This window comes from Escherichia sp. E4385 (genome assembly GCF_963883145.1).
Classification (GTDB): Bacteria; Pseudomonadota; Gammaproteobacteria; order Enterobacterales; family Enterobacteriaceae; genus Escherichia.
In genome coordinates this window covers 286691-329509 of record NZ_CAWOOJ010000014.1, presented here as the reverse complement: position 1 = coordinate 329509, position 42819 = coordinate 286691, and the positions used below count along the sequence as shown (strand labels likewise).

39 protein-coding genes and 1 pseudogene (1 of these 40 running past the window's edge) are annotated in these 42819 nt (G+C 50.0%); 27 read left to right on the top strand and 13 right to left on the bottom strand.

The window, feature by feature from the left end; translation table 11 throughout:
• Positions 1-131 precede the first annotated feature (131 nt).
• From AACS80_RS15985 to AACS80_RS15975, 3 genes are read right to left on the bottom strand one after another with little or no spacing between them, the layout of a single operon-like run.
• On the bottom strand, positions 132-905 hold the full coding sequence (locus tag AACS80_RS15985; RefSeq protein WP_135409578.1) for a YaiO family outer membrane beta-barrel protein: 774 nt from the start codon (positions 903-905) through the stop codon (positions 132-134).
• Position 906: 1 nt separating this feature from the next.
• A complete protein-coding gene (locus tag AACS80_RS15980; protein WP_240730954.1) occupies positions 907-1500 on the bottom strand; it encodes an acetyltransferase in 594 nt (197 codons plus the stop codon).
• Positions 1466-2662 carry a glycosyltransferase gene (locus AACS80_RS15975; RefSeq protein ID WP_131160956.1) on the bottom strand — a complete coding sequence of 399 codons (1197 nt, stop codon included), beginning with the start codon at positions 2660-2662 and terminating at the stop codon, positions 1466-1468. Before AACS80_RS15975 ends, AACS80_RS15980 begins: the two co-directional genes overlap by 35 nt.
• A gap of 24 nt (positions 2663-2686) precedes the next feature.
• Between AACS80_RS15975 and AACS80_RS23995 the strand changes: the two genes are divergently transcribed.
• Complete coding sequence (locus AACS80_RS23995) at positions 2687-2806, top strand: hypothetical protein (RefSeq protein ID WP_445236447.1); 120 nt, start codon at positions 2687-2689, stop codon at positions 2804-2806.
• Positions 2807-2932: 126 nt separating this feature from the next.
• Here the strand turns inward: AACS80_RS23995 and AACS80_RS23990 are convergent.
• Positions 2933-3343, bottom strand: a pseudogene (locus AACS80_RS23990) (PIG-L deacetylase family protein); the annotation flags it as partial.
• A 623-nt stretch (positions 3344-3966) separates the two neighbouring features.
• On the opposite strand from AACS80_RS23990, the gene tauA reads away from it, so the two are divergent.
• Genes tauA through tauD form a run of 4 tightly spaced genes read left to right on the top strand, consistent with a single transcriptional unit; the run spans position 3967 to position 7381 of the window.
• The gene (gene tauA / locus AACS80_RS15965) at positions 3967-4929 is read left to right on the top strand and encodes a taurine ABC transporter substrate-binding protein (protein WP_135409579.1); all 963 of its coding nucleotides are present in this window, start codon (positions 3967-3969) and stop codon (positions 4927-4929) included.
• 12 nt (positions 4930-4941) lie between these two features.
• Positions 4942-5709 carry a taurine ABC transporter ATP-binding subunit gene (gene tauB, locus AACS80_RS15960; protein WP_130215378.1) on the top strand — a complete coding sequence of 256 codons (768 nt, stop codon included), beginning with the start codon at positions 4942-4944 and terminating at the stop codon, positions 5707-5709.
• Positions 5706-6533, top strand: a complete 828-nt coding sequence (gene tauC, locus AACS80_RS15955; RefSeq protein WP_130206163.1) for a taurine ABC transporter permease TauC — start codon at positions 5706-5708, stop codon at positions 6531-6533. The genes tauB and tauC overlap by 4 nt, the downstream gene beginning before the upstream one ends.
• A complete protein-coding gene (gene tauD, locus AACS80_RS15950; RefSeq protein ID WP_130258525.1) occupies positions 6530-7381 on the top strand; it encodes a taurine dioxygenase in 852 nt (283 codons plus the stop codon). The genes tauC and tauD overlap by 4 nt, the downstream gene beginning before the upstream one ends.
• Before the next feature lie 40 nt (positions 7382-7421).
• On the opposite strand, the gene hemB is transcribed toward tauD, so the two are convergent.
• Positions 7422-8396, bottom strand: coding sequence for a porphobilinogen synthase (hemB, locus tag AACS80_RS15945; RefSeq protein WP_130206167.1), 975 nt, complete (start codon positions 8394-8396; stop codon positions 7422-7424).
• A 525-nt stretch (positions 8397-8921) separates the two neighbouring features.
• Between hemB and ehaB the strand changes: the two genes are divergently transcribed.
• Positions 8922-11873, top strand: a complete 2952-nt coding sequence (ehaB, locus tag AACS80_RS15940; protein WP_135409580.1) for an autotransporter adhesin EhaB — start codon at positions 8922-8924, stop codon at positions 11871-11873.
• 87 nt (positions 11874-11960) lie between these two features.
• Entirely contained in the window at positions 11961-12584 is a 624-nt protein-coding gene (iprA, locus tag AACS80_RS15935; RefSeq protein WP_130206171.1) for a hydrogen peroxide resistance inhibitor IprA, read from the top strand.
• Here the strand turns inward: iprA and ampH are convergent, their stop codons facing one another.
• On the bottom strand, positions 12585-13742 hold the full coding sequence (gene ampH, locus AACS80_RS15930) for a D-alanyl-D-alanine-carboxypeptidase/endopeptidase AmpH (protein ID WP_130258527.1): 1158 nt from the start codon (positions 13740-13742) through the stop codon (positions 12585-12587).
• Positions 13743-14093: 351 nt separating this feature from the next.
• On the opposite strand from ampH, the gene sbmA reads away from it, so the two are divergent.
• Both sbmA and yaiW read left to right on the top strand, forming a co-directional pair.
• Positions 14094-15314 (top strand): peptide antibiotic transporter SbmA, encoded by a 1221-nt coding sequence (gene sbmA, locus AACS80_RS15925; protein ID WP_130215390.1) that lies wholly within the window; start codon positions 14094-14096, stop codon positions 15312-15314.
• A gap of 12 nt (positions 15315-15326) precedes the next feature.
• Positions 15327-16421, top strand: coding sequence for a surface-exposed outer membrane lipoprotein YaiW (gene yaiW / locus AACS80_RS15920; RefSeq protein WP_135409581.1), 1095 nt, complete (start codon positions 15327-15329; stop codon positions 16419-16421).
• 52 nt (positions 16422-16473) lie between these two features.
• Here the strand turns inward: yaiW and AACS80_RS15915 are convergent, their stop codons facing one another.
• Positions 16474-16782 (bottom strand): YaiY family protein, encoded by a 309-nt coding sequence (locus tag AACS80_RS15915; RefSeq protein WP_064527077.1) that lies wholly within the window; start codon positions 16780-16782, stop codon positions 16474-16476.
• A 259-nt stretch (positions 16783-17041) separates the two neighbouring features.
• Between AACS80_RS15915 and AACS80_RS15910 the strand changes: the two genes are divergently transcribed.
• On the top strand, positions 17042-17254 hold the full coding sequence (locus AACS80_RS15910; RefSeq protein ID WP_130237775.1) for a DUF2754 domain-containing protein: 213 nt from the start codon (positions 17042-17044) through the stop codon (positions 17252-17254).
• A 153-nt stretch (positions 17255-17407) separates the two neighbouring features.
• On the opposite strand, the gene ddlA is transcribed toward AACS80_RS15910, so the two are convergent.
• Entirely contained in the window at positions 17408-18502 is a 1095-nt protein-coding gene (ddlA, locus tag AACS80_RS15905) for a D-alanine--D-alanine ligase (RefSeq protein ID WP_130206181.1), read from the bottom strand.
• Between the two features lie 462 nt (positions 18503-18964).
• Here ddlA and iraP point away from each other — a divergent pair, with 462 nt between their 5' ends.
• From iraP to adrA, 4 genes are all read left to right on the top strand, one after another.
• Positions 18965-19225: an anti-adapter protein IraP gene (iraP, locus tag AACS80_RS15900; protein WP_064527081.1), complete on the top strand. Its 261-nt coding sequence runs from the start codon at positions 18965-18967 to the stop codon at positions 19223-19225.
• A gap of 100 nt (positions 19226-19325) precedes the next feature.
• The gene (gene phoA / locus AACS80_RS15895; RefSeq protein ID WP_130260321.1) at positions 19326-20741 is read left to right on the top strand and encodes an alkaline phosphatase; all 1416 of its coding nucleotides are present in this window, start codon (positions 19326-19328) and stop codon (positions 20739-20741) included.
• 118 nt (positions 20742-20859) lie between these two features.
• A complete protein-coding gene (psiF, locus tag AACS80_RS15890; RefSeq protein ID WP_130206185.1) occupies positions 20860-21180 on the top strand; it encodes a phosphate starvation-inducible protein PsiF in 321 nt (106 codons plus the stop codon).
• 100 nt (positions 21181-21280) lie between these two features.
• Entirely contained in the window at positions 21281-22396 is a 1116-nt protein-coding gene (adrA, locus tag AACS80_RS15885; protein WP_135409582.1) for a diguanylate cyclase AdrA, read from the top strand.
• Positions 22397-22412: 16 nt separating this feature from the next.
• Here adrA and proC read toward each other — a convergent pair whose 3' ends face one another.
• Positions 22413-23222, bottom strand: coding sequence for a pyrroline-5-carboxylate reductase (proC, locus tag AACS80_RS15880; protein WP_130215404.1), 810 nt, complete (start codon positions 23220-23222; stop codon positions 22413-22415).
• Between the two features lie 119 nt (positions 23223-23341).
• Here proC and AACS80_RS15875 point away from each other — a divergent pair, with 119 nt between their 5' ends.
• The 7 genes from AACS80_RS15875 to AACS80_RS15845 all read left to right on the top strand — a co-directional run bounded on the left by AACS80_RS15875 (position 23342) and on the right by AACS80_RS15845 (position 28911).
• Positions 23342-23800, top strand: a complete 459-nt coding sequence (locus tag AACS80_RS15875) for a YaiI/YqxD family protein (RefSeq protein ID WP_135409583.1) — start codon at positions 23342-23344, stop codon at positions 23798-23800.
• A gap of 182 nt (positions 23801-23982) precedes the next feature.
• Positions 23983-24528: a shikimate kinase AroL gene (aroL, locus tag AACS80_RS15870; protein ID WP_135409584.1), complete on the top strand. Its 546-nt coding sequence runs from the start codon at positions 23983-23985 to the stop codon at positions 24526-24528.
• A 28-nt stretch (positions 24529-24556) separates the two neighbouring features.
• A complete protein-coding gene (gene yaiA / locus AACS80_RS15865) occupies positions 24557-24748 on the top strand; it encodes a protein YaiA (RefSeq protein ID WP_130206195.1) in 192 nt (63 codons plus the stop codon).
• A 253-nt stretch (positions 24749-25001) separates the two neighbouring features.
• Positions 25002-25679, top strand: a complete 678-nt coding sequence (locus AACS80_RS15860; RefSeq protein WP_135409585.1) for an AroM family protein — start codon at positions 25002-25004, stop codon at positions 25677-25679.
• Between the two features lie 71 nt (positions 25680-25750).
• Positions 25751-26035 carry a pyrimidine/purine nucleoside phosphorylase gene (ppnP, locus tag AACS80_RS15855; protein WP_064527100.1) on the top strand — a complete coding sequence of 95 codons (285 nt, stop codon included), beginning with the start codon at positions 25751-25753 and terminating at the stop codon, positions 26033-26035.
• 144 nt (positions 26036-26179) lie between these two features.
• Entirely contained in the window at positions 26180-28459 is a 2280-nt protein-coding gene (locus AACS80_RS15850) for a DUF2773 domain-containing protein (protein ID WP_138183867.1), read from the top strand.
• Positions 28456-28911, top strand: coding sequence for an SF0329 family protein (locus AACS80_RS15845; RefSeq protein ID WP_135409586.1), 456 nt, complete (start codon positions 28456-28458; stop codon positions 28909-28911). Before AACS80_RS15850 ends, AACS80_RS15845 begins: the two co-directional genes overlap by 4 nt.
• A gap of 82 nt (positions 28912-28993) precedes the next feature.
• Here the strand turns inward: AACS80_RS15845 and rdgC are convergent, their stop codons facing one another.
• Complete coding sequence (gene rdgC, locus AACS80_RS15840) at positions 28994-29905, bottom strand: recombination-associated protein RdgC (protein WP_130206205.1); 912 nt, start codon at positions 29903-29905, stop codon at positions 28994-28996.
• Positions 29906-30029: 124 nt separating this feature from the next.
• Between rdgC and mak the strand changes: the two genes are divergently transcribed.
• Positions 30030-30938, top strand: a complete 909-nt coding sequence (gene mak, locus AACS80_RS15835) for a fructokinase (protein ID WP_135384910.1) — start codon at positions 30030-30032, stop codon at positions 30936-30938.
• A gap of 535 nt (positions 30939-31473) precedes the next feature.
• Here the strand turns inward: mak and araJ are convergent.
• The 3 genes from araJ to sbcD all read right to left on the bottom strand — a co-directional run bounded on the left by araJ (position 31474) and on the right by sbcD (position 37126).
• The gene (gene araJ, locus AACS80_RS15830) at positions 31474-32658 is read right to left on the bottom strand and encodes an MFS transporter AraJ (protein ID WP_135409705.1); all 1185 of its coding nucleotides are present in this window, start codon (positions 32656-32658) and stop codon (positions 31474-31476) included.
• A gap of 125 nt (positions 32659-32783) precedes the next feature.
• Entirely contained in the window at positions 32784-35927 is a 3144-nt protein-coding gene (sbcC, locus tag AACS80_RS15825; RefSeq protein ID WP_138183866.1) for an exonuclease subunit SbcC, read from the bottom strand.
• Positions 35924-37126 (bottom strand): exonuclease subunit SbcD, encoded by a 1203-nt coding sequence (gene sbcD / locus AACS80_RS15820; RefSeq protein ID WP_135409600.1) that lies wholly within the window; start codon positions 37124-37126, stop codon positions 35924-35926. Before sbcD ends, sbcC begins: the two co-directional genes overlap by 4 nt.
• A gap of 189 nt (positions 37127-37315) precedes the next feature.
• Between sbcD and phoB the strand changes: the two genes are divergently transcribed.
• The 5 genes from phoB to malZ all read left to right on the top strand — a co-directional run.
• Positions 37316-38005, top strand: coding sequence for a phosphate response regulator transcription factor PhoB (gene phoB, locus AACS80_RS15815; RefSeq protein WP_000113933.1), 690 nt, complete (start codon positions 37316-37318; stop codon positions 38003-38005).
• A 57-nt stretch (positions 38006-38062) separates the two neighbouring features.
• The gene (gene phoR / locus AACS80_RS15810) at positions 38063-39358 is read left to right on the top strand and encodes a phosphate regulon sensor histidine kinase PhoR (RefSeq protein ID WP_130206215.1); all 1296 of its coding nucleotides are present in this window, start codon (positions 38063-38065) and stop codon (positions 39356-39358) included.
• Between the two features lie 405 nt (positions 39359-39763).
• Positions 39764-41083 carry a branched-chain amino acid transporter carrier protein BrnQ gene (brnQ, locus tag AACS80_RS15805; protein WP_130206217.1) on the top strand — a complete coding sequence of 440 codons (1320 nt, stop codon included), beginning with the start codon at positions 39764-39766 and terminating at the stop codon, positions 41081-41083.
• 75 nt (positions 41084-41158) lie between these two features.
• Positions 41159-42532 carry a proline-specific permease ProY gene (gene proY, locus AACS80_RS15800; protein WP_130223251.1) on the top strand — a complete coding sequence of 458 codons (1374 nt, stop codon included), beginning with the start codon at positions 41159-41161 and terminating at the stop codon, positions 42530-42532.
• A gap of 154 nt (positions 42533-42686) precedes the next feature.
• Positions 42687-42819, top strand: partial view of a maltodextrin glucosidase gene (gene malZ / locus AACS80_RS15795; protein ID WP_135409601.1) — the 5' portion only. The gene runs 1685 nt beyond the window's last position; 133 of the gene's 1818 nt are visible here — the first part of the coding sequence; the start codon lies at positions 42687-42689; the stop codon falls past the right edge of the window.

Genomic DNA, 42819 nt, shown 5'->3' with positions numbered 1-42819 from the left:
CATACCCCCCTATAGTATATAACAATGGAGAATAAAATTTATCCGATGAATGTGGGCGGAAAACGAAAAGGAAAGTGTTTGGGCGCTAATCGGCAGGGAAGGCCGCCCTGGATAGCGGGCGGCAGAAGGAATCAAAATTTCCAGGTCAGATGAGCTGCGAGTTGCAAGCCGTCATAATCATCGGTTGGGGTGTCGTACCACACTTTACCTGCCGTCAGCCCCAAATTAAGTTGCTCTGTTAAAGGCTGAATACGCTGTAAACTGACGCTCTTCATACTGCCGTGTCGTGTCTCTGGCGACCAGTCATAAGTGTAAGCTCCGGTCCCGCGAGTTAGCCAAAGCTGGGTATAACCACTGCCGCGCGTATCGTTCAGGCGCAGGGAAATCATATTGCTGTAACTGCCGCCCGCATCGCTTGAGTCATAATGGGTATAGCGATAGCTGGTGATCACCGGGCCGGTATAAAGCGAAACGCCACCTTGCCAGGCATTAACGTCAACGTCATCGTAATATTTGGTGTAGCGATAACCGGTCGTGAACACCGTTTTTGGCAGCAGGGCCAGGTTAATATCCTGACGAAAATCCTGGCGGGCAAAGACCGGCGTATTATCTGCAAATGCAATACCCGTTCGGGTCGTCAGCCAGTTATTCCATTTATACCAGACAGCACCCTGGCCGCGTGTGGCATTGAAACTTTCAGTCTCGTAATCTCGACGTCCCTGGGAAAGATTGAAAAGCAGTGTTGCGTTTTCAACCTTTGCGATCAGTTCGGCATACGCTAAATTACGGTTACCATGATCGCCAGAATAATCGGTAAAATCGTAGCCTGCGGTAATAGATGTTAACCCGGCATAAGCGGGCAATGCGCTAAAGACTGCTGCCGCTAATAACGTCCGTTTTATCATTTTAATCTCCTGTACGGATAAGTTCTTGCCGGAGTGAGTAATTTCCGGTAGGTAAATTACGTTCTACAATAACGCGTGGACCAAGCTGTGTATTCGGAGAAATAATTCGCCCCGGTAAAATAATAACCTGCACACCAAGTCGTGAACGCCGACCAATATAACAACCTAATTTATCGCATCCGGTAGCGATAGTACCTTCCGCGGTGCGAACCGATACTGGTTGTTCATCCAGACGATGATTACTGGTACGCACCAGCGCGCCTAAATATGCTCCGTTTGCTACCACCGAGTCGGCAATAAAACATTGCGGACCAATCGTTGCTTCCTCTTCAATAACCGCATTTTTTATTTCTGTGGCAAAACCAATTTTTACACCATTGCTGATTACCGTGTTGGGGCGAATAAAAGCATAATTGCCAATCAGGCAATTTGCGCCAATCACTACCGGTCCTTGAATCACTGCACCGTGGCAAATACGGGTATTGGTGCCAATAATAACTTCACCGGCACTCTCATCAATAATTACCTGGTCTGCAATCTGAATATTTTTCTCTTTAACATTAAGCTTCAGATAGCTTTTCAGTTCCTGCGACAGAAGAGTTGGAATAAGCGGTTGGCGCTTCCACCAGTGCGGAATAACGGGTGGGTTTGTCGCGCTGAGGTTCGCGTCCAGTAAAAAAGGCAATAAGTCCATAAATAATCCAGATGGCATAAGCTAATAATACATACACAACGGAAAAAGGCGCTAAAGGCACCAATAACCAGCAACGATGAAACCAGGCGCTAAAAGCACCAATAACACAAACTACGCCGACCCAGATAAGTGGAAACATTGCCAATATTACGCCATGTGGCCCGGTGGCGATGAATTCATTAAACCAGGTAGTGAGATAAATCCCAACGCCATAAAGCACAACCAGCAGCATGGGAAAAATACTGAATATGCCAAAGCGGCTAAATAAAAGTTTTTTATGTAGGCGCATACATACCGCGTAGCCCACAATCCAGCGCCGCCAGCGTCGCCATTCATCAAGCGGACTATTGCATTCCTGCGGATAAACGATGCAGCGATTCGCTTGACGAACACGGTAGCCATTAGCCACCAACGTCCAGGTAAGGTCGAGGTCTTCGACTTTGGTACGATCAGAGAAACCAAATTTACGCAGCACATCGGTGCGAAACATCCCGCAGGCTCCGCTGACAATAAACGGCGCACCGCCCAATAGTTGTTGTAGCGTGCGCTTCATAACAATCATTGGCAACTTCACCGTCGCGCGGATGTGCGGCAACAGGCCAGCGCCTTTTAACGCGGTGGAGGGAATGCCGCCTACGGCGTCAGCGCCGCGCTCAATTTCCGCCAACATATAGCCCATGCCGTTTTTATCGGGCGGGACGTAAGTATCGGCATCGCTTAAAAAAACCAGGTCGCAGGTGGCGTAGTTGAGGCCATTCATTAGCGCACCGCCTTTACCGGTATTTTTTTGCGTGACGGCAACAAAGCGGTCGCCCCATTTACGTTTTACTTCTGCCATGACTGCTTCGGTATTATCAGTGGAGCCGTCGTTAACGCAAATTACCCGGCAAAAATAAGGGTTGCGTAGCAGATTTTCCAGCGACTGTGCCAGACAAGGGCCTTCGTTATAGGCAGGAATAATTGCGTCAATACAGCCTTTTTTTTGGCTGGGCTTACGCCTTAACGTACTCAGGAACCATAGTAATATTGCTACGGCCATACATATAAAGATCCAGGTTTTCATGCAATCTGCTCAAAGAATCATTTTATGAATAACAAAGCCTTCACCCAGGTCGCTATTGACCTGTTGTCCGCGAAATTGTGCGACAGCACGCAAACGTTCTGGGCGCATATAATCACGCAGACTCTGACTTTTATGTTTTTGTAACGCGTTTAGTTTTATAGAAAAATATTTCTCTTCCACGGATTCAAAAACCTGGGGCATAAATGAAAGCCAGGTACTTGGCGTTTCGTAGCCGAGAATTTGAGGAATTGCCCGACAGGCCACCATTGACGCCTGATAAACGGCCAGATGATCCTGATGGCGGTCGGCATCATGCATGGTATAGACACGAATGATTTCAACATCAGACGGAATTTGAGACTTAATGATATTTTCCAGGGCGGTAATCATATCATTGAGATGTAAATGAGCACGGGTATCAGCAAAATTAAGATGAATAGTCTGCTGGCATCCTAATATCTTTAGGGCTTCGCGTGACTCTGCGTGGCGATCGATTATTCCATCTGTGCCAGAATTGCCGGTAGTCATAACTACGGCAGCAATATAAATCCCTTTTTGGGCAAGACGAGCGAGCGATGCGCCGCAGCCTAATTCTATATCGTCAGGGTGTGCGCCAATAGCAAGAATACCTTTCTTTTTATTTTTTGAAGAAAGGAGAGCAGAATTTAAAACCTTATCCACTTAATGACACTCCATTTTTAATTATTATACTACAAGCGCAGCGATACGCGCAGAGACGTAATCTCTGGCGCAAACAGACGTTAAAATTTATACGTAGTGAAAGTTGCTAATAACTTAGTGCCAGGATGCTATGAGGGCCTGAAAATCGACAGGGTAAAGTTTTTTTTACGTAGTTCATATGTTGGTTTTTTGTGTGTTTGCTATGTATAGTTATTTTCTTTTGCGCATTGTATTTAGATGTGAATTAGTTTGTCAATTAATTGCATTTAAAAAATATGTTCAATGAACGGATATTGTTTATATACATGTTGTGAATGTAATATGCGGTGGGTGAAAAACAATACAGTAGTATATTTAATGCGAATATAATAACTTTGTCATATATTTTGGTTTTAATAAAAATCAGAAGATAGTAAATCTCGTAATCTGACTTTTTATGCATCAATAAAATGCAGTACAGCAATTTCCCCGAGTTGTGGGATGATGCTAATTGCATAATTAACCTTTCCTTTGCTGTTTTTTTGCTAAGAATAAAATCATCTGTACCATAACGACTAATTCTTTTATCAAATGTCTTTGTCCGCGAATACTGCTCCCATAACAAGACAGGGGAGCAGACAATCATGGCAATTTCATCGCGTAACACACTTCTTGCCGCACTGGCATTCATCGCTTTTCAGGCGCAGGCGGTGAACGTCACCGTGGCCTATCAAACCTCCGCCGAACCGGCGAAAGTCGCACAGGCTGATAACACCTTTGCCAAAGAGAGCGGGGCGACGGTGGACTGGCGTAAGTTTGACAGCGGGGCCAGCATCGTGCGGGCCTTGGCCTCGGGCGATGTGCAAATCGGTAATCTTGGTTCCAGCCCATTGGCGGTAGCTGCCAGCCAACAAGTGCCGATTGAAGTCTTCTTGCTGGCGTCAAAACTGGGCAACTCCGAGGCGTTGGTGGTAAAGAAAACCATCAGCAAACCGGAAGACTTGATTGGTAAACGTATCGCCGTGCCGTTTATCTCCACTACACATTACAGCCTGCTGGCGGCGCTGAAACACTGGGGCATTAAACCTGGGCAAGTGGAGATAGTGAACCTGCAGCCGCCCGCGATTATCGCCGCCTGGCAACGAGGAGATATCGATGGCGCTTATGTCTGGGCGCCTGCGGTTAACGCCCTGGAAAAAGACGGCAAGGTGCTGACCGATTCTGAACAGGTCGGGCAGTGGGGCGCGCCGACGCTGGACGTCTGGGTAGTGCGGAAAGATTTTGCCGAGAAACATCCAGAGGTAGTGAAAGCGTTCGCCAAAAGCGCCATCAATGCTCAGCAACCGTATATTGCTAACCCTGAAGCCTGGCTGAAACAGTCGGAAAACATCAGCAAACTGGCGCGCTTAAGCGGCGTGCCGGAAGGCGATGTGCCGGGGCTGGTGAAGGGAAACACCTATCTGACGCCGCAGCAGCAAACGGCAGAACTGACCGGACCGGTGAACAAAGCGATCATCGACACGGCCCAGTTTTTGAAAGATCAGGGCAAAGTCCCCGCCGTGGCGAATGATTACAGCCAGTACGTTACCTCTCGCTTCGTGCAATAAAAGGAGGCGCAGATGCTGCAAATCTCTCATCTTTACGCCGATTATGGCGGTAAACCAGCACTGGAAGATATCAACCTGACGCTGGAAAGCAGCGAGCTGCTGGTTGTGCTGGGACCGTCCGGCTGCGGCAAAACCACGTTGCTGAATTTAATTGCTGGTTTTGTGCCTTATCAGCACGGCAGCATTCAACTGGCGGGCAAACACATTCAGGGACCGGGAGCAGAACGCGGCGTGGTTTTTCAGAATGAAGGATTGCTACCGTGGCGCAATGTGCAGGATAACGTGGCGTTCGGTCTGCAACTGGCGGGGATGGAGAAAATGCAGCGTCTGGAAATTGCTCTCCAGATGCTGAAAAAAGTAGGTCTGGAAGGCGCAGAAAAACGCTTCATCTGGCAGCTTTCTGGAGGCCAGCGTCAGCGAGTGGGGATTGCCCGCGCGCTGGCGGCAAATCCCCAACTGTTATTACTCGACGAGCCGTTTGGCGCGCTGGACGCCTTTACCCGCGACCAGATGCAAACCTTGTTGCTGAAACTCTGGCAGGAGACTGGCAAGCAGGTACTGTTGATTACTCACGATATAGAGGAAGCGGTGTTTATGGCGACCGAGCTGGTTCTGCTTTCGCCAGGGCCAGGGCGTGTGCTGGAGCGTCTTCCGCTCGACTTCGCTCGCCGTTTTGTTGCGGGAGAATCGAGTCGCAGCATCAAGTCCGATCCGCAGTTTATTGCCATTCGCGAATATGTTTTAAGCCGCGTATTTGAGCAACGGGAGGCGTTCTCATGAGTGTGCTCATTAACGAAAAACTGCATTCGAGTCGGTTGAAATGGCGCTGGCCGCTCTCACGGCAAGTGACCTTAAGCATTGGTACGTTAGCGGTTTTACTCACCATATGGTGGACGGTGGCGACGCTGCAACTGATTAGCCCGCTGTTTTTGCCGCCGCCGCAACAGGTACTGGAAAAACTGCTCACCATTGCCGGACCGCAAGGCTTTATGGACGCCACGCTGTGGCAGCATCTGGCTGCCAGCCTGACGCGCATTATGCTGGCGCTATTTGCAGCGGTGTTGATCGGTATTCCGGTCGGGATCGCGATGGGACTTAGCCCTACGGTACGCGGCATTTTGGATCCGGTAATCGAGCTTTATCGTCCGGTGCCGCCGCTGGCCTATTTGCCGCTGATGGTGATCTGGTTTGGTATTGGCGAAACGTCGAAGATCTTACTGATCTATTTAGCGATTTTTGCACCGGTGGCGATGTCGGCGCTGGCGGGGGTGAAAAGCGCGCAGCAGGTTCGCATTCGTGCCGCGCAGTCGCTGGGGGCCAGCCGTATACAGGTGCTGTGGTTTGTCATTTTGCCTGGCGCGCTGCCGGAAATCCTCACCGGATTACGCATTGGTCTGGGGGTGGGCTGGTCTACGTTAGTGGCGGCGGAGTTGATTGCCGCAACGCGAGGCTTAGGTTTTATGGTCCAGTCAGCAGGTGAATTCCTCGCGACTGACGTGGTGCTGGCGGGGATCGCGGTGATTGCGATTATCGCCTTTCTTTTAGAACTGGGTCTGCGTGCGTTACAACGCCGCCTGACGCCCTGGCATGGAGAAGTACAATGAGTGAACGTCTGAGCATTACCCCGCTGGGGCCGTATATTGGCGCACAAATTTCGGGTGCCGACCTGACGCGCCCGTTAAGCGATAATCAGTTTGAACAGCTTTACCATGCGGTGCTGCGTCATCAGGTGGTTTTTCTGCGTGAACAGGCGATAACGCCACAGCAGCAACGTGCGCTGGCTCAGCGTTTTGGCGAACTGCATATTCATCCTGTTTATCCTCATGCCGAAGGGGTTGACGAGATCATCGTACTGGACACCCATAACGATAATCCGCCGGATAACGACAACTGGCACACCGATGTGACATTTATTGAGACGCCGCCTGCAGGGGCGATTCTCGCAGCGAAAGAGTTGCCATCGACCGGTGGCGATACGCTCTGGACCAGCGGTATTGCGGCCTATGAGGCGCTTTCTGTTCCTTTCCGCCAGCTTTTGAGCGGGCTGCGCGCGGAGCATGATTTCCGTAAATCGTTCCCGGAATACAAGTACCGCAAAACTGAAGAGGAACATCAACGTTGGCGCGAGGCGGCCGCGAAAAATCCGCCGTTGTTACATCCAGTGGTGCGTACGCATCCGGTGAGCGGCAAACAGGCACTGTTTGTTAATGAAGGATTTACTACGCGAATTGTCGATGTCAGCGAGAAAGAGAGCGAAGCCTTGTTAGGCTTTTTGTTTGCCCATATCACCAAACCGGAGTTTCAGGTGCGTTGGCGCTGGCAACCGAATGATATTGCGATTTGGGATAATCGCGTGACTCAGCATTATGCGAATGCCGATTATTTGCCGCAGCGGCGTATTATGCATCGCGCGACGATTCTCGGGGATAAACCGTTTTATCGGGCGGGGTGAAGGGGAAATGCCGGGTTGGGATAACCCGGCATAATGATCATTAACGCAGAATCTTCTTCTCAGCCAGATCCAGCGCAAAGTAGCTGAAAATCAGATCCGCACCCGCACGCTTAATCGAACCTAAGCTTTCGAGCACCACTTTCTCTTCATCTATAGCACCTGCCAGCGCGGCGAATTTAATCATCGCGTACTCGCCGCTCACCTGATACGCGCCAATCGGCAATTCAGTACGTTCACGCAGCTCACGCACGATGTCGAGGTACGCGCCAGCTGGTTTAACCATCAGGCAGTCTGCGCCCTGGGCTTCATCCAGCAGTGACTCACGAATCGCCTCACGACGGTTCATTGGGTTCATCTGATAGCTTTTGCGATCGCCTTTTAATGCGCTTCCGGCCGCTTCACGGAACGGACCATAAAAGGAGGAGGCGAACTTGGTCGAATACGACATGATCGCGGTGTCGGTAAAGCCCGCAGCGTCCAGCGCCTGGCGAATCGCTTGCACCTGACCGTCCATTGCAGCGGAAGGGGCGATGAAGTCAGCACCGGCAGCAGCTGCAACCACCGCTTGTTTGCCTAAATTCACCAGAGTTGCGTCGTTGTCGACACCGTGATCGCACAACACGCCGCAGTGTCCGTGAGAAGTGTATTCACAGAAACAGGTGTCTGACATGACGATCATTTCAGGCACGGTCTGCTTGCAGATGCGCGACATACGCGCCACCAGACCATCTTCCCGCCAGGCATCACTGCCGGTTTCATCAGTATGGTGAGAGATGCCGAAAGTCATCACCGAACGAATACCGGCGTTGGCGATGCGTTCGATTTCACGCGCCAGATGTTTCTCTGGAATGCGCATTACGCCGGGCATGGCTTCAACGGCTTTGTAGTCGTCAATTTCTTCTTCAACAAAGATCGGCAACACCAGGTCGTTAAGGCTAAGTGTTGTCTCTTCAAACATAGCGCGCAGCGCAGGAGATTTGCGCAGGCGACGAGGGCGTTGGATTAAATCTGTCATGGTCTGCCTGATGTTTGTGGAATTAAGGTGCACAGTATACCTGATGCTGGGCGGGAGTGTTTTACGAAAGTTGTCGCGATGTTGATAAGAAGAGAACGAAAGAGAGGTCAGGACATCTTTGTAATAGAAATAGCAATGATTTTATATTCACTGCAAATATTTTTAATTTTTATTTATAATCCTCAATTATTGTTTTTGTTGATTTGGTTGAGCTGTCAAAAATTGAATGGATTAAAGTTCATTGTTTATTGATAAATTATTTATCTGGTTTGTTGGTTTGATATTTTTAGAAGCTATAATTCAAAATTAACGCTTTCATTAACGTGTTGAAAAACTGTGTTTTTGTCAGTTTTTTCTTTGCGTGTGTAGATGTTTTTTATATATGTCCACAATCGGACTTAGGGGAAAGAATAATTGAACCATTCCTCTATAACGCCGCATAATCGTAAACGCGAAACATAAGATGTTTTCTATGCATTGATAATTGATGGATCAACTTATTACGTCCCTGAGGAGGGATGACAAATGCACTCCTGGAAAAAGAAACTTGTAGTATCACAATTAGCATTGGCTTGCACTCTGGCTATCACCTCTCAGGCTAATGCAGCGACCAACGATATTTCTGGTCAAACTTACAATACTTTTCATCACTACAACGACGCCACCTATGTTGATGGCGTTTACTATGATGGTTATGTAGGTTGGAATAACTATGCCACAGATAGCTATTACAACGGCGATATCTACCCGGTCATTAATAACGCTACCGTTAACGGCGTGATTTCTACCTACTATCTGGATGACGGTATTTCTACCAATACCAACGCCAATAGTCTGACAATCAAAAACAGCACTATTCACGGTATGATTTACTCCGAGTGCATGACCAAAGACGGTTGTGCAGATCGCGCGAATGATTACTATCATGATCGTTTGGCGCTGACTGTTGATAATTCAACAATCGACGACAACTACGAACACTACACATATAACGGCACCTACAATAATGCCGCTGATACTCATGTTGTAGACGTTTATAACATTGGTACGGCTATCACTCTGGATCAGGAAGTTGATCTGTCCATCACTAATAACTCTCACGTAGCAGGTATTACACTGGCTCAGGGTTATGAGTGGGAAGATATCGACGACAACACTGTCAGCACTGGTGTAAACAGCAGCGAAGTATTTAATAATACCATCACTGTTAAAGATTCTACCGTGACCTCTGGTTCATGGACTGATGAAGGTACTACTGGTTGGTTTGGTAATACCGGTAATGCCAGTGATTACAATGGTAATGGCTGGAATGCTGATGATATCGCATTAGCCGTTATTGCACATCCTGATGCTGATAACGCTATGCAGACCACTGCAACATTCGATAATTCCACACTGATGGGTGATGTATTCTTCTCAAGTAACTTTGATGAGAACTTCTTCCCACATGGTCGTGATAGCTATCGTGATGCTGACGGTGATGTAGATACTAACGGTTGGGATGGTACCGATCGCTTGGATCTGACCCTGAACAATGGTAGCAAGTGGGTTGGTGCGGCAATGTCTGCACATCAGGTTGGTGTTGATATTGATGGCGATGGTGTAAATGAATCTTATACCTATGATATCAATACCGAAGCCACTGCCACTCTGATCGACATCGCAGCTAACAGCCTGTGGCCTTTATCAACAGTGGGCGTGGAAAACAGCGACTCTGCATACAGCGAATTTGATCACATCATCGGTAACGAAGTTTACCAGAGCGGTCTGTTCAATGTGACCTTGAACACCGGTTCACAGTGGGATACCACCAAAACTTCTCTGATCGACACTCTGAGCATCAACAGTGGTTCAACTGTTAATGTTGCTGATTCAATGCTGATTTCTGACTCTATCTCTCTGACAGGTCTTTCTGCGCTGAACATCAACGAAGATGGTCACGTTGCAACTGATTCACTGACTATCGACAACAGTACCGTAACCATCTCTGATGAAGTTTCTGCTGGTTGGGCTGTAGGTGATGCAGCTCTGTATGCGAACAATATCAAAGTGACTAACGACGGTATTCTGGATGTAGGTAACACAGCAGCGAATGCTCTTCAGGTTGATACTCTGAACCTGACCAGCACCACTGATACCAGTGGTAACATTCACGCTGGTGTATTCAACATCGAAAGCAACCGCTTCGTACTTGATGCAGACCTGACCAACGACCGTACCAACGACACTACCAAGTCAAACTACGGTTATGGCTTAATCGCAATGAACTCTGATGGTCACCTGACTATTAACGGTAACGGCGATAACGATAACACTGCTTCTATCGAAGCTGGTCAGAACGAAGTTGATAACAATGGTGACCATGTTGCAGCTGCAACCGGTAACTACAAAGTTCGTATCGACAACGCTACTGGTGCTGGTTCTATCGCTGACTACAACGGCAACGAGCTGATCTACGTTAACGACAAAAACAGCGACGCTACCTTCTCTGCTGCTAACAAAGCTGACCTGGGTGCTTACACCTACGAAGCTCGTCAGGAAGGTAACACTGTTGTTCTGCATCAGACCGAACTGACTGACTACGCTAACATGGCGCTGAGCATCCCGTCTGCAAACACCAATATCTGGAACCTGGAACAAGACACCGTGGGTACTCGTTTGACCAACTCTCGTCATGGTCTGGCTGATAACGGCGGCGCATGGGTAAGCTACTTCGGTGGTAACTTCAACGGCAACAACGGTACCATTGACTACGATCAGGATGTTAACGGCATCATGGTCGGTGTTGATACCAAAATTGATGGTAACAACGCTAAGTGGATCGTCGGTGCGGCTGCAGGCTTCGGTAAAGGCGACATGAATGACCGTTCTGGTCAGGTGGATCAAGACAGCCAGTCTGCCTACATCTACTCTTCTGCTCGCTTCGCGAACAACATCTTTGTTGATGGTAGCTTGAGCTACTCTCACTTCAACAACGATCTGTCTGCAACCATGAGCAACGGTACTTACGTTGACGGTAGCACCAACTCTGACGCATGGGGCTTCGGTTTGAAAGCCGGTTACGACTTCAAACTGGGTGATGCTGGTTACGTAACTCCTTACGGCAGCATTTCTGGTCTGTTCCAGTCTGGTGATGACTACCAGCTGAGCAACGACATGAAAGTTGACGGTCAGTCTTACGACAGCATGCGTTATGAACTGGGTGTAGATGCAGGTTATACCTTCACTTACAGCGAAGACCAGGCTCTGACTCCGTACTTCAAACTGGCTTACGTCTACGACGACTCTAACAACGATAACGATGTGAACGGCGATTCCATCGATAACGGTACTGAAGGGTCTGCGGTACGTGTTGGTCTGGGGGCTCAGTTCAGCTTCACCAAGAACTTCAGCGCCTATACCGATGCTAACTACCTCGGTGGTGGTGACGTAGATCAAGATTGGTCCGCGAACGTGGGTGTTAAATATACCTGGTAATATTCTTCACTCTGAAGAAATACTGGTAATTTAATCTAAATAATGCCCGTCAAGGATTTGACGGGCATTACTGCAAAGGACGCGCAAATGTTATCTGTAGTTAAACCTCTTCAGGAATTTGGTAAGCTCGATAAATGTTTGTCCAGATACGGCACGCGCTTCGAGTTTAATAATGAAAAACAAGTCATATTCTCCAGTGATGTAAACAGCGAAGATACATTCGTTATTTTAGAAGGTGTTATCTCTCTCCGTAGAGAAGAAAACGTACTTATCGGTATTACGCAAGCCCCTTATATTATGGGACTGACTGATGGTTTAATGAAAAACGATATACCATACAAATTAATATCAGAAGGAAACTGTACGGGATATCATCTACCAGCCAAACAAACCATTACTCTTATTGAACAAAATCAACTCTGGCGTGACGCTTTTTACTGGTTAGCCTGGCAAAATAAAATCCTGGAATTACGCGACGTTCAGCTCATTGGGCATAATTCCTACGAGCAAATCCGTGCGACATTATTATCAATGATTGATTGGAATGATGAATTACGATCACGCATTGGCGTAATGAATTATATCCATCAACGTACACGCATATCACGTTCCGTCGTGGCAGAAGTTCTTGCGGCTTTACGCAAGGGCGGCTATATCGAAATGAATAAAGGCAAACTGGTCGCTATCAACCGTTTGCCTTCAGAGTATTAATCAGGAAGCGGGAATGACCATCGGTTTATTCCCGCTAAGTTCGGTCACCAAATCATTGATGCCATCGCTCATATTTTTAAACCGTGTTAATGGTGAGCGGGTCACGACCACAAACGCACCGATATTTTTTTGCGGGATCATCGCCATATAGGTAATGAAACCACCGCCACCACCGGTCTTCTGAATAATACCCGGACGTCCATCCTTCGGTGCCATATACACCCAGCCTAAACCGAGAGCATCCGCTCTGCCTGGCACATCCATGCCAATCACTTTCGTAAACTGTGCACGCTGATAAATCAGCGTCTGCATGCGATCCGCCTGGTGACTGCGCTGATAAAAATCAGAAGACAAATATTGCTGCATCCAGCGCATCATATCGCCAGGTGTGGAATAAACGCCGCCGCTGCCAATGGCCGCCAGCGTATTGTTACACGGACTGGCACCGCGCTCGGCAACCATCAAACGGCGGCACTGGTCCGGCGATGGTGTGTAGGTGGTGTCTTTCATCCCCAGCGGACGGGTAATTTGCTCTTCAAACAACTGGGTATAAGGCTTGCCGGAAGCATTCGCCAGCGCATCCGCCAGCAGGTCGAACGCAAGGTTGGAGTACGCGGCCTGGCTGCCTGGCGCGGCTTTTAGCTTCGCCGTAGAAAGATATTTCCAGCGTTGCTCTCGCGTCGGCCAGACAAACACCGGACGATTTGCAGCGCCACCGGGCTGTTCACGGGGCAGGGCGCTGGTGTGGGTTGCCAGATTCACCAATGTGATGGGGGCTCCGTTATAAGTTGGCACGCGTGCGCCTGGCGGGGCATATTTACTCAGTGGATCGTTTAACTTCACTGTCCCCTGGTCCAGCAATTTCACCAGCATCTCACTGGTCATCAACTTGGTGAGCGAAGCAATACGTACTACTGAATCCAACTGCGGGCGAACGTTATTACCAGGGCGAGTTTCGCCATAACTGCGAAAGACACGCTGATTACCGTCGATAACGACCAGCGCCATCCCGGTGGCACCGCTGCCGTAAAAAATATGATCGGCATAGCGATCAACAATATCAGAGGCGAATTCAGGTTCGGCGATAGGTTGCGCCGCGTGGACAGAGGTCAATGACGCCGCACACAGCACGGCAGAAAAAAGCAGACTACGTTTCAACGGTGGTGTCCATAAATTAAATGAAGGTAACTGAGCGTATTTATACTACTCGTTGATGGATTGCAAAGCGCAAATTAGTGCAATAATAGTGTTAAAAACGTAACGGCGCGTAAACACGATCTTTTTCCTGCTCACCAATGTCTGCATTTGTGATCCTGTTCGTGTTAATGCGCTTATGTAAACAATCCTTTGTTTGTGAAATCCGTCGAAACAATTCTTCCCGTCAGGAGGACGAACTAAGCGCCCCGCGGCTGGTCACAATGGGCGGTTTCATTTGGCTGATTCTTTGAAGCGGCCATGCGGTTAATACACAGCAGTTGCTAAAACGATAAGAAGCTAGCAGGAGAGCATATGTTTAAGTCTTTTTTCCCAAAACCGGGAGCCTTTTTTCTCTCGGCCTTTGTTTGGGCATTGATTGCCGTCATCTTCTGGCAAGCCGGAGGCGGTGACTGGGTTGCCCACATCACCGGGGCTTCTGGGCAGATACCGATTAGCGCTGCCCGTTTCTGGTCGTTAGACTTCTTGGTTTTTTACGCTTATTACATTGTTTGCGTAGGACTTTTCGCGCTGTTCTGGTTTATCTACAGCCCACATCGTTGGCAATACTGGTCAATACTCGGCACTGCGCTAATTATCTTCGTGACCTGGTTTCTGGTGGAAGTTGGGGTTGCAGTTAACGCCTGGTATGCACCGTTTTATGACCTGATTCAAACCGCGCTCAGTTCGCCGCATAAAGTGACCATCGAACAGTTTTATCGCGAGGTGGGCGTCTTTCTGGGGATAGCGCTGATCGCGGTGGTTATCAGTGTGTTGAACAATTTCTTTGTCAGCCACTATGTGTTCCGCTGGCGTACGGCGATGAACGAATACTACATGGCGAACTGGCAGCAACTGCGCCATATCGAAGGGGCCGCGCAGCGTGTGCAGGAAGACACCATGCGTTTTGCTTCAACGCTTGAGAATATGGGCGTCAGCTTTATTAATGCCATCATGACGCTGATCGCCTTCTTGCCGGTGTTGGTGACGCTCTCCGCGCACGTGCCAGAGTTGCCGATTGTGGGGCACATTCCGTATGGTTTGGTGATTGCCGCGATTATCTGGTCGCTGATGGGGACCGGATTACTGGCGGTTGTGGGGATCAAACTGCCGGGACTTGAGTTTAAAAACCAGCGAGTAGAAGCAGCTTACCGTAAAGAGCTGGTCTATGGTGAAGACGACGCCACGCGTGCGACACCGCCAACGGTGCGCGAGTTGTTCAGCGCGGTACGGAAGAACTATTTCCGCCTCTATTTTCACTATATGTATTTCAACATCGCCCGCATTCTCTACCTGCAGGTCGATAACGTTTTCGGTTTGTTCTTGCTGTTTCCGTCGATTGTTGCCGGTACGATTACGCTCGGCCTGATGACCCAAATCACCAACGTTTTTGGTCAGGTTCGCGGCGCTTTCCAGTATCTGATTAACTCATGGACCACGCTGGTCGAGTTGATGTCGATCTACAAACGTCTGCGCAGCTTTGAACATGAACTGGATAATGACAAAATTCAGGAAGTAACCCATACATTGAGTTAAAAAGGAGAGGTAATGTCGCGAGTCAATCATCTGTCTTCGCTTTCATTGTTGGCGGTTCTGGTTTTAGCGGGGTGTAGCAATCAGGCGCCACAGCCGTTGAAAAAGGGCGAAAAAGCGATAGATGTGGCGAGCGTGGTGCGGCAGAAGTTACCCGCCAGCGTAAAAGACCGCGATGCCTGGGCGAAAGATCTTGCCACCACTTTTGAAAGCCAGGGGCTGGCACCGACACTGGAAAATGTCTGCTCGGTGCTGGCGGTGGCGCAACAGGAGTCAAATTATCAGGCGGATCCGGTCGTTCCTGGATTAAGTAAAATCGCCTGGCAAGAGATTGACCGCCGCGCCGAACGAATGCACATTCCTGCTTTTCTGGTTCATACCGCGCTAAAAATCAAATCGCCGAACGGCAAAAGCTACAGCGAACGGTTAGATTCCGTGCGCACGGAAAAGCAGTTGAGTGCAATTTTTGACGACCTGATCAGCATGGTGCCGATGGGGCAGACGCTGTTTGGTTCGCTTAACCCGGTGCGCACCGGTGGGCCGATGCAGGTCAGCATTGCTTTTGCCGAACAGCATACCAGGGGGTATCCGTGGAAAATGGACGGTACGGTACGTCAGGAGGTCTTCAGTCGTCGCGGCGGATTATGGTTCGGGACTTACCATTTACTCAATTATCCTGCCAGCTATAGCGCGCCGATTTTCCGTTTCGCCGATTTTAATGCCGGTTGGTACGCCAGTCGTAATGCCGCGTTTCAGAATGCGGTCAGCAAAGCCAGCGGCGTGAAGCTGGCGCTGGATGGTGATTTGATTCGTTATGACAGTAAAGAGCCGGGTAAAACAGAACTGGCGACGCGTAAGCTGGCGGGCAAACTGGGAATGAGCGACAGCGAAATTCGTCGTCAGCTCGAGAAAGGGGATAGTTTCTCTTTTGAAGAGACGGCGTTGTATAAGAAGGTTTATCAACTCGCCGAAGCGAAAACGGGTAAATCGCTACCGCGAGAAATGTTGCCCGGTATTCAACTGGAAAGCCCGAAAATCACCCGTAACCTTACCACCGCATGGTTTGCGAAGCGCGTCGATGAAAGACGAGCGCGCTGTATGAGGCCGTGACCAATAGGTAATCGTAGGCCAGATGTTTACGTCGCATCTGGCAAAATAAATCTTACTGGCGGCGATGTCGCCAGTGCAGCCACACCGCAACCACCGCAAAGATGAAGCAGCCAACCAAAAACGGGATCAGCCCGAAAATGGTGCCGACTCCCAGACCAATTTCCACTCGTGGGCGGCCTGTCTCCTGGACCTGCATTAAACGCTCATAGACACCTGGCGCATGCACCAACAAATTCAGCAATTGCGCCCCAGCCCAAAAGCAAAACAGCACAAACAATGCATAGGCAATGTTGCCAGGCGTTGAAGAGGCATCGCGATATTTTCCGCTAAACAGCGATTTTGACAGGGTGAAATCAGCCATAAAAACCTCCGGAAGTCATCTGCTTCTCTTCTGGTGTGATACCAGCGGCTTATGGCAAGTCTGACAGGTCATTGGGATTGTCAATATCAGAATCATGGTAAATTGATGTTGGGAATATTCCCGAAGCGAGAATCTTCGTCATGACTCACAAAATTGCAACCTTAAGTTAAATTTCTTAACGGTTCTGGAAATGCTGTCTACACCACAGACGGATGTTGCAGAATATGCAAGGATGTTGTTTTTCGTTAACGGAGCTGCCATGAATCTGCCTGTAAAAATCCGCCGCGACTGGCATTACTATGCGTTCGCCATTGGCCTTATATTCATTCTTAATGGCGTGGTGGGGTTGCTGGGGTTTGAAGCAAAAGGCTGGCAGACCTACGCGGTGGGGCTGGTGACGTGGGTGATTAGCTTCTGGCTGGCGGGACTGATTATTCGCCGTCGCGATGACGATACTGAAAACGCCCAATAACAGTGGATTGGGCGGTCGGGAATGCTGACAAATTGCGCCGGATGCGGCGTGAACGCCTTATCCGCTTACGAAAATCTGGTTGGCCTGTCAGGCAATCTTACGTTTGCCATTAGTATTAAACGCCCAATAAAAATATTACCGGGCGTTTGAATATTACATGGTGGTTTTCAATGCGTTATCCGCTGCGTGACGCTCCAACGCCAGCTCAATCAAACGTGTGATCAGGTCGGTGTAGCCCAGACCACTGGCTTGCCACAGCTTCGGATACATACTGATGTTAGTGAACCCTGGCAGCGTGTTGATCTCGTTGATCACCACCTCGTTTTTCGGCGTTAAAAAGACGTCTACACGCGCCATGCCAGCACATCCCAACGCCTGGTAAGCCTGAACGGCAATCGCCCGAATCTTATCGTTGATTTCCGGCGCAATGTCCGCAGGAACCACCACTTTCGCGCCATCTTCGTCAATGTACTTGGTGTCGTAGGCGTAGAAATCGCTGGTCAGTACGATCTCGCCACAGGTACTGGCTTGCGGATTGTCATTACCCAGAACCGCACATTCGATCTCACGACCTTTGATCCCTTGCTCAACGATCACTTTGTGATCGAATTCGAACGCCAGATCGACAGCAAGGGCATACTGCTCTTCGCTGGTCACTTTGCTGACGCCAACAGAGGAACCCTGATTAGCTGGTTTTACAAACAGCGGCAACCCAAGTTTAGACTTCACTTCGGCGAAGCTGATTTTGTGGCGATTGGCGCGCGTCAGGGTAATAAATGGCGCGATGTTCAATCCAGCGTCACGCAGCAGACGTTTGGTGACGTCTTTATCCATGCATGCAGCAGAAGCCAGAACATCGGAACCGACAAACGGTAGATTGGCGACCCGCAGCATTCCCTGTAAGGAACCATCTTCACCCAACGTACCGTGGACAATTGGGAAAATGACATCCACCGTCGGCAACGGCTGGCCGTTCTGCGCATCAATAAGTTGCTGTTCATGTTTACCCGGCACCTGCGCGAGACTGGTGGCCGAAGGGCGCAGCGCAATATGGGCAGGATCGTCTGCGTTCAGCAAATAATTGCTGGCATCGCTGACGTGCCATTGCCCTTGTTTATCAATGCCCAGCAGCACAACGTCAAAGCGACTTTTATCAATGGCATCGACAATGTTTTTTGCCGATTGCAGAGACACTTCATGTTCTGCTGACTTTCCACCAAAAACGATTCCTACCCGCAGTTTTTCCATCTTAAAAACCTATCCCGTAGAACACAAAGAGCATACATTACCACGACAAAACGGGGGATTCGCGGCCTTCTGACAGTTTGTTGCAATCTTCTGCTGATAAACCGTGCAGCTTGCGGGGTAAGATTCATCGCTGACTAAATTATGTGCGTAAGATCACAAAAATGATGAACGGGAAACTAATTTATTCCTGGTGTGAATTGCAGCCCGGATGGTTATTATACGTAATAATAAGTTAACCAAGAGGATATATTCCATAATTTTTTATTATGAAAAACATTAATAATTGTATACCTATATTTTATGTGTGGAATTATTTAAAAATAGAGAAACGTTTCGCTGATAAATATGAAAAAAATATTTGCTAAAATTATTTCCTCTGTCATAAAAATACTACATCAAGACTCTATGCAGTTGTGAAACATAATGTTAACTTCTCCATACTTTGGATAAGGAAATACAGATATGAAAAATCTCATTGCTGAGTTGTTATTTAAGCTTGCCCAAAAGGAAGAGGAGTCGAAAGAATTGTGCGCGCAGGTCGAAGCACTAGAGATTATCGTTACTGCGATGCTTCGCAATATGGCGCAAAATGACCAACAGCGGTTGATTGATCAGGTTGAAGGGGCGCTATACTCGGTAAAGCCCGATGCCAGCATTCCTGATGACGATACGGAGCTGCTGCGCGATTACGTAAAGAAGTTATTGAGGCATCCTCGTCAGTAAAAAGTTAAGCCCTCCAACAGTTGTCATAATGCTGTCATGCCAGAGACTTATAGTCGCTTTGTTTTTATTTTTTAATGTATTTGTACATGGAGAAAATAAAGTGAAACAAAGCACTATTGCACTGGCTCTCTTGCCGTTACTGTTTACCCCTGTTACTAAAGCCCGGACCCCAGAGATGCCAATTCTGGAAAACCGGGCGGCACAGGGGGATATTACCGCGCCTGGCGGCGCTCGCCGATTAACGAGCGATCAGACCGCTGCCTTACGCGATTCTCTTAGCGATAAACCCGCGAAAAATATTATTTTATTGATTGGTGATGGGATGGGAGATTCGGAAATCACTGCCGCACGCAATTATGCTGAAGGCGCGGGCGGTTTTTTTAAAGGGATCGATGCCTTGCCGCTTACCGGACAATACACCCATTATGCGCTGGATAAAAAAACCGGAAAACCAGACTACGTGACCGACTCCGCAGCGTCAGCAACAGCCTGGTCAACTGGCGTCAAAACGTATAACGGCGCGCTGGGTGTCGATATTCATGAAAAAGATCATCCAACGATTCTGGAATTGGCAAAAGCCGCAGGGCTGGCGACCGGCAACGTTTCAACGGCTGAAATACAGGATGCCACTCCCGCCGCGCTAGTGGCACATGTGACCTCGCGCAAATGCTATGGTCCGAGCGTTACCAGCGAAAAATGCCCGAGCAACGCGCTGGAAAAAGGTGGAAAAGGATCGATTACTGAACAACTGCTTAACGCCCGTGCAGATGTTACGCTTGGCGGCGGTGCAAAAACCTTTGCTGAAACGGCTACCGCCGGTGAATGGCAGGGAAAAACGCTGCGTGAACAGGCGCAGGCGCGTGGTTATCAGTTAGTCAGCGATACCGCATCGCTGAATGCGGTGACGGAAGCGAACCAGCAAAAACCCCTGCTTGGACTGTTTGCTGACGGCAATATGCCAGTGCGCTGGCAAGGACCGAAAGCAACGTACCACGGTAATATCGATAAGCCCGCAGTCACCTGTACCCCGAATCCGCAACGCAATGACAGTGTGCCTACGCTGGCGCAGATGACCGATAAAGCCATTGAACTACTGAGCAAAAATGAGAAAGGATTCTTCCTGCAAGTTGAAGGTGCGTCGATCGATAAACAGGATCACGCCGCGAATCCTTGTGGCCAAATTGGCGAAACGGTAGATCTCGATGAAGCCGTACAGCGGGCGCTGGAATTTGCCAAAAAGGATGGCAACACACTGGTGGTGGTCACCGCTGACCACGCCCACGCCAGCCAGATTGTCGCGCCAGATACCAAAGCGCCGGGTCTGACTCAGGCGTTAAACACCAAAGATGGCGCAGTGATGGTGATGAGTTACGGGAACTCCGAAGAGGATTCACAAGAGCATACCGGTAGCCAGTTGCGTATTGCTGCATATGGTCCGCACGCTGCGAATGTGGTTGGTTTGACCGATCAGACCGATCTCTTCTACACCATGAAAGCTGCACTGGGGCTGAAATAACACCGAACCCGGCGGCTAATTTTGGCTGTCGGGTGGTTTTTTTGCTGTTAGCAACCAGACTTAAAAGCAGATCAAGGGCGCAAACGCTCCTGGTTAAAATGTGAAGAGGGATGGTGCTATGAAAATAACATTACTGGTTACCCTGCTATTCGGCCTGGTTTTTTTAACCACTGTCGGCGCTGCCGAGAGAACGTTAACCCCACAACAACAGCGTATGACCTCCTGTAATCAACAGGCGACAGCGCAGGCGTTGAAAGGAGATGCCCGTAAGACATACATGAGTGATTGCCTGAAGAACAGCAAATCTGCGCCCGGTGAAAAGAGTTTGACGCCGCAGCAGCAGAAGATGCGCGAATGTAATAGTCAGGCGACGCAGCAATCTCTGAAAGGTGATGATCGTAATAAGTTTATGAGTACTTGCCTCAAGAAAGCCGCGTAAAACCTATAGTGCTAACGGGTGAGTTAAGAAAATGGCTCACCCGAAATATCATACTCCCGCCTTTCGCCCCATCTCTATAATTTGGGAAAATTGTTTCTGAATGTTCCCAAAAATAATGAATGATGAAAATTTTTTCAAAAAAGCGGCGGCACACGGGGAGATACCACCATTAGCTCCTCAAAACGAACATCAGCGATCCGGGCTGCGCTTCGCTCGTCGCGTCAGACTACCGCGAGCGGTAGGACTGGCTGGGATGTTCTTACCAATCGCCTCGACGTTGGTTTCGCACCCGCTGTCAGGCTGGTGGTGGCTGGTGTTGGTTGGCTGGGCATTTGTCTGGCCGCATTTAGCCTGGCAGTTGGCGAGCAGGGCCGTTGATCCGCTTGGCCGGGAAATATACAACTTAAAAACTGATGCAGTGTTAGCCGGTATGTGGGTAGGCGTGATGGGCGTAAACGTGCTGCCTTCGATCGCAATGCTGATGATTATGTGCCTGAATTTGATGGGGGCAGGCGGCCCCCGTCTGTTTGTCGCCGGTTTGGTGTTGATGGTCGTTTCCTGCCTTGTCACACTCGAACTCACGGGGATCACGGTGTCGCTCAAGAGTGCGCCGCTGGAATGGTGGCTCTCCCTTCCCATTATCGTCATTTATCCTCTGCTGTTTGGCTGGGTCAGTTACCAGACAGCGACCAAACTGGCTGAACATAAACGACGATTGCAGGTCATGAGTACCCGCGACGGCATGACGGGCGTTTACAACCGGCGCCACTGGGAAATCATGCTACGTAATGAGTTTGATAACTGTCGCCGACACAATCGCGATGCGACGCTATTGATTATTGATATCGACCATTTTAAGAGTATCAACGATACATGGGGTCACGATGTCGGTGATGAAGCAATCGTTGCCCTTACCCGACAGTTACAAATTACCCTGCGTGGCAGCGATGTGATTGGTCGTTTTGGTGGTGATGAATTTGCGGTGATTATGTCAGGTACGCCAGCCGAAAACGCCATTACTGCCATGTTACGTGTGCATGAAGGATTAAATGCATTACGCCTGCCAAATACGCCGCAGGTGATATTACGGATAAGCGTCGGTATCGCGCCGCTGAATCCGCAAATGAGTCACTACCGTGAGTGGCTGAAATCGGCCGATATGGCGCTCTATAAAGCAAAGAAAGCCGGACGTAACCGCACCGAAGTGGCGGCCTGACGTCCGGCGAGAGTCATCAGGACTTGCTGAGTTTTTCTGATTTTTCCATACACTTCGTCATCGCTTCGATCACCGCGGCACGGAATCCTTTCTCTTCCAGAACGCGTACCGCTTCAATGGTTGTGCCTCCTGGTGAGCAGACCATATCTTTCAAGGCGCCCGGATGTTCTCCGGTTTCCAGCACCATTTTCGCGGAACCCATTACCGCCTGGGCGGCAAACTTGTAGGCTTGCGCGCGTGGCATCCCGCCCAGCACGGCGGCGTCGGCCATCGCTTCGATAAACATAAAGACATAGGCTGGCGAAGAACCGCTCACGCCAACCACTGGGTGGATCATCGGCTCAGCAATGACTTCCGCCTCGCCAAAGCAGCGGAAAATATTCAGCACATCGGCAGTATCTTCGGGAGTGACCAACGCGTTTGGCGTTACGGATGTCATCCCGGCGTTGACCAACGCGGGGGTGTTCGGCATGGCGCGAATAATTTTCCGGTCGTGACCCAGCGCCCGGGCAAGTTGGTCGAGCGTAACGCCTGCGGCGATAGAAACCACCAGAGAGTCTTTATTCAGGCTGGAAGTGATTTCGCTAAGGACTTTAATCATGATGCCCGGTTTGACGGCAGCAAAGACGATATCGGTGATTTGCGCCACTTCCTGTGCCGATTCTGCGGCGTTGATACCAAACTGTTCATGTAAGGCGGCAACTTTATCCGGGGAGGGGGTATACACCCAGATTTGCCCTGGAAGGACCTGACCGCTGGCAATCAGACCGCCGAGAATGGCTTTTCCCATATTGCCGCAGCCAATAAAACCGATTTTCTTTTCCATTGCACACTCCTGCCGTGAATTCATTATTTTGAAAAGCGCCTGGTCAGAAGCATAAACAGAACTATGCCGGAAGGCAAAAGCGCGACACAATAGAGGATTACCCAACAGAGGATAGCCTTATGACAATATGGGTGGACGCCGATGCGTGTCCCAATGTAATTAAAGAGATTCTGTATCGCGCGGCAGAACGTATGCAGATGCCGCTGGTGTTGGTGGCAAATCAGAGTTTACGCGTGCCGCCATCGCGGTTTATTCGCACGCTGCGCGTCGCGGCAGGTTTTGACGTGGCTGATAATGAAATTGTACGTCAGTGTGAGGCGGGCGATTTGGTAATAACCGCAGATATCCCTTTGGCAGCTGAAGCCATCGAGAAAGATGCGGCGGCGCTTAATCCGCGCGGCGAACGTTACACGCCAGCGACTATTCGTGAACGTCTGACGATGCGCGATTTTATGGATACCCTTAGAGCCAGCGGGATCCAGACCGGAGGGCCAGATAGTCTTTCGCAACGTGACCGCCAGGCATTTGCGGCTGAACTTGAAAAATGGTGGCTGGAAGTTCAGCGTAACCGTTCGTAAATGTAATTTATTATTTACACTTCTTTCTCAATCATTTCTTGTTATAGTAAGGAATGTATTGAAGTTCACTCCTTAAGTGGAATTATTTCTTTACAATCGAAATTGTACTAGTTTGATGGTATGATCGTTATTCTTACGAAACCGGCTTTCGCCGCATTGCGACCTTTTGGGGAAAACCCACGATGACACAACCTCTTTTTCTGATCGGGCCTCGGGGCTGTGGTAAAACAACGGTCGGAATGGCCCTTGCCGATTCGCTCAACTGTCGGTTTGTTGATACCGACCAATGGTTGCAATCACAACTCAATATGACGGTAGCAGAGATCGTCGAAAAGGAAGAGTGGGCAGGATTTCGCGCCAGGGAGAGCGCAGCTCTGGAAGCAGTTACTGCACCATCCACCGTTATCGCGACGGGCGGCGGTATTATTCTGACGGAATTTAATCGCCACTACATGCGTAATAACGGGATTGTGGTTTACTTGTGCGCGCCGGTGTCAGTGCTGGTAAATCGTCTGCAAGCAGCGCCAGAAGAGGATTTACGGCCAACACTTACAGGAAAACCGTTAAGTGAAGAAGTTCAGGAAGTGCTGGAAGAACGCGATGCATTATATCGTGAAGTTGCGCATATTATCGTCGATGCTAACAACGAACCCAGTCAGGTGATCTCTGAAATTCGAACCGCTTTGGCACAAACGGCAAACTGTCATTGTCCTGGCACCTATACTTAATGTTCATCCCGTGAAATAAGGAAGAACAATGCCAACGAAACCGCCTTATCCCCGAGAAGCCAGAATTGTTACGGTAGAAAAAGGCCAGCAAGGACAGACTGTGACCTGGTATCAGCTGCGAGCCGATCATCCCAAACCAGACTCTTTGATCAGCGAACATCCTACGGCCCAGGAGGCGATGGATGCTAAAAAACGCTATGAGGATCCTGATAAAGAGTGACCGCATCAGACTGCTCGGAAGGGACTCTGAGTGCTATTACAACGGACCTGCATCACACTTTTCACAATTCATGTTTTTCAAATAATTAGAATATTAAACAATAACAATCCATTACTGGAACTATTGGGAATCTTTACATTATGCCGTGCGCGTCTGCTGCTACGCTTTTTTGCATTTGTAGCATCGGCAAGCGCCCGCTGTGGTGCTGAGTATTTGCCCGGTAATTAACGACGAAAAAGAAAGGTGGAAGACAATGAGCGCGTCGTTGGCGATTCTGACCATCGGCATTGTACCAATGCATGAAGTTTTGCCGCTTCTGACGGAGTACATTGACGAAAATAATATTTCCCATCATAGCCTGCTGGGGAAATTAAGCCGCGAAGAGGTGATGGCGGAGTATGCGCCAGAAGCAGGCGAAGAAACTATTCTTACATTATTAAATGACAACCAGCTGGCCCACGTTTCACGCCGTAAAGTGGAGCGTGATCTACAAAGCGTGATTGAGGTACTCGATAATCAGGATTATGACGTTATTTTGCTAATGAGTACGGCCAACATTAGCAATATGACAGCGCGAAATACGATCTTCCTCGAGCCTTTGCGCATTCTCCCACCGCTGGTTTCCTCCATTGTTGAAGGTCACCAGGTCGGTGTTATTGTACCAGTAGAAGAGCTTTTGGCCGTTCAGGCGCAAAAATGGCAAATTTTGCAGAGAATACCACTATTTTCGCTGGGAAATCCCATTCACGATTCGGAGCAGAAAATCGTTGATGCCGGGAAAGAATTGCTGGCGAATGGGGCGGATGTCATCATGCTGGATTGTTTAGGATTTAATCAGCGTCATCGCGATTTACTGCAAAAAAAGCTCGATGTACCTGTTTTGCTCTCTAACGTATTGATTGCAAGGCTGGCGGCGGAATTGCTGGTGTAATTTTACGTGACAGTTAGCACCTTTGGCCCCTATAGTGAAGAAGATGTTAAACCACCTGACAGGGCCAGTTTATGCTTCAAAGTAACGAATACTTTTCCGGAAAAGTGAAATCGATCGGCTTTACCAGCAGCGATACTGGCCGCGCCAGCGTCGGTGTGATGGTTGAAGGTGAATACACGTTCAGTACTGCGGAACCCGAAGAGATGACGGTAGTCAGCGGGGCGCTGAATGTTTTGCTGCCTGGCGCTACCGACTGGCGCGTGTATGAAGCTGGTGAAGTATTTAATGTTCCCGGCCACAGCGAGTTCCATCTGCAAGTTGCCGAACCGACCTCCTATCTGTGCCGCTATCTGTAATATCGCGCCTTCCCGTCTGAATGGGAGGGCATTTTTCTGAAATATTCCTTATTTCACAAATAATAAAATCTCCGTTGCTGCTAATTTTTCTATTTTCGATATATTCATAATCTATCAAGGTTGATATTAATATCAGTGAAGATTATGAATAAAATAAAAATATTGATCATCTGTATGGTTGTATTTATTGCCACCGAAAATGTTTACGCTGCTGAGTGGATCACTAGCGATGATCTTATTAAGTCAGATTTCCATATCATGACCGCAGAAGAACGTAATGGAGTGAAAGAGGAAACCGATGATAGTATGGAAGCCTCTTATATGCTTAAAAATAACATTCGTTGGTATTATCATAATGGAGATTTATCAATACCCAGCAATTTTAGTAATAAGCATACCCTGGTGGTCAAGGGGAATTTAACCATTAATGGTGATTATGATGATTATTCGGCAGGTGATGGTCATCTCATTGTGTTGGGCAATGTGATTGTCGACAACTTTATTAATCATGATTTCGCATACGTCAAAGGTGAGATGCAAGCGAAAGGTTTAGTCTATGCTGATTATAATGATCATAACTTTGAAGTAATGAAAGGTATTACAGCTCGCGGAATTATTGTTTCAGACAAGGCAACGCAATTTGAGGTTAATAACGCTGAGTTTTATATCAACGAAGATACCAGCAATGAAAATTATGACTGGGATGCGAATATTCGAAAAGCGTATTCTCTGTTTGAGCCCGATCTCTATGAGATTACTGAAATTGAAACCGACAATGTTTTAAATGCCTATCCTGATTATGACAGCGTAGCGGCCAGTATTGTCCAGGGATTGCCGTTGTTTCGCGATAAACCTGTATCGGGGTTAAGTGAAAAATTGCAGTGGATTGAACAGGGCAAGGTCGAAAAATTTGCGGCTGGCAACGTTAAGCATGAAGATCCGCTGGTGGCGCGTTTTCTGACTCGCATGGAGAGTTTACCAACCGATGTTATGCTGCAATTGCTACAGCATCCTGATGACCAGACACGAGAATATATGGCGCAGCGTTGGCCTGCCAGGCAAATGCATTTACTCACCGCACCTTTTATTAAAGACCAGGCAGTGGCGAAAGGACTGATTAAAAACAGCGATATTTCACCAGAAGTGAATGAAAAATTAATGTCGACTCCTGTCGAGAGCGTCCAACTCGAGCAGGCCAGACAGGATAATCTTTCTCCGGAAATCATTGCCCTATTAAGTCAGAGTCCGTTTCCGATTGTGCGTAAGACGTTAGTCAGCCAGTACGATTACGCATGGCTGGCGCCTGCATCCGTGGTGGATGAACTGATAAATAGCGATGATGATGAACTACGCGAACGAATTGCTGGTGCCGATTTGACTACACGACAAGCCGTGGCGCTGAGTAACGATCAATCACCTAAGGTCCGTGAAGCCGTAGCTCATGCCCTTGCGGAACTCAAAGTTACGCGACTTTCTGCAAACATGAGTATTCCCGATATTGAACGTATTGCAGATCAAATGTATCTCGATAATAAAGACCATAAAAATATCGTGATGGCATTATTTATTGCTTTACCTGAAGCGCGCCAACTGTCGCTGGCAAAAGAAGATATACAATATTTACGTGAAGGTGCGCGTTATCTGACGTCAACTGAAGTGATTAACTATCTCCTGACACATCATGATAACCCCGCTGTCTGGAATGAATTAGCACACGATAAACTGCTGCCGTTGGAATATAAGAAAAAATTGTGGCAGCGCACATTGCAATTAATGATGAGCAAACGGCAAGAAGATCAGGAGCAGGCGTATGATATACAACTGGAACTGATTGATAATGGCATGGTAGATGAAGCAATGCTCAATGACGCCATCGATTTGCTGCCTGATTTACCGGCTGAATATCGTTACCGGATGCGCAATCAGTTATTTGATAAAAATGATTTACCATCAGAGATTATTACCCGTCTTGATAAGCAATATCGCTTTAATTCTGACTGGGCGCTGTCTGTTACAGACATGACAAATAGTAATCGTAGGCAGTGTGATAGAGGATTACGTCGCTGGAATGATGATGATAGCGTTATTTTAATCGAGCTGGATAAGCTGACAGATAAGCCTGATGACGAGTTTTGGCTGGCATTACTGCAAAGTCGGCATGAACAATTACGTAAAACGGCGTTGATTAATGCGCATACGCCGACTTCCGCATTCACAGCATTGGTTACACCGCAGGATCGTCAGGGAGCGATTGCCAATCCGCAACTGCCTGCTGAGGTGAAAACGGCGTGGTTAAAAGAGGATCCGTCATTACTGTTATTTGCCGATCATCCGGATCCACAACAATTACGTGAATTAGTTAAAACCGGATCAACACGGCAAATTCGCAGTGAAGCGCGCAATAAGCTTGAGGAATTAAAATGAGGTTACGGCCCTGGAGTAAATTACAGCGGGAAATCTATGATTTACTGACGCCGACCATCAATCTGCAAATTCACTGTACCCGTTATCCAATGCGCAGCCAAAATGGTGGAAGCACCGATTTGCCGCGTTACTGGATCACTCTGGATCAAGATGTTATCTGGGATTACCCAAAAGATTTTGTCGCGGGTGATCATGGGGTGCGAAATTTTCACGGCGAAACTTGCTGGTATCCTTACCTGACGGATATTTGTTCAATTTCTGATTTATTGCGTGAATATATTGATACCCCAAAAGCGGAGCTGTTAACGAAACAGTTTGCCAGCGATAAATGGGGGTTAGTGAATATTCTGCGTGCTGCCGACAGGCGAATCGGGACGAGGCGGTTAGATCAGTTACGGCGTAAAACACACAATATTGCAGCGTTAAAAATCATTACCCGACGTAGCGAATGATTAGATTAATGCCTGGCATGGCTTCGTACGCCGGATAAGACGCACCGAGGCGTCGCATCCGGCATTGAAGGCAAACCAGCTATTAACGTTGCGCTTCGCCACCCAATCCTTCGATCAGGTTTTGAATTAACGCTGCCAGTTCGCCGGTCATCAGGATGAAATCGGCGTCAAAGCGCTGGGCAAAATCTTCGCGGTCGATGTCTTCGTTTTGATCGCGCAGTTCGTCGCAGAACTTCAGGCGCTTGAGCGAACCATCGTCGCACATCACAAACTGAACGCGCTGCTGCCAGTCGAGCGCCAGTTTAGTCACCACTTTTCCGGCTTCAATGTGATTAGTGATCTCTTCGCTGGTCAGATCTTGTTTCTTCGCGCGGATCACGCCGCCATCTTCCAGCAGCGATTTCAGCTCGGCTTCATCAAGCAGCTGGAAGCCCTGTGCAGCACTACCGGAGCGAACCCATTCGGTCAGCGTCAGTTCAATCGGGTTTTCCATGCTCAATGGCACAACCGGTAACGACCCCAGGCTTTTACGCAGCAGTGCCAGCGTATCTTCCGCTTTTTTGGCGCTGGCGCAGTCCACCATGATCAAACCGTTCACCGTGTCGATCCACATCATGGTTTGGCTGAAACGGCTGAAGGCGCGAGGCAGCAGAGAGTGCAACACTTCATCTTTCAGCGAATCTTTTTCGGTTTTCTTCAGCTTACGTGCTTGCTCAGCTTCCAGTTTGGCGATTTTCGCTTCCAGAGCCTGTTTAATGACCGGAGACGGGAGAATTTTTTCTTCTTTGCGCGCACAGATAACAATTTGACCATTGGCAACGTGCGTTAACGCATCGCTGTGCGATCCCATCGGAGGAACCCAGCCCATCTTCGCCATATCCTGGCTGCCGCATGGGGTAAATGCCATCGAGGCTAGCTGTTTTTCCATCTCTTCTGCACGCAGCGAAATCTCGCGGCTAAGACGGTAAACCATTAAATTTTTGAACCACAGCATGATAATTTCCACGGCCTTGTCGTTAAATTTAGCGGGCATGATAACGAATTGTCGGCGGCCTTGCATTGCCAATCCGGTTGTCCGTCTCTACGCTATTGATATTGAAAAAAATAAGGAGAGTACCGTGCGTATAGGTATCGATTTAGGCGGCACCAAAACTGAAGTGATTGCACTGGGCGATGCAGGGGAGCAGTTGTACCGTCATCGTCTGCCCACGCCGCGTGATGATTACCGCCAGACCATAGAAACGATCGCCACGTTGGTAGAGATGGCGGAGCAGGCGACAGGACAGCGTGGAACAGTGGGGATGGGGATCCCAGGCTCGATTTCGCCTTACACCGGAGTGGTGAAAAATGCCAATTCAACCTGGCTTAACGGTCAGCCATTCGATAAAGACTTAAGCGCGCGGTTGCAGCGGGAAGTGCGGCTGGCAAATGACGCCAACTGTCTGGCGGTTTCGGAAGCGGTAGATGGCGCGGCAGCGGGAGCGCAGACGGTATTTGCTGTGATTATTGGCACGGGATGCGGCGCGGGCGTAGCATTCAATGGGCGGGCGCATATCGGCGGCAATGGCACGGCAGGCGAGTGGGGACACAATCCGCTACCGTGGATGGACGAAGACGAACTGCGTTATCGCGAGGAAGTCCCTTGTTATTGCGGTAAACAAGGCTGTATTGAAACCTTTATTTCGGGCACGGGATTCGCGACGGATTATCGTCGTTTGAGCGGACATGCGCTGAAAGGCAGTGAAATTATCCGCCTGGTTGAAGAAAACGATCCGGTTGCTGAGTTGGCATTACGTCGTTATGAGCTACGACTGGCGAAGTCGCTGGCGCATGTGGTGAATATTCTCGACCCGGATGTGATTGTCCTGGGCGGAGGGATGAGCAATGTTGACCGTTTATATCAAACAGTTCCACCGCTGATTAAACAATTTGTCTTCGGTGGCGAATGTGAAACGCCCGTGCGTAAGGCGAAGCATGGTGATTCGAGCGGCGTACGCGGCGCCGCATGGTTATGGCCACAAGAGTAAAAAACCCAGGCAACTGGTGCATCATGCCTGATGCGACACTGCCGCGTCTTATCAGGTCTACAAAATAAGCAGCCCGTAGGCCGGATAAGGTGCTCGCGCCGCATCCGGCACCGTGCTCAGATGCCTGATGCGACGCTTGCCGCGTCTTATCAGGCCTACAAAATAAGCATCTCGTAAGCCAGATAAGGCGCTCGCGCCGCATCCGGCACCGTGTTCAGATGCCTGATGCGATGCTTGCCGCGTCTTATCAGACCTACAAAATGAGCAGCCCGTAGGCCGGATAAGGCGTTCACGCCGCATCCGGCACCGTGCTCAGATGCCTGATGCGACGCTTGTCGCGTCTTATCAGGCCTACAAAATGAGCAGCCGTAGTCCGTAGGCCGGATAAGGCGCTCGCGCCGCATCCGGCACTGTGCTCAGATGCCTGATGCGACGCTTGCCGCGTCTTATCAGGCCTACAAAATAAGCAGCCCGTAGGCCGGATAAGGCGTTCACGCCGCATCCGGCAACAAGTAACGTGCACCGTGACTGCAACCTATCCCAGTGGTTTCGCCAGCACCGGACTCTCCGCTACTTGCTGGCGCTTATAGCGACCATACAGCAGCAATGAGGACATCGCAGCAAACGAGAGCAGGGCAGCAGGCAACGCCACGTAATTATATGCCAGCCCCAGCGTCAGCATCATCCCACCGCAATATGCGCCCACGGCGCTACCGAGGTTAAACGCTATTTGCCCACCCGCGGCACCTAATAACTCCCCACCTTTGGCATTTTGCAGTAACAATATTTGCAGCGGTGCTGAAAGGGCAAATAATCCCGCGCAACAAATAAAAGCAAAAATAAGCGACGTTGTTTTCATGCCGCCGAAGAAAAAGAGCATCAACAGTGCCAGCACAATAATAAAGTCAGTCACTGCCGCAATGCGCAGTGGTGAATAACGTCCTGAAATCCTGCCACTTAGCATATTCCCCAGCACCATCCCCAGTCCGACCAGCATCATAATGAAGGTCATCGCCGTTTCCGAAAAACCGGAAATAAACATCATGTAAGGTTTAACGTAACTAAACCAGGCAAACACACCTGCGTTGCCAAACATCGTGGCGGCGAAAATTAACCACGGGGCCGGGCTGCGCAAAAAGTGAAATTGTTCGCGCAGCTTTCCTTTCGCCTCGTCGCGAATATCCGGCACCCAAAAATAGACCGATGCCATCACCGCAATATTAAAAACAGCGATCAACAAAAAGGTGTAGCGCCAGCTAAATTCCTGACTTAAATACGTTCCCAGCGGAATGCCCAGCAAATTGGCGACTGTCATCCCGGAAACCATCCCCGCCACGGCGGCGGTGACTTTGCCGGGTTGGATAATTTTCGATAACACGATCGCCCCGACGCCAAAAAATGCGCCATGCGGAAAACCGGAAACCAGGCGGCCAATGGCGAGCATCAGGTAAGACGAAGAGAGCGTGAACATGGCGTTGCCAATGACGCACAACGTCACCAGAAACAACAAGATATGTTTGAGTGAGTAGCGACTGGAAAAAAGCGCGATTATCGGCGCACCGACCACCACCCCCAGCGCATAATACGAAATCATATGCCCGGCGGCAGGAATCGAAATCCCCACATTATGCGCCAGCTCCGTGAGCACCCCCATAATGCCAAATTCAGCCATCCCCAGGCCAAATGTGCCGAGTGCCAAAGATAAAATAACTTTTTTCATACCACCATCACAACCAACAGAGCAGCTACGAATCACCGTAGCCAATAAAGTGATAGCTTGCAGGATAACGACCAGTCGGGCCAAGAGATAATTCGCCCCTCTGTATTCATTATCCTGCTGAATAGTTATTTCACCGCAAACGCGCTTTCCAGTTTACTGTAGCCCAGTCCGTTGATCTTCTTCACTTTAATCTGCACCGGAATACGCTCTTTCATCGCTTCAACGTGGCTAATCACCCCGATGGTTTTACCACTGGCGTTCAGGGCATCCAGTGCGTCAAGGGCGGTATCCAGCGTTTCGCTATCCAGCGTGCCGAAACCTTCATCGAGGAACAGCGAGTCAATACGCGTTTTATGGCTGACCAGATCCGAAAGCGCCAGCGCCAGCGCCAGGCTCACGAGGAAACTTTCGCCGCCGGAAAGCGTACGGGTATCGCGTACCGCATCTGCCTGCCAGGTATCGACAACTTCGACCTCCAGCGCCTCGCTGGCTTTACGCTGTAACAGGTAGCGACCGTGCAGCCGGGTAAGTTGCTGGTTAGCCAGATGGACCAGATTGTCCAGCGTCAGCCCCTGAGCGAATTTACGGAATTTATCGCCCTCTTTGGAGCCAATCAGCGAATTAAGATATCCCCAGTCCTCAACCTGCTGCGTCGTCTGTGCAATTTGCTGCATTAAGGTTTGTTGTTGCTGACGGTTGTCTGCATCCTGCTTCAGCTGCTGGCGAATTTCCCCCTGGCGAGTGGTGTTTTCACGCAACTTTTGGTGAGTTTGCGCTAACTCTTGCTGAATCTGTTCCACCGTCACCGTGAGATCCAGTCCGCCAGGTCGGTGTTGCTGATGCTGTGCCAGCGTTTCTGCTGTCTGAGTGGCCAGCGCTTGCGCCTGACGACGCTGGTTTTCCAGATTCTGTTTCAGCTGTTCCAGCTGAGTTAGCGTCTGCTCATCCATTAACGCCGCAAGAAATGCCTGCTGATCGTCAAAAATGCTGTCCTGTAGCGCGGTGTCAAACTGCGCCTGAACTTTTTGCAGGCTTTGCACTGCCAGAACCTCCTGTTGCTGCAACGTTTGCTGCTGGCTTTGCAACGCGAGGCATTGTTCGTGAACTTGCCGCCAGTTTTCCAGCGCCACAGTTTCTTCGCTGTGCGGGAGTTCATCACTTTGCGGCAACGTTTCCAGAATCGGCGTCAGCTGCTGAATACGGTTTTGCAGCGCGGTTAATTCGTTCTGGCGTTGCTGCCAGCTCTGCGCTTCTTGCTGACGTGTCGCCAACCAGCTCTCTTCTTCCTCTTCCTGTGGCAATGTCAGTGCATAACCCGCCAATGCCGTTAAGAGTTGCTGCTGGCGTTGTTCAATTTGCTGTTGATACTGGATAATTTGCTGATTATGCGCGGCAATCTGCCCTTGTAATTCATGCCGTTGGCTGAGTAACCGCAGCTGGCGTTCGTGCTCATCTTGTGCATCCAGCCACGGTTGAATATCGTCCTGCGGCTGCAAGGTGATATTGAGGCTGGCCGTGACGGCTTGCCATTGTTGAGTAAGTGCTTGCTCATCTTGTCGGAGGCTTTGCGCTTCGTTTTCATCACGCTGAAGCTGCTTCGTTAAGGCGTCCAGTTGCCCACGCAGCGCCGCGCCTTCTTCGCCGAGCTTTTTAACTTCGTTTTCCAGCGCCAGTAATCGAGACTGATTAACGCCAGGCTCCAGCGCCTGATACGCCTCGACCGCCGGGTGGCTGGTGGAACCACAAAGTGGGCAAGGCTGACCCGCCTGTAACTGTGCACGTTGAGCTTCCAGCGTTTTGATGCGCGCTTCCTGCTCGCAAATGGTTTTGACATCGGCAAGTTGTTGCGTTTTTTCTTTATAACGCTGGCGCATTTCGTTAAGTGCGGCATTACGTTGCGTCTGTTCTTGCGTGACATTCTGGATAGCGACCTGTAATTGCGCTAGGCGTTTTTGTTGGGGAACAATCTGCCCATGCAGCGCGACCAGGCGCTGACGCAGTGGGCGTTGCTCAGCATGTTGTGCCAGGGCGGTAGCAACTTCATCGGCGGTTAACGTCAACGTGATCGCCGCAAGCGCATTAAGTTTTTGCTCAGCATGGGTTAACTGTTGCTGCCATTGCCGCAGATGCCCACGATCGCTGGTCTGCTGGGAGAACTGCGCACGCCAACCCGCCAGTTCGTTGTTCCACTGACGGAAGCGGTCGTGTTCCTGTAACCAGGCATTCAGGCTTTGTTGCTGCTGCTGTAATTCTGCTGACTGCTTCGCCGCGTGGTGGCGAATGCTCGCGCGAAGCGCCATTGTGCTCTGTAAGCGAGTATTTACTTCTTCAATCTGCTGGCGAGTATGCGCCAGCGCCGCGCTGTGTTCTGCGATGCGTTCCCAGTGCGGACGAAGATTTCGTGCCGGTTGCGCCAGGCTGAGCGCCGCCAGTTGCGGTTGCGCTTTTTCTTCTTCGGCTAACGCTTGTTGCAGTGCCTGCTGACGGCGGCTGGCTTCTTGCTGCAATTCGTCCAGACGCGTTAACCAGTTTAGCGATTGTTGTTCTTGCTGCTGCGCAGTGAGTAACCGTTTCTCTTCGTCAGTGAGTACCTGCAAACTTTCTGTCAGCGATTGCAGCTGTTCTGGCGCTAATAACGCAACGCCGCTGGCCTGCGCTTGCAGCTTCTCCAGCTCTGTGCGGGCCGATTTATGCTGTTCAAAAACCATCGCAGAGATTTGCCCGTAGATTTCAGTGCCGGTTAACTCCTCGAGCAATTCCGCGCGTTCTTTGGGTTTGGCATTGAGGAAGGCAGCAAATTGCCCCTGCGAAAGCAGCATCGAACGGGTGAAGCGCCCGTAATCCAGTCCGGTTAACGTCGCCGTCAGTTCCAGCTTATCTTTCACTTTGTCGGCGAGAATTTTGCCGTCTGCGCAGCGCGCCAGCTCTACGCGTGGCACCTGCAAATTACCGTCCGGCTGGTTACGCGCCCGATTCTGGCTCCAGAACGCGCGATACGCTTCACCTTTCACTTCAAATTCCACTTCCGCCAGACATTCGGCGGTATCGCGGGTCATGAGATCATTTTGTGATTGCGAAACGTTAGAGAGGCGCGGGGTTTCGTGATACAGCGCCAGACAAATGGCGTCCAGCAGGGTGGTTTTCCCCGCACCGGTTGGGCCGGTAATGGCAAACAGCCCGTTGCTGGCGAACGGCTCGCGGGTGAAATCAATCTTCCATTCGCCTTTTAATGAGTTCAGGTTTTTCAGGCGCAGGCTGAGAATTTTCATGCTTCGTGTTCTCCGGCGAGGGTCTGCAACGTCGTGGCGAAAAGATTCTGTAGACGTTGCTGCTGCGATTCATCCAGTTCTTCCAGTGCCAGACGGCGATTGAACACCTCTTCGACGCTGAGTTCGCTGAGGGTTTCACGCTGTTGGCTGGCTAACACACGCTCGCGCTGTTCACGACTCCGGCGCACCAGCAATACTTCAACTGGCAGTGATTCTGTTAATACCTGGATTTTGCGCTGAATATCATGCAGATACTCATCGGTAGTGATTTCGATATCCAGCCAGACAGGTGGCTCCTGTGATACATCGCGCCATTGTTCAAGCTGTTCGGTAATCGACGCCAGATCGCCTTTCAGTACCGCCATCGGCTGCGTTATCGGCACGTTCAGGTTTTCCACGCTCTCTAATTTGCCGTTTGAAAATGTCACCAGATGGACATATTTACTCTTACCGCATTCATCAAAACTCAGTGGAATGGGGGAACCGCAATAGCGAACATGTTCCATGCCGCCAATGAGCTGCGCGCGGTGAATATGCCCGAGCGCGATGTAGTCGGCTGGCGGAAAGTTTTGTGCCGGAAACGCGTCCAGCGTGCCAATATAGATGTCACGCACGGCATCACTTTTACTGGCGCCCACGGTCGTTAAATGTCCCGTGGCGATGATGGGCAGAGGCTGATCGCCGCGCAGTTTGCAGGCATCGGCATAGTGTTGTTGATAATAATCAGTAATAGCCGCCAGCAAATGCTGCTGTTTTTCAATACCGTTTAGCCCCGCCTGGCTGGTAATAATGTCACGCGGGCGTAAAAAAGGAATGGGGCACAGCACTGCGCCTGGCGTCCCGTCGCGATGAGGCAAGATTTGCGGCGCATGTCCGGCGCTGGCGACCACGGTAGTATTGAGGAACGCCATGATATCGCGCGATTCATTCAGCGTGGCGACCGAATCATGGTTTCCCGCCAGTACCACCAGATGACAGCCCGTTTGCTGTAAATTGACAACAAAACGGTTGTATAACGTGCGGGCGTAACTGGGCGGCGAGCCGGTATCGAAAACATCACCGGCAACAATAATCGCATCCACCTGATGGGTTTGTGCTGTCTCCAGCAGCCAGTCAAGAAAAGCCTGATGCTCAGCTTCGCGGCTTTTACTGTAGAAGTTCTGGCCGAGATGCCAGTCTGAAGTGTGAAGGATGCGCATAACGATTCTCTGGCGAAAAAGCATGGGCGCGATTATACCCAAACAGGTGCGCTATTTGCTTTTTTCTGCACCACAGAAATCAATAACCTGAAAGGATGTGCGGCGTGCTTTTCATAAATCTGTCATAAATCTGACGCATAATGACGTCGCATTAATGATCGCAATCTATTTATTACAACAGGGCAAATCATGGCGAGACGTATTCTGGTCGTAGAAGATGAAGCTCCAATTCGCGAAATGGTCTGCTTCGTGCTCGAGCAAAATGGCTTCCAGCCGGTCGAAGCGGAAGATTATGACAGTGCTGTGAACCAACTGAATGAACCCTGGCCGGATTTAATTCTCCTCGACTGGATGTTACCCGGCGGCTCCGGTATCCAGTTCATCAAACATCTCAAGCGTGAGTCGATGACCCGTGATATTCCGGTTGTGATGTTGACCGCCAGAGGGGAAGAAGAAGATCGCGTGCGCGGCCTTGAAACCGGTGCGGATGACTATATCACCAAGCCGTTTTCGCCGAAGGAGCTGGTGGCGCGAATCAAAGCGGTAATGCGCCGTATATCGCCGATGGCGGTGGAAGAGGTGATTGAGATGCAGGGGCTAAGTCTCGACCCGACATCTCACCGGGTGATGGCGGGCGAAGAACCGCTGGAGATGGGGCCAACTGAATTTAAACTGCTGCACTTTTTTATGACGCATCCCGAGCGCGTGTACAGTCGCGAGCAACTGTTAAATCACGTCTGGGGAACCAACGTATATGTGGAAGACCGCACGGTCGATGTCCACATTCGCCGCCTGCGTAAAGCACTGGAGCCCGGCGGGCATGACCGCATGGTGCAGACCGTGCGCGGTACAGGATATCGTTTTTCAACCCGCTTTTAACGCCTTGCTCATCGGACGCAGAGCAGGGCTTATGATTTCTTAACTGGAGTATCTTACGTGCTGGAACGGCTGTCGTGGAAAAGGCTGGTGCTGGAGCTGCTACTTTGCTGCCTCCCGGCTTTCATCCTGGGTGCATTTTTTGGTTACCTGCCCTGGTTTTTGCTGGCATCGGTGACAGGACTGCTTATCTGGCATTTCTGGAATTTATTGCGCCTTTCATGGTGGCTGTGGGTGGATCGCAGTATGACCCCGCCACCGGGGCGTGGTAGCTGGGAACCGCTGCTGTACGGTTTACACCAGATGCAACTGCGTAATAAAAAACGCCGCCGCGAGCTGGGTAATCTTATCAAACGCTTTCGTAGCGGCGCGGAGTCGCTACCCGATGCGGTGGTGCTGACCACGGAAGAGGGTGGGATTTTCTGGTGTAATGGTCTGGCGCAACAAATTCTTGGTCTGCGCTGGCCAGAAGATAACGGGCAGAACATCCTTAACCTGCTGCGTTATCCGGAGTTTACGCAATATCTGAAAACGCGTGATTTTTCTCGCCCGCTCAATCTGGTGCTCAACACCGGGCGGCATCTGGAAATTCGCGTCATGCCTTATACCCATAAACAGCTGCTGATGGTGGCGCGAGATGTCACGCAAATGCATCAACTGGAAGGGGCGCGGCGCAACTTTTTCGCCAACGTAAGCCATGAGTTACGCACGCCATTGACCGTGTTACAGGGTTACCTGGAGATGATGGATGAGCAGCCGCTGGAAGGCGCGGTACGCGAAAAAGCGTTGCACACCATGCGTGAGCAGACTCAGCGGATGGAAGGGCTGGTGAAGCAGTTGCTGACCTTGTCGAAAATTGAAGCCGCGCCGACGCAGTTGCTGAATGAGAAGGTTGATGTGCCGATGATGCTGCGCGTCGTTGAGCGTGAAGCTCAGACGCTGAGCCAGCAAAAACAGACATTTACCTTTGAGATAGATAACGGCCTCAAAGTGTCTGGTAGCGAAGACCAGTTACGCAGTGCGATTTCGAATCTGGTCTATAACGCCGTGAATCATACACCGGAAGGTACGCATATCACCGTACGCTGGCAGCGAGTGCCGCACGGTGCTGAATTTAGCGTTGAAGATAATGGACCGGGCATCGCACCGGAGCATATTCCACGCCTGACCGAGCGTTTTTATCGCGTTGATAAAGCGCGTTCCCGACAAACTGGCGGTAGCGGGTTGGGGTTAGCGATCGTGAAGCATGCGGTAAATCATCATGAAAGCCGGCTCAATATTGAAAGTACGGTGGGTAAAGGCACGCGTTTCAGTTTTGTTCTGCCGGAACGTTTAATTGCCAAAAATAGCGATTAATCCGCCTTTGTCATTTTTTGTTGCCATAAGCCAGCCGATGCTGGCTTTTTTTCTTTGCAGTCAAAAAACGGGCGCTGAATTTTACCATGTCTGGTGATTTTTTGTTCGCATGATAAGCCATATCTTTTTCACGGAAATAGTGTTTTATACTGGTTGGTGATTTCTTATCGCTATATCCCTCTGGTTTTTAGATCCCTCCTTGCTTTAAAACGTTATAAGCGTTTAAATTGCGCTTCAGGTGCTGTCATACTGACTGCATTCACGCGGTAAATCGAAAAACTATTCTTCGCCGCGCCTGGTTGGGAGTATTTCCCGCTAAAATTGTTTAAATATACCGCTGTATCATCCCCAGGGATTGGCACAAAATTTAACGTTACAACACCACATCCACAGGCAGTATGATTTATGACCCATCAGTTAAGATCGCGCGATATCATCGCTCTGGGCTTTATGACATTTGCGTTGTTCGTTGGCGCAGGTAACATTATTTTCCCTCCTATGGTCGGCTTGCAGGCAGGCGAACACGTCTGGACTGCGGCATTCGGCTTCCTTATTACTGCCGTTGGTCTGCCGGTATTAACGGTAGTGGCGCTGGCGAAAGTTGGCGGCGGCGTCGATAGTCTGAGTACACCAATCGGTAAAGTTGCAGGCGTGCTGCTGGCAACGGTTTGCTACCTGGCGGTAGGGCCGCTGTTTGCAACACCGCGTACGGCAACTGTCTCCTTTGAAGTGGGCATTGCGCCGCTGACGGGTGACTCCGCACTGCCGCTGTTTATCTACAGCCTGGTCTATTTCGCTATCGTTATTCTGGTTTCGCTCTATCCGGGCAAGCTGCTGGATACCGTGGGCAACTTCCTTGCACCGCTGAAAATTATCGCGCTGGTCATCCTGTCTGTTGCGGCGATTGTCTGGCCTGCGGGTTCTATCAGCACGGCAACTGAGGCTTATCAAAACGCTGCGTTTTCTAACGGCTTCGTCAATGGCTATCTGACTATGGATACGCTGGGCGCGATGGTGTTTGGTATCGTTATTGTTAACGCGGCGCGTTCTCGCGGCGTTACCGAAGCGCGTCTGCTGACCCGTTATACCGTCTGGGCTGGCCTGATGGCAGGCGTTGGTTTGACTCTGCTGTACCTGGCGCTGTTCCGTCTGGGTTCAGACAGCGCGTCGCTGGTTGATCAATCCGCGAACGGTGCCGCTATTCTGCATGCTTACGTTCAGCACACCTTTGGCGGCGGCGGTAGCTTCCTGCTGGCGGCGTTAATCTTCATCGCTTGTCTGGTCACGGCGGTTGGCCTGACCTGCGCTTGTGCGGAATTCTTCGCTCAATACATCCCGCTCTCATACCGTACGCTGGTGTTTATCCTCGGCGGCTTCTCGATGGTGGTGTCTAATCTGGGCTTAAGCCAGCTGATTCAGATCTCTGTACCGGTGCTGACTGCCATTTATCCGCCGTGTATCGCACTGGTTGTATTAAGTTTTACACGCTCATGGTGGCATAATTCGTCCCGCGTGATTGCTCCGCCGATGTTTATCAGCCTGCTTTTTGGTATTCTCGACGGGATCAAAGCATCTGCATTCAGCGATATTTTACCGTCCTGGGCGCAGCGTTTACCGCTGGCCGAACAAGGTCTGGCGTGGTTAATGCCAACGGTGGTGATGGTGGTTCTGGCCATTATCTGGGATCGCGCAGCAGGTCGTCAGGTGACCTCCAGCGCCCACTAAATCACTGTAAATTTGTTTTAACCACGGGGCTGCGATGCCCCGTGGTTTTTTATTGTGTTGATGGGTTAGGAATTGATGGAAAGTAAGAACAAGCTAAAGCGTGGGCTAAGTACCCGACACATACGCTTTATGGCACTGGGTTCAGCAATTGGCACCGGGTTGTTTTACGGTTCGGCGGACGCCATCAAAATGGCCGGACCGAGCGTGTTGTTGGCCTATATTATCGGTGGTGTCGCGGCGTATATCATTATGCGTGCGCTGGGAGAAATGTCGGTACATAACCCGGCCGCCAGCTCTTTCTCGCGTTATGCGCAGGAAAACCTTGGCCCGCTGGCAGGTTATATCACCGGCTGGACCTACTGCTTTGAAATCCTTATTGTCGCCATCGCCGATGTCACCGCTTTCGGTATCTATATGGGCGTCTGGTTCCCGACGGTGCCGCACTGGATATGGGTGTTGAGCGTGGTGCTGATTATCTGCGCCATTAACCTGATGAGCGTGAAAGTCTTTGGTGAGCTGGAATTCTGGTTCTCGTTCTTTAAAGTCGCCACCATTATCATCATGATCGTTGCTGGTTTCGGTATCATCATTTGGGGGATTGGCAACGGCGGGCAACCGACCGGTATCCATAACCTGTGGAGCAACGGCGGCTTCTTCAGTAACGGCTGGCTTGGCATGGTGATGTCGTTGCAAATGGTGATGTTTGCCTACGGTGGTATTGAAATTATTGGTATTACCGCCGGTGAAGCGAAAGAGCCGGAGAAGTCTATTCCGCGCGCGATTAACTCAGTGCCGATGCGTATTCTGGTTTTCTATGTTGGTACGCTGTTCGTCATTATGTCTATCTATCCGTGGAATCAGGTAGGTACTGCAGGTAGCCCGTTCGTGCTGACGTTCCAGCATTTGGGGATTACCTTTGCCGCCAGCATTCTTAACTTCGTTGTGCTGACAGCCTCTTTGTCGGCAATTAACAGCGACGTGTTTGGCGTAGGCCGTATGTTGCACGGCATGGCAGAGCAGGGTAGTGCGCCGAAAATTTTCAGCAAAACGTCGCGTCGCGGTATTCCGTGGGTCACGGTGCTGGTCATGACTACCGCGCTGTTGTTTGCTGTGTATCTGAACTACATCATGCCGGAAAACGTCTTCCTGGTGATTGCCTCGCTGGCGACCTTCGCTACCGTGTGGGTGTGGATTATGATCCTGCTGTCGCAGATTGCCTTCCGTCGCCGCCTGCCGCCAGAAGAAGTTAAAGCGCTGAAATTTAAAGTTCCTGGCGGAGTGGCAACGACCATCACGGGGCTGGTTTTCCTGGTCTTTATCATCGGATTGATTGGTTATCACCCTGAAACGCGTATCTCTCTGTACGTTGGTTTTGCGTGGATTGTGGTGCTGTTGATTGGCTGGATGTTTAAACGCCGCCACGATCGTCAGTTGGCAGAAAACCACTAATTCCTGCCTTTTGTCGCCGGATCAGGAGCAAAACCTGATCCGGCTATTCCGAAAATTATCCGCCCCCGTCCTCCTCCCCCAAATATCCTTCAGATGATGAGTGATCCTGCATTAGGCTATGGCAAGGTGAACACATTTTCATCACAGGGGAATTATGATGTTAAATGCATGGCACCTGCCGGTGCCCCCATTTGTTAAACAAAGCAAAGATCAACTGCTCATTACACTGTGGCTGACGGGCGAAGAGCCGCCACAGCGCATTATGTTGCGCATGGAAAACGATAACG

Coding starts and splice junctions, on each gene's coding strand:
- AACS80_RS15985 (WP_135409578.1), bottom strand. CDS start 905: ATGATAAAACGGACGTTATTAGCGGCAGCAGTCTTTAGCGCATTGCCC.
- AACS80_RS15975 (WP_131160956.1), bottom strand. CDS start 2,662: ATGAAAACCTGGATCTTTATATGTATGGCCGTAGCAATATTACTATGG.
- AACS80_RS23995 (WP_445236447.1), top strand. CDS start 2,687: ATGAATAACAAAGCCTTCACCCAGGTCGCTATTGACCTGTTGTCCGCG.
- tauA (WP_135409579.1), top strand. CDS start 3,967: ATGGCAATTTCATCGCGTAACACACTTCTTGCCGCACTGGCATTCATC.
- tauB (WP_130215378.1), top strand. CDS start 4,942: ATGCTGCAAATCTCTCATCTTTACGCCGATTATGGCGGTAAACCAGCA.
- tauC (WP_130206163.1), top strand. CDS start 5,706: ATGAGTGTGCTCATTAACGAAAAACTGCATTCGAGTCGGTTGAAATGG.
- tauD (WP_130258525.1), top strand. CDS start 6,530: ATGAGTGAACGTCTGAGCATTACCCCGCTGGGGCCGTATATTGGCGCA.
- hemB (WP_130206167.1), bottom strand. CDS start 8,396: ATGACAGATTTAATCCAACGCCCTCGTCGCCTGCGCAAATCTCCTGCG.
- ehaB (WP_135409580.1), top strand. CDS start 8,922: ATGCACTCCTGGAAAAAGAAACTTGTAGTATCACAATTAGCATTGGCT.
- iprA (WP_130206171.1), top strand. CDS start 11,961: ATGTTATCTGTAGTTAAACCTCTTCAGGAATTTGGTAAGCTCGATAAA.
- sbmA (WP_130215390.1), top strand. CDS start 14,094: ATGTTTAAGTCTTTTTTCCCAAAACCGGGAGCCTTTTTTCTCTCGGCC.
- yaiW (WP_135409581.1), top strand. CDS start 15,327: ATGTCGCGAGTCAATCATCTGTCTTCGCTTTCATTGTTGGCGGTTCTG.
- AACS80_RS15915 (WP_064527077.1), bottom strand. CDS start 16,782: ATGGCTGATTTCACCCTGTCAAAATCGCTGTTTAGCGGAAAATATCGC.
- AACS80_RS15910 (WP_130237775.1), top strand. CDS start 17,042: ATGAATCTGCCTGTAAAAATCCGCCGCGACTGGCATTACTATGCGTTC.
- ddlA (WP_130206181.1), bottom strand. CDS start 18,502: ATGGAAAAACTGCGGGTAGGAATCGTTTTTGGTGGAAAGTCAGCAGAA.
- iraP (WP_064527081.1), top strand. CDS start 18,965: ATGAAAAATCTCATTGCTGAGTTGTTATTTAAGCTTGCCCAAAAGGAA.
- psiF (WP_130206185.1), top strand. CDS start 20,860: ATGAAAATAACATTACTGGTTACCCTGCTATTCGGCCTGGTTTTTTTA.
- adrA (WP_135409582.1), top strand. CDS start 21,281: ATGTTCCCAAAAATAATGAATGATGAAAATTTTTTCAAAAAAGCGGCG.
- proC (WP_130215404.1), bottom strand. CDS start 23,222: ATGGAAAAGAAAATCGGTTTTATTGGCTGCGGCAATATGGGAAAAGCC.
- AACS80_RS15875 (WP_135409583.1), top strand. CDS start 23,342: ATGACAATATGGGTGGACGCCGATGCGTGTCCCAATGTAATTAAAGAG.
- aroL (WP_135409584.1), top strand. CDS start 23,983: ATGACACAACCTCTTTTTCTGATCGGGCCTCGGGGCTGTGGTAAAACA.
- yaiA (WP_130206195.1), top strand. CDS start 24,557: ATGCCAACGAAACCGCCTTATCCCCGAGAAGCCAGAATTGTTACGGTA.
- AACS80_RS15860 (WP_135409585.1), top strand. CDS start 25,002: ATGAGCGCGTCGTTGGCGATTCTGACCATCGGCATTGTACCAATGCAT.
- ppnP (WP_064527100.1), top strand. CDS start 25,751: ATGCTTCAAAGTAACGAATACTTTTCCGGAAAAGTGAAATCGATCGGC.
- AACS80_RS15850 (WP_138183867.1), top strand. CDS start 26,180: ATGAATAAAATAAAAATATTGATCATCTGTATGGTTGTATTTATTGCC.
- AACS80_RS15845 (WP_135409586.1), top strand. CDS start 28,456: ATGAGGTTACGGCCCTGGAGTAAATTACAGCGGGAAATCTATGATTTA.
- rdgC (WP_130206205.1), bottom strand. CDS start 29,905: ATGCTGTGGTTCAAAAATTTAATGGTTTACCGTCTTAGCCGCGAGATT.
- araJ (WP_135409705.1), bottom strand. CDS start 32,658: ATGAAAAAAGTTATTTTATCTTTGGCACTCGGCACATTTGGCCTGGGG.
- sbcC (WP_138183866.1), bottom strand. CDS start 35,927: ATGAAAATTCTCAGCCTGCGCCTGAAAAACCTGAACTCATTAAAAGGC.
- sbcD (WP_135409600.1), bottom strand. CDS start 37,126: ATGCGCATCCTTCACACTTCAGACTGGCATCTCGGCCAGAACTTCTAC.
- phoB (WP_000113933.1), top strand. CDS start 37,316: ATGGCGAGACGTATTCTGGTCGTAGAAGATGAAGCTCCAATTCGCGAA.
- brnQ (WP_130206217.1), top strand. CDS start 39,764: ATGACCCATCAGTTAAGATCGCGCGATATCATCGCTCTGGGCTTTATG.
- proY (WP_130223251.1), top strand. CDS start 41,159: ATGGAAAGTAAGAACAAGCTAAAGCGTGGGCTAAGTACCCGACACATA.